Raw genomic sequence first — 57,671 nt, 5'->3', positions numbered from 1 at the left:
TGCACATCGTCGGCGTCTCCTCGCTGGCCGCCGGCCACCTCACCCTGGTGCCCGCACTGCGCACCGCGCTGGCCGAGGCCGGCCGCGACGACATCACCATCGTGGTCGGCGGGGTCATCCCGCCGCAGGACTTCGACGCCCTGTACGAGGCCGGCGCCGCCGCCGTCTTCCCGCCGGGCACGGTGATCCCGGACGCGGCGTACGACCTGCTGAAGTCGCTGGCCGCCGAGCTCGGCCACGAGCTGTAGGCCGCTGACGCCGATGGCCCGGACGATCGACCTCGACAGCTACGTCCAGGGGGTGCAGGACGGCTCGCGCGCGTACATCGCGCGGGCCATCACCCTGGTGGAGTCCACCCGGCCCGACCACCGGGTCCTCGCCCAGCGCCTGCTGGTCGAGCTGCTGCCGCACTCGGGCAAGGCCGTCCGGGTCGGCATCACCGGCGTCCCCGGCGTCGGCAAGTCCACCTTCATCGAGGCCCTGGGCACCATGCTCACCGGCCTCGGCCACCGGGTCGCGGTGCTCGCCGTCGACCCCTCCTCCAGCCGGACGGGCGGCTCCATCCTGGGCGACAAGACCCGGATGGAGAAGCTCGCCGTCGACCCGGCGGCGTTCGTCCGCCCCTCGCCGACCTCGGGCACCCTCGGCGGGGTGGCCCGGGCGACCCGCGAGAGCATGGTCGTGATGGAGGCCGCCGGCTACGACGTCGTGCTGGTGGAGACCGTCGGCGTCGGCCAGTCCGAGACCACCGTCGCGGGGATGGTCGACACCTTCCTGCTGCTCACCCTGGCCCGCACCGGCGACCAGCTCCAGGGCATCAAGAAGGGCGTCCTGGAACTCGCCGACATCGTCGCCGTCAACAAGGCGGACGGCCCGCACGAGCTGGACGCCAAGGCGGCCGCCCGGGAGCTGGCCGGCGCGCTGCGGCTGCTCCAGGCCCCGGACGCGGCCTGGAACCCGCCGGTGCTCACCTGCAGCGGCCGCGACGGCTCCGGGCTGGACGAACTCTGGGAGCGGCTGCGGCAGCACCGGCAGATCCTCGACGCGACCGGCTCGCTGGAGGCCAAGCGGCGCGACCAGCAGATCGACTGGACCTGGGCGATGGTCCATGACCAGCTGCTCTCCCAGCTCCGCGAGCACCCCGAGGTCCGCCGCCTCACCCCCCTGCTGGAGCAGCAGGTCCGGGACGGCCGGCTGACCGCGACGCTGGCGGCCGAGCAGCTGCTGGCGGGCTTCCGCGCGCCGCGCGAGGACGGCTGACCGCGGGCCCCCGCGGTGCTTCCCCACCCCGGTGTGCCCGGTGGCCCGGACGGCAACCGGCCGGGCCACCGGGCACACCGGGGCCGGGTCACGGGGCCGTTCGGACGGCCACGGGGACCGGACGGCCGGCGGTGGCGGTGGCGGTGGCGGCGAGGTCGACGGGGGCGACGGGGTCGAAGCCCCTGGCGATCAGCCGCACCGCCAGCGTCACCTCCCAGGCGAACACCGGCAGGGCGGCCAGCGACCCGGCGGGCGAGACCTGCTCGTAGACGCCGAACAGCACGGCGGTCGCCGAGGCGCAGATCAGCGGCCCGCCGACCAGCCCGAGCACCGCGACGAACCGCGGCACCAGCCGGGAGCGGTACAGCAGCCAGGCGAGCACCAGGGTGTTGGCGCCCAGTACGAAGTTGGGCCCGACGAGGAAGGTCCGGTCGTGGAGCGCCACCAGGGCCCGGGCCACCGTGCGCACCGACGCGGCGTCGGAGCCCGCGGCGCCGGACGCGAAGTCCTGCCGGAGGGTCACCACGGACAGCACGCTCACGATGCCGACGACGATGACGGCGGCCTCCAGCAGGCGGGCGCAGACGTAGCCGAGCGCGGCCCCCTCCTGCTGCCGCCGCAGGACGGGGTACAGCGTGACCCCGGTGCCGACGACCGCCGCCGCGAGCAGCAGCTCGGACAGCGCCCCCAGGAACACCCGGCCGTCCGCGCCGGGGCCGGTCACGTAGTCGGCGCCCTTCAGGACGGGGCCGTACAGCGCCAGTCCGCCGATCGCGGTGATCTCGGTGACAAGGAACAGGACACCCGCGACCGTCGCGGTCCTTCGGGTCGGTCTCATCCGGATTCTCCCCTCGAAAGGTGTACGGCGTACACCTGCGACTCACGGTAGGCGTACGCCGTACACTCGTCAAGCCGGTGCAGCCGTCCGGCAGCCGGACCGAGGGAGTTCAGCAGATGGCCCAGCAGACCGACCCGGCCCGCCGGGCCCCCCTGAGCCGGGACCGGGTGCTGCGCGCGGCCGTCGCGCTCGCCGACGGGACGGGCATCGAGGCGCTCAGCATGCGGCGGCTCGCGCAGGAGCTGGGCGTGGTCCCGATGGCGCTCTACAAGCACGTCGCCAACAAGGAGGAACTGCTGGACGGCATGGTCGACGCCGTGGTCGGCGGGATCCGGCCGCCGGACCTCGGCCCGGACTGGCGCGGCGCCGTCCGCGGGCGGATCCTGGCGGCCCGGGAGGCGCTGCGCAGCCACCCGTGGGCCTCCCAGGTGATCCGGTCCCGGAGCGGCCCGACTCCGGCCCTGCTGGCCCACATGGACGCGGTGATCGGCGCCTTCCGGACGGGTGGCTTCTCGGTCGACCTCACCCACCACGCGATGCACGCCCTGGGCAGCCGCATCCTCGGCTTCACCCAGGAGGTCTTCGACGCCCCGCCCGGCGCCGCACCGGGCGCCGCGGCCGGCCCGCCGGCCGCCGAACAGGCGGCGGCGTTCCGGCAGCTGGCGGAGCGGTACCCCCACGTCACCGAGCTGGCCGGGGCGACGGCCCACGACGACGACTCCGTGGTGGGCCGGGGCTGCGACGACCAGTTCGAGTTCGAGTTCGCGCTGGACCTGCTGCTGGACGGTTTCGAACGGCTCCGGCAGCAGGGCTGGACCTCGTCCCCCAGCCCGGCCGGCGGCCGGGCCGGCTGACCGGCGCCCAACCGGCCCGGAACGGCGGCAGGCCCGCAGGCGCGCGGGACCGGCCGTCCGGTCCTCGGCGCCCGCGGGCCTGCGGGGCTGCGGGTTCTACCGGGTCAGCCCCAGAGGCTGCGCCCGGCCAGGTCGGCGGTCTGCACGAACACCAGGGCCGTCAGGAGTCCGAGGACGGCCAGCACCCCGGCCGTCTGGACCAGCACCCGGCCCTTGCGCGGGGCGAACACCAGGACCGAGCCGGCCGCGAAGCCCGCCAGCAGTCCGCCGAGATGGCCCTGCCAGAAGGTGAAGCCGGCCGAGGCGACCAGCCAGACGACCGCCCCCACCAGCTGCCGTCCGCCGCCGAGGGGGTCGTGGTGCATCTTCCTGGTCATCAGGAAGTACGTGGCGACCAGGCCGAAGATCGCGCCGGAGGCGCCGACCGCCGCCTCCTCGGGAGCGATCAGGTACCCCAGGACCGACCCGCCGAGCAGGCCCACCAGGTAGAGCGCCAGCATCCGGACCCGGCCCAGCTGCTGCTCGACCACCTGCCCGAAGAGCCACAGCGAGTACATGTTCATCAGGATGTGCAGGATGCCGAACTGCCCCTGGGTGGCGGGCAGGTGCAGGAACCCCGAGGTGATCAGCCGGTACCACTCGCCGTGCGCGATCCCGGCCTCGTGGAAGCCCGGCGGCAGCAGGTCCCCCTCGACGACGTACCGCAGGCCGTCCGGCCCGGTCACCCCGCGGCCGAGGCTGTCGAACCGGTCGACGATGCCCGGGCGGACCAGTTCGAGCACGTAGACCAGCACGTTCACGACGATCAGGAGGTAGGTCAGGAAGGGCGTGCCGATCAGCTTCCCGCCGAACACCGTGCGGGCCTGACGGATGCTCCGGTGACCCTCCTTCACGCACTCCGGGCACTGGTGGCCGATCGGCGCGTCCAGCATGCAGGCCGGGCAGATGAAACGCTCGCAGCGGGTGCACCTGATGTACGACTCCCGGCTCGGATGCCGGTAGCAGGTGGTGACGGGCTGCGCCTCGGGGGTCGGCGACCCGGGAGTGACGTGCGTGGCGTCCATGGAAGGGCTGGTCTCCGTACGGTTCCGGCTGGGCCCGGCGGCTCGTCCGCGGCCGGTGCAGCGAACAAGCTAGCGAATGCGCGGGCCACTGGGAACGGAGGGGCGGGATCCGCACCGGCGGCGGGGCCGACGGCCGGCCACGGCCGGTCCCGAAGCCGGCGGGCGGCGGGTCGCGGGGCGGGGCGCGGGAACGGTCCGTACCGTCGGCCCCGGCAGGGCCGGCCGGGTTGCCGCGGGAAACCTCGCCGACGGGTGTCGATCCCGGCGCGGGCTGTTCGTGTAGAGGGTGGAAGGCCGGCACGGGGCCGGCCGCCGCAACCGGAGGAGGAGCCGTGAAGCAGTACCTGCTCAGCATCTACCAGCCCGACGGCGAGCTGCCCGCGCCCGAACTGCTCGACCGGGTGATGCGGGACCTCGACGTCCTCAACCAGGAGATCAGGGCGGCCGGGGCCTGGGTCTTCACCGGCGGCCTGCACCCCGCCGACACCGCCACCGTGGTGCGGGTCCGGGACGGCGCGATGCTCACCACCGACGGCCCGTACGCCGAGGGCAAGGAGCACCTCGGGGGGTTCTGGGTGATCCGGGCGCCCGACCTCGACGCGGCGCTCGAATGGGGCCGCCGGGCCGCCCGGGTGACCACCCTGCCGATCGAGGTCCGGCCCTTCCAGGACGGGCCCGAGGGCTGACCGCCGCCGTGCCGCACCCCCGACCGGGCGCCGCCGGCCCCGGCGCTCCCGACCCCGAACCCGCCGGCGGCTCCGGCACCGCCGGCCCCGGCCCCGGTGCCGCAGCCGGTACGCCGGCCGCCGTCGCCCAGGTCGAGCGCGTCTTCCGCCAGGAGTACGGCCGTGCGGTGGCCGTGCTGGTCCGCCGCTTCGGTGACATCGACCTCGCCGAGGAGGCGGTCCAGCACGCCTTCACCAGGGCGGTGGAGCGCTGGCCGGCCGACGGCGTACCGCCTAGCCCGGCGGGGTGGATCATCACCACGGCCCGCAACCGGGCGGTCGACGACCTCCGCCGGGAGTCCGTCCGGGCGGACCGCCAGGCCCGTGCGGTGCGGCTCGGCACCGCCGGCGGGCCGGCGCCCGACGAGGGCGCGACGGCCGGCCGGGGGCCGGCGGACCCGGGGCCGGACGGCCGGGCCGGGGAGGGGCCGGTGTCGTGGGGCACGGGGGCGTGGGCGGACCCGGGGGACGACCGGGCGGAGGACGGCCCGGCGGACGACCGGCTGCGCCTGATCTTCACCTGCTGCCACCCCGCGCTCGCCCCCGCCGCCCAGGTCGCCCTGACCCTGCGGCTGCTGGGCGGGCTGAGCACGGCGGAGATCGCGCACGCCTTCCTGGTGCCGGAGCCGACCATGGCGCAGCGGCTGGTCCGGGCCAAACGCAAGATCCGTGACGCCGGGATCCCGTACCGCGTCCCCGGCCGGTCCGAGCTGGCGGAGCGGCTGCGGCCCGTCCTCGCGGTGGTCTACCTGGTGTTCAACGAGGGCTACACGGCGAGTTCGGGCGAGCGGCTGGTGCGGGCGGACCTCTGCGCCGAGGCGGTCCGGCTCGGCCGGCTGCTGGCCGCGCTGATGCCGGACGAGCCGGAGGTCACCGGGCTGCTGGCGCTGATGCTGCTCACCGACTCGCGGCGGCCCGCCCGCACCACCCCGTCCGGCGGTCTCGTCCGGCTGGCCGACCAGGACCGGTCGCGCTGGGACCGGGCAATGATCGCCGAGGGCCAGGCGCTGGTGCGGCGGTGCCTGCGGCTCGGCCGGCCGGGCCCCTACCAGATCCAGGCGGCGATCAACGCGGTGCACAGCGACGCGCCGGTCGCGGCCGCGACCGACTGGCGGCAGATCGTGCGGCTCTACGACCGGTTGCTGACACTGGCACCCGGCCCGGTGCCGGCCCTCCACCGGGCGGTCGCGGTGGCCGAGGTGGACGGGCCGCAGGCCGCGCTGACCCTGGTCGAGGAGCTGGACCTGGGCGGCTACCACCTCTTCCACGCCGTCCGGGCGGACCTGCTCCGCAGGCTGGGCCGGAACGCGGAGGCGGCCGCCGCGTACGAGGCGGCCGCCGCCCTCACCGGGAACGCGGCCGAGCGGGACTTCCTGCTCCGGGCCCGGCGGTCGCTGGGCGGCGGGACGTGACCGCCGCCGTGCCCGGCGGGGCGGCGGTCCGGCCGGGGGCGGGCTGGTGCCGCCCCGGGCCCGGGGCCGTTCCGGCCGTCCGGGCCGCTCGCCCGGCGCCGGGTCACCCGCCGGTCTTCTCCTTGATCAGCTTGAGGGCGTCGTTCCAGGCGGTCTTCGGATCGGTGCCGTTCTGCTCGACCGCCCGCAGCCCGCTCTCGGTGAGGACGGTCTTCACCGTGCCGTCGTCCTTGCCGATCGGCGCGGGCCGGACGTACTGGGCGGCGGTGGCGTAGATCCGGCCGACCGGCGTGTCGCCGAAGAAGTCGAGCTTCGCCTGCTGGACGGCGGGCAGCTGCAGCGCCGCCGTGGTGGACGGCAGGTTGCCGACCTTGGCGAAGACCTTGGCCTGCTGCTCGGGTGCGGTCAGCCAGGCGGCCAGGGCGGCGGCCTCCTTGGGGTGCGCCCCGCCGCTGGGGACGGTCAGGAAGGCACCGCCCCAGTTGCCCGCCACCGGCGCCTGCGCGATGTCCCACTGGCCGGCGGCGCCGTCGTCGGACTGGCTGCTGATCAGGCCGGTCATCCAGGACGGGCAGACCACGGTGGCGAACCGGGAGAGGAAGAACCCGGTGTTCCAGGTGCCCTGGAACTGGGTGAGCCCGGCGCTCATGCCGCCCTGCGCGGCCCGGACGGCGACGTCCCAGGCCTTCTTCACCCCGGGGCTGGACTGGTGGTCGAGATTGCCCGCCGCGTCCGAGTACTGCTGCGGCTCGCCGGCCAGGACGGCGTTGAACAGCCCGCCGACCGAGTCGGTGAAGAACGTCCCCTTGGGGGCGGCGGCCTGGTAGCGCCGGCCCACGTCGACGAACCGGTTCCAGTCGCCCTTCCACAGGGCGGCGACCGCCTCCCGGTCGGTGGGCAGCCCGGCCTTCTTGAAGAGGTCCTTGCGGTAGCAGACCGCCATCGGGCCGATGTCGGTGCCGAGGCCGATCATCCGGCCGTCGGCGGTGGTGCCCTGCTGGGCCTTCCAGGGCAGCCAGGCCCCGGGGTCCACGCCGGGGGTGCCGCGCAGGTCGGTGAACCGGTCGGCGTAGGTGCTGGTGGCCTGGGCGATGTAGCCGACCTCGACCGCCTGGACGTCCGCGAGGCCGGTGCCCGCGACCAGCTTGGGGGTCAGGGCGTCCCAGTAGGCCTGCCCGTCCTGGGTGATCTGGGCATGGATGTTGATCTCGGGGTGGGCCGCCATGTACTCCCGGTACAGGCCGGCCTCGTGGTAGCCGAAGGTGCCGAACTCGCCGACCGTCAGGGTGATCATGCCCTGGTCCGCGCCGGCCGAGGTCTCGCCGGCCCCCGCCGCCGGGCCCGCCGGGGAGCCCTCGAAGGCGCAGCCGGTGAGCAGCAGCACCCCGGCGGTGAGCGCCGCCGCCAGGCGCCGGGCGCCCGCCCGGTGCGGCCCCGCCGCGCTGCGGTACCGGGGTCTGGGGCGGGACGGGCGGCGCGGGGTTCTGGGCATGGTGCGGTGGCCTCTCACGGGCGGGGGAGGAGGAGCCGGGCGACGGCGGCGGGGAGGGCGAAGCGGGCGCGGAACGGCGTCGGTGGTGCGGAACGCGCGTGGTGGGGGCAGGTGGCGGGCAGTGCGGCCCGGCCGGGGAGTCGCCGCGAAGGATGGGAGCGCTCCCACTGAAGGGTGGGGGGACCGGCCCGGGGGCGTCAAGATCGGTGCGCCGGTGTTTCCGAACCGTGTCGTTGGCATGGACCGGCCGGGCGGGGCCTGCTGCCCCGGGCCTGCACGGCCACGACCCGGGCGTCTGCGCCCATGATCACGACCACGACCACGACCGCAGGCCACGCTCCGGACGACCGCGCGCCGGGCCACGTTCCGGACGACCGCGCGCCCGCCACGCTCCGGACGACCGCGCGCCGGGCCACGCTCCGGACGACCGCGCGCCCGCCACGCTCCGGACGACCGCGCGCCCGGCCACGCTCCGGACGACCACGCGTACGGCCCGCACGTGCCCGGCCACGTTCCGGCCGTCCGGTGCGGCTGTCCGCCGCCCCGGACGGCCGGAGCCCCCGGCCCGCCCGGTCAGCCCTTGTGGGCGAACGGATCGGTGTTGAACCGGAGCGCGGGGGAGGCCTGCTCGGCGAGGCTGTGCGCCTGCTCGGGCCACCAGGCGCCGGCCACCGGGTCGACGCCGCCGTACTCGGGGTCGGTCCCGCCGGTCGTGCCCCGGGTGCAGCTGCCGTCCGACTCGCCCGGCACCTTGATCCACAGGTAGGCGTCGAGCAGCGGGACCCCGGTGGCGGCGGTCGGGCGGGTGCCCAGGCCGCGGGCCGGCGGGTTGCACCAGGTCTGCGGGTCCGGGTACTGGGCGGTGGGCGTCCACGGCCCCTGGCCGTTGCGGCTGCTGTCGATGACGAAGTGCGGCAGCCGGGCGTCGGCCGGCACGTGGGCGGCGTACCAGGCGTCCGCGTCCGCCTGCGGCCAGTACTGGTTGGCGCAGTCGTCGGCGGCCGCGCCGGGGGTGTTCGCCAGGTACCAGGTGCACTTGGCCACCAGGGTGCCGTACCGGACGAGGTCGGCGTCCCGCTGGTAGTTGGAGACGTTCAGGAAGAAGCCCTGGGCCCGGGCCACCCCGCCCGCCCGGAGCAGCTCCGCCATCGTCCCGACGTTCTGCCAGGAGCTGTGGCCGCCGTCCAGGTAGACCAGCGCGCCGCTCTGCCGCTCCAGCCGGTCGACGGCGGCGTTCGTCTCGGCCAGCCGGTCGGCCTGCTGCTGCGCGGTGCCGCCGCAGAACGCGGGGCTGAGGGCGAGGCCGTCGGGCTCCAGCACGACCACCGTGGGCCGCTGTCCGATGCCCTTGGCCAGGGCGTCCACCCAGGCCGCGTACTGGCCGGAGTCGGCGGCGCCGCCGGCCGAGTACTGGGAGCAGTCGCGGCCGGGGATGTTGTAGGCCACCGCCACCGGCGTCTGCCGCAGGACGGCCGCCTTCGCCTGGAGCTCGGCCATCTCCCGGGTGGTCTGCGCCGGGTCGGCCGTCCCGGTGAACCACCGGGCGACCGGCCAGCTGGCCAGTTTGGCCATCGCGGCGGCGCCGGCGGTGTCGCCGGCCCGGAGGTCGGTGACGGCCTGCTGGGCGGCCTTGCTCGCCGGGTCGATGAAGAAGTGGGTGCCGGCCGGGAGCGAGCGGGCCGCCGCCGGGGCGGCGGGTCCGGCCGCGGCGGCCGGGCCGGCGCCGAGGCCGGAGAGTGCGGCGAGCGTCGCGGTCACGGCCAGTGCCGCTCGCGTGGTGCGGGCGATGCGCATGACGGTTACTCCCTGTGCGTGGGGTGCGGGCGGGCGGGTGCTCCCGGCGCCCGTGGATCCCGGTGCGGACGGTGCGGACGGTGCGGTGGGCGTGCCGGGCGCGGGCGCCGGCGGGCCGGGGCGGAGGGCGGTGCCGTGCGGACGGAGCGGGGGCGGGGCCGGGTGCCGACGCCGCGGTGTACGGGTGGGCGGCCCGGCGGCCCCGCCGGCACAGCTCGGCCGGCCTGGTCCGGCGGGCGGATCGGGCCTGGTCCGGGCGGTGCGGGGCGGGCGGACGGTGGCTGCGCCGTGCGTTGGACTGCCCCGGTAGCTGGGAGCGCTCCCAGGTACCGGGGCGGCCGGTCCCCGCATGAGTGGGTGGGGGCAGGGACCGCCACACATGAAGTCAGAGTCCCCGGGGAGGCGTCAAGACTTCTCACCGGCTTCAAGTTGTGAACCGGCAGCGGGCCCGGCGGCGGGCTGACAGGCCGACAAGGCGCTGCTGGCTCAAATCTCTGAAGGAGTGTTCGACAATTCGACGCTCCGGCGGGCCAACGGAGCCCGCCGGTGGCCGAATTGACCTTCCGGGGAGGTGCTGGGCGGCCGGTCGCGGCCGGCCGGACGGGGGAGTCCCCGCCGGGTCCGGCCCCGCGGCCGGGCGGCCGCGCCGCCCCGCGGCGGGTGCCGGCGGGTGGCGCCGAGGGCCCTCGTCACCTGCCGCTCGGCGGGGCCCCGGTGCGGCGGACGGGCCCGGCCCGCCGACGCCGCGGCGGGGTCGCCGGGTGCCCCGGTGGGCGGGGCGTGGTCGGTTCCATGGTCCTCCCACGGCTGGCGCCCACCGGTCCGTCCTCGCCCCGCGGGCGCCGGCGGGCGGGTGCGGGCCCCGCCCGGCGTCCGGCCGGCGATCGGGGCGCGGTCGCCCCGCGGCCGCCCCGGCGGGCCCTCCTCGGCCGGCCCGCCGGCCCGCCCTCCGCAGCTGTGACCTGCGCGGACGGCGGAGCGCCGGAAGATCCGCCCGGCCGGCGGGAGCGGCGTTCCCCGGCGGTCGGCCCGACATCGGCAGGACACGCTCCGGTAACGGCTTGGACTTCATGTCTTGACATGCCTGCCGGGCGGGAAGCAACCTTTCGGCAGACGCATGGGAGCGCTCCCACATCGAAAGGGCGAATCCCAGTCGTCAGCACCACCCCAAGGTCGCTTTTCCCCGGCCGGTTACCGGCTCTCCCTGACATCGCTTCCGCCCCATTCCCGAGCCGCACCGCCGCGTCTCGGACCAAGGAGATGGACATGCGCACGTCCCGTGCCACCCGCACCACCCGTTCCCGTCGAGCCGTCGTGCTCGTCACGACCGTGCTGAGTGCCACGGCGCTGCTGGCCACCGGTTGCTCCAGCAGCGGATCGGGCAGCTCCGAGGCCGCCGACCCGAACGAGAAGATCACTCTCACCGTGGGCGACTTCGGGACGTTCGGCTTCAAGGAGGCGGGCCTGTTCGACGCGTACACCGCGCTGCACCCGAACATCACCATCAAGGAGAACACCACCACCCAGGAGGCGGACTACTGGACCGCCGTCCAGACCCACCTCGCGGCGGGCAGCGGCCTGGACGACGTCCAGGCCCTGGAGGTCGGCCGGATCGCGCTCGCCACCTCCGACGCCCTGAGCGGCTCCTTCCAGGACCTCTCCAAGGCGCCGGGGATCAAGAAGGACGACTACCTGCCGTGGAAGTGGCAGCAGGGCACCACCGCGAGCGGCAAGACCATCGGCCTGGGCACCGACGTCGGCCCGATGGCGGTCTGCTACCGCCAGGACCTCTTCCAGGCGGCCGGCCTGCCCACCGACCCGGCGGCCGTCAGCGCCCTGTGGGCCGGTGACTGGGCCAAGTACGTCGAGGTCGGCCAGCAGTTCCAGGCGAAGGCCCCCAAGGGCACCTTCTTCATGGACTCGGCCACCGGCCTGTTCAACGCCACGGTGTCCAGCAGCACCGAGCAGTACTACAAGAACGGCAAGCTCAACTACAAGGACTCGGCGAGCGTCAAGACCGCCTGGGACCTCGCCATGAAGGCCGACGCCGCCGGCAGCTCGCAGGGCCTCAAGGAGTTCGACCCGACCTGGCAGACCGCGTTCACGCAGTCCACCTTCGCCACCACCATCTGCCCGTCCTGGCAGCAGGCGAACATCGAGAAGTACTCCGGCCCGGCCAACGCCGGCAAGTGGAACGTCGCCCAGGCGCCCGCCGCCGGCAACTGGGGCGGCTCCTTCCTGGCCGTCCCGAGCTCCGGCAAGCACGTGGCCGCCGCCCAGGACCTGGTGGCCTGGCTGAGCGCCCCCGAGCAGCAGGCCAAGGTCTTCCAGAAGGTCGGCAACATCCCGTCCAACCAGAACGCCTACTCCCTGCCCGGGGTCACCGACTTCAAGAACCCCTACATCGGCCCGAACGCGCCGACCGGCCAGATCTTCTCCACCGCGGCCAAGGCCATCAAGCCCGCCGAGACCGGCCCCAAGGCCGGTGACCTGCAGAACGCCTTCAGCAACGGCATCCTGCTGGTCGAGCAGAACGGCAAGAGCGCCGGCGACGCCTGGAACGAGACCGTCAAGCAGATCGACAGCACCATCCAGTAGCAGGCCGGCAGGGGCCGCCCGGTCAGCGCACCGGGCGGCCCCCGCCCGCCCCACCCGACGTCCATCGGCGTCCCGTCCGGCAGCCGTCGCCGCCGGGCCCGGGCCCGCCGTCCAAGGCCCCGAAGACCCGGCGGCATCCCACTGGCCCTCGCCAGTGGGCCGAAGGCAGCAATCCACGGAAGGAAGCCACACGTGGCCACCTCCATCACCGCCCGCGGGAGCGACCCAGGCTCCGCGACGCCAGACCGACCCCACCCCGTACCGCCGAAGGACGAACGGCGCCAGGCCTGGCGCAGCCGCCTGTACCGCTGGGACACCAAGGGCTCGCCCTACGCCTTCGTGTCGCCGTTCTTCCTGGTCTTCGCGGCGTTCGGGCTCTTCCCCCTGATCTACACCGGCTGGCTGTCGCTGCACCAGGTGAGCCTCTACAACGTCGACCAGGCGAAGTGGGTCGGGCTGAAGAACTACACCGACCTCTTCACCGGGCCGCCCAGCCACTTCTTCTGGAACGCCCTGGGCAACACCTTCACGCTCGGCATCCTGTCCACGGTGCCGCAGTTGATGATCGCCATCGGCCTGGCCCACCTGCTCAACTACAAGCTCCGCGGCAGCTCCTTCTTCCGGACGGCCCTGCTCGCCCCGTACGCGACCTCGGTCGCCGCCGCCACCCTGGTGTTCGCGCTGATCTTCAGCCCGGAGAGCGGGATGGCGAACTGGTTCCTCGGTCTGTTCGGGGTCGACCCGGTGGCCTGGGAGGCCGGTGAGTGGACCTCCCAGCTGGCCATCTCGCTGATCGTCACCTGGCGCTGGACCGGCTACAACGCCCTGATCTTCCTCGCCGCGATGCAGGCCGTGCCGGGCGACCTGTACGAGGCCGCGGCCCTGGACGGCGCCTCCCGCTGGAAGCAGTTCCTGCACGTGACCGTCCCCGCGCTGCGGCCGACGATCCTCTTCACGGTGGTCGTCTCGACCATCGGGGCCACCCAGCTCTTCGGCGAGCCCTTCCTGTTCGGCGGCCAGAGCGGCCACCAGGGCGGTACCGCCCACCAGTACGAGACCCTCGGGGTCTTCATGTACGACCAGGGATTCCGCAACAGCATGCTCGGCCGCGCCTCCGCCGTCGCCTGGACGATGTTCGCGCTGCTGCTGCTGATCGGTCTCGTCAACGCCCTGATCGCCCGCCGCCTGCGCAAGTCGCAGTGAGAGGAGGAACCATGACCGCCGTACACCCGGCCGCTCCGGTCCGCGCCGCGGACCAGGACGCCCAGGCCCAGGCGCCACGGCGTCGCCTCCGCTCCGTGCGGAAGGGCGCGGGCCGCCAGCACCACGCCGGCCCGCTGACCTACGCCGTCCTGGTCCTGGTCGCGCTCGCCTCGCTGTTCCCGCTCTACTGGACCCTGGTCGCGGCCTCCACCGACGCCCACGCCGTGGTCTCCACCCCGCCGCCGATGATCCCGGGCGGCAACCTGTTCAAGAACCTGTCCTACGTCTGGCACAACGCCGGCGGCCGGGGCATGGGCGTGGCGCTGCTCAACTCCACGCTGGTCGCCGGGTCCGTCACGATCGGCACCGTCAGCTTCTCGCTGCTGGCCGGATTCGCCTTCGCCAAGCTCCAGTTCCCCGGCCGGGGCGCGATGATGGGCCTGGTGATCGCGACCCTCGCGGTGCCGGCCCAGCTGAGCGTGGTGCCGCTGTTCATCCTGATGAAGAACCTCGGCCAGGGGAACCACCTGAGCGCGCTGATCCTGCCCTCGCTGGTGACCGCCTTCGGTGTCTTCTTCATGCGCCAGTTCCTGGTCCAGGCGCTGCCCTCGGAGCTGTTGGAGGCCGCCCGGATGGACGGCGCCAACTCGCTGCGGGTGGTGTGGCACGTCGTCGTGCCGATCGCCCGCCCGGCGATGGCGGTGCTCGGTATGCTGACCTTCGTCCAGTCCTGGAACGACTTCCTGTGGCCGATCATCGCGATGAACGGCTCCTCCAACCCGACCGTGCAGGTCGCCCTCGCCGGGCTCGGCACCGGATGGTCCACCGACTGGTCGATCATCATGGCCGGCGCGCTGATCGGCACCCTTCCCCTCCTGCTCGTGTTCGTCCTGTTCGGCAAGCACATCGTCGGCGGGATCACCCAGGGCGCCGTCAAGGGCTGAGCCCCGGCACCCCCGGCCGGGCGGGGGCCGGCGGCTCCTCCGCCGCCGCCCCGCCCGGCCACCCTCCCCGCTGCCTCTCTTCCTCGCACATCTGGAGCGTCCCCCGATGACACCCGTGTCCTCATCCGCCCCGCACCGTCCGGCCGAAGCAAGCGCCCAGGAAGGGCAGTTGACCTTCCCCAGCACCTTCCTCTGGGGCTCCGCCACCGCGGCCTACCAGATCGAGGGCGCGGCCGCGGAGGACGGCCGCACCCCGTCGATCTGGGACACCTTCAGCCACACCCCCGGCAAGACGTACCAGGGCGACACCGGCGACGTGGCCACCGACCACTACCACCGGTTCCGCGAAGACGTCGCACTGATGGCCGAGTTGGGCCTCAAGGCCTACCGCTTCTCGATCTCCTGGCCCCGGGTGCAGCCCACCGGCCGCGGCCCGGCCGTGGAGCGCGGCCTGGACTTCTACCGCGCCCTGGTGGACGAGCTGCTCGCGGCCGGCATCGAGCCGGTCGCCACCCTCTACCACTGGGACCTCCCGCAGGACCTGGAGGACCTCGGCGGCTGGACGGTCCGCGAGACCGCCGAGCGCTTCGGCGAGTACGCGGCCATCGCGGCCCGCGCGCTCGGCGACAAGGTCAAGTTCTGGACCACCCTGAACGAGCCGTGGTGCAGCGCCTTCCTCGGCTACGGATCCGGCGTGCACGCCCCCGGCCGCACCGACCCCGCCGACGCCCTGCGCGCGGCCCACCACCTCAACCTGGCCCACGGCCGCGCGGTGGCCGCCCTGCGCGCCGAACTGCCGGCCGACGCCAAGGTCTCCGTCACCCTCAACCTGCACCAGGTCCGCGCCCTGACCGCCTCCCCGGCGGACCTCGACGCGGCCCGGCGGATCGACGCGGTCGGCAACCGGGTCTTCACCGGCCCGATCCTGGAGGGCGGTTACCCGGCCGACCTGCGTGCCGACACCGCCCACCTGGTCGACTGGGACGCCCTGGTGCAGCCCGGCGACGAGGCCGTGATCGGCGCGCCGATCGACGTGCTCGGCATCAACTACTACAGCCCGACCCTGGTGTCGGCGCCGGCCGAGGGCGAGGAGCTCGCCCCGGGCGAGGCCGCCAGGAACGACGCCCACGGTGCCAGCGACCACTCGCCCTGGCCCGGCTCCGAGCAGGTCGTCTTCCACCTGCCGCCCGGCGAACTCACCGCGATGAACTGGGCGATCGACCCGAGCGGGCTGTACGACCTGATCACCGACGTCTCCCGGCGCCACCCGGGCCTGCCGCTGATGATCACCGAGAACGGCGCCGCCTTCGAGGACACCGTCAACGCCGAGGGCGAGGTGCTCGACCCGCGCCGGATCGACTACGTCCACCGCCACCTGGCGGCCGTGCACCGGGCGATCGCGGACGGCGCCGACGTCCGGGGCTACTTCCTGTGGTCCCTGCTCGACAACTTCGAATGGTCGTACGGCTACAGCCGCCGGTTCGGGGCCGTGTACGTCGACTACGCCACCCAGCTCCGGATCCCCAAGGCCAGCGCCCGCTGGTACGCGCGGACCGTGCGGAGCAACTCGATCCCCCAGGTGGACAGCCCGTCCTGACACGGGCCGCTGCCGGGAAGGCGGCGGGGGCGAAGGGGACACCGCCCCCGTCGCGGGGCCGGGCACGGCAGCCGAGGGTCTGCCGTGCCCGGCCCTTCGCCGCCCGGGCACGGCGGGCCCGGCCCGGTCGTTCGGCTGTTCGACCGTCCGGGCCGGGCAGTCGTGCGGCCGTCCACCGGTCCCGTCGTGCGGCCGTCCCGGGCGGCGGGCACCGCCGAAGCCGCAGGCATCGAGGAGAGGACACCCGATGGAGCGCCCACAACCGACGATCCGCCCGTACCGCCCCGCCGACCGCGAGGCGGTCTACGACATCTGCGTCCGCACCGCCGAGGCCGGCGGCGACGCCACCGGCCTGTACAAGAACGAGCGGGTGCTGCCGGACAACTTCGCCGGGCCCTACCTGGAGCTCGAACCCGGCCTCGCCTTCGTCCTGGACGACGGCCGGGGCACCGCCGTCGGGTACGTGCTCGGCACCTCCGACACCGCCCGTTTCGTGGCCGAGCTCCGTGAGCGCTGGCTGCCCCGGGTCGGCCACCTGTACCCGCCGCCGGCGGGGGAGCCGGCCGACGGCGACGAGCTGATGGCCATGCTGCTGCACAACCCCGAGCGGATGATCCTGCCCGAGCTGGCCGACTACCCCGCCCATCTGCACATCGACCTGCTGCCGGAGTTCCAGGGGCGCGGCTTCGGCCGCCTGCTGATCGAGCGCCTGCTCGCCGCCCTGCACCGGGCCGGCGCGGAGCGGGTGCACCTCGGGATGGTGAGCGCCAACACCGGAGCCCGGGCCTTCTACGACCGCACCGGGTTCCACGTCCTTCCGGTGCCCGACCCGGGGGTGCTGACCTACCTGGGCCGCTCGACCGCGCCCTGACCCGGCGGCCCGGCCGGTGCGCGAGGCCGGTGTGCCAGGCCCCGACCGGCCCCGGCCGGGCGGCGCCCGCGCTCCCGGCGCCCCGCCCCCGGCAGCCACCCCCGACCCCCTGACCGGCCCGGCCCCCGGTCCCGCCCGCCGACCCGGGCCGGACCGGGGGTTGGGCCATTGGGGGCGCGGGGTTTGCGCCGTGTGCGGACGGTGCGCCACGATCACCTCCCGTGAAGATCACCGCGGATCGCGACGATGCCCGCCGGCCTGTCGGGGACGAGCCGTGGGCCGGCCAGGTGCCCGCCGTACCCCGCACCGCCCCGACGGACGGGCGCGGACCCCGTGTCCCGGCACCCGGCCGCGGCCCGCGGCGGCCCGCCGGCCCGCTGCGGCGCCGCCGCCGGCGGCTGCAGCTGCTCGGCGCCCGGCTCTTCACCTCCGTCCTGATGACCAACCCCCCGTCGACCTGGGCCGCGCCGGTCGCCGACGGCCGGTACGGCCCGGCCGAGGGCGCCCCGCTGTCCCTGCTGATGCTCGGTGACTCGCTGGCCCGCAGCGTCGGCGCCGGCCGCAAGGAGGAGACCCTGGGAGCCCGGCTGGCCCAGGGGCTGGCGGACGGCAGCGGGCGCCCGGTGAACCTCCGCGTCCTCGCCCGGGCCGGCGCCACCACCCGCACCCTGCACCGGCAGGTCGCGCGGGCGGGCACCCTGCGGCCGGGTGTCGCCGTGATCATCGTCGGCAGCAACGACACCATGCTGCCGGGGTCCGTCGGCGGGGCGGCCCGTCGTTTCGCCCGGGTGCTCGACGGGCTGGGCCGGGCCGGCTGGGAGGTGGTCGTCGTCCCCTGCGCCGACCCGGGTGGCGCACCGGGCTTCCGCGCGCCGGTCCGGCTCGTCGCCTCCCGCCGGGCCCGGCGGCTGGCGCGGTTGCAGACCAGGGCGGCCGTGCGGGCCGGCGCGCTGATCGCGCCCTCCTCGGTGGACGAGTTCCGGGCCCGGCCCGCCGAACTGCTCGGCCCGGACGGCGTGCACCCGTCGGCCCGGGGCTATGCCGCGTACGCGCTCCGGATGCTGCCCGTCCTGCTGTCGATCCCGGTCCGCGCAGCGGCCGGCCGGTAGGCTCGGCCGGGTGGCGACGGCACCGGAACCGGACCGGGGCCCGGACGTGGAGCGTCACGAGACGCCCGACGAGCGGGCCGACCGCAACCTGGTCGAACTGCTCCAGGAGCTGCGGGTCGTCCAGACCGGGGTGCAGATCGTCTTCGCCTTCCTGCTGGGCCTGGCGTTCACCAGCCGGTTCCCGCAGCTGAACGACTTCCAGACCGGCGTCTACGTCACCACCCTGCTGCTCACCGTGGTGGCCTCGGCGGTGCTGGCGACCCCGGTCGCGCTGCACCGCGGGCTCTTCCACCGGGGGGCCAAGCGCCGGATCGTCGCGCTCTCCTCCCGGCTGGCCGAGGCGGGCCTGTTCTTCCTGGCCCTGGCGCTCAGCGGCGCGGTGCTGCTGATCACCGACGTGGTGCTCGGGCCGGTGCCGGCCGCGGTGATCACCGCGCTGACCGTGCTGATGTTCGCGGGCCTCTGGTTCGTCCTGCCGTGGACCCAGCGGCAGCGGTGAACGGCTCGGGCCGGCCCGCCCGGCGCGCGGGGGCGGGAGGTCCTGGTACCGCCCCGGCCGGTCGGGCAGGGTGGGGAGGCGGGGCCGGGCGGCGGCGTCCTGCCCGGCGGCACGCCGGGCCGGCGTCCTGCCCGGCGGCACGCCGGTACGACGGGAAGGGGTAGACCGACCATGACCACCCGGATCAGCAAGGACACCCGGCTCTGCATGTCGCTGGCCGCGCGGCCGGGCAACTTCGGCACCAGGTTCCACAACTTCCTCTTCCGGGAACTCGGCCTGGACTACCTGTACAAGGCCTTCACCACCACCGACCTGCCGGCGGCCATCGGCGGGGTCCGGGCGCTGGGCATCCGGGGCTGTGCGATCTCCATGCCGTTCAAGGAGGACGTGATCGCGCTGGTCGACGAGCTGGACCCGTCGGCGGCGGCCGTCCGCTCGGTCAACACGATCGTCAACGACGACGGTGTCCTGCGCGCCTGCAACACCGACTACCTCGCCGTCGCCCAGCTGCTGGAGGCCCACGGGGTGCCGCTGGACGCCACCGTCGCGCTCCGCGGCAGCGGCGGCATGGCCAAGGCGGTGGCCGGCGCGCTCGGTGACGCCGGGTACCGCTCGGGCACGGTGGTCGCCCGCAACGAGGCGGCCGGGCGCGCGCTGGCCGAGGCCCAGGGCTGGTCCTGGCGCTCCGGCGTGGGCGGCCTGCGGGCCGACCTGATCGTCAACGTGACGCCGATCGGCATGCGCGGCGGCCCGGAGGCGGAGGACCTCTCCTTCGAGCCGGCCACGGTGGAGGCCGCGACGACCGTCTTCGACGTGGTCGCCCTGCCGGTGGAGACGCCGCTGGTCAAGCGGGCCCGCGCGCTCGGCCGGCAGGTGATCAGCGGGCACGAGGTGCTGGTGCGGCAGGGGCTGGAGCAGTTCGTCCGCTACACCGGGGTGCGCCCCGAGCGGGAGCTGGTGGAGCGCGCGGCGGCCCAGGCCCGGGACTGAGGGGACGGCACCGGCCCGGGCCGCCACCGGCCCGGGCACGGCGAGGGGCGGGTACGGCGAGGGGTGGGGACGACGAGGCCCGGGCACGACGAGGGGCGGGCGGAGACCCGGCGGGCCCCCATGCCCGCCCCGGTCCCGCCCGCCCTTGTTCGGCCCCGTGCCCACCCGGACCAGGGCCCGCCCGCCCGGCGCCACCGCCGGGCGGGAGCTACGGCCTGGACGCGGCCCGGCCGCCGTCCGGCCCGGTCAGCCGCACCGCGGCCGTCAGCGGCAGCTCGCCGCTGGACGGACCGGCCAGCACGGTGAACCCGCCCGGCTCGCCGAGCCAGCGCCCGTCCTGCACCGACCAGTGCTGCAGGGCCCGCGCCTCCACCGGCACGTCCACCTCGACCCGCTGCCCCGGCTCGGCCCGGACGGCGGCGAAGCCGGCCAGCCAGCGCACCGGTCGCTCCACCCCGCTGCCGGGCCGCGCCAGGTAGACCTGCACCACCTCGCGCGAGCTGCGGGTCCCGGTGTTGCGCAGCGCGACCCGGACGGTGAAGCCGGCCCCCTGCGCCACCGATCCGGGCGCCGTCAGGCCCAGGTACTCCCAGGCGCCGTAGCCGAGCCCGTGCCCGAACCAGTACGCAGGGCGCTGCCCGGCCCGCAGCCAGCCCCGGTAGCCGATGTGCAGCCCCTCCGTGTAGGCGAGCACGCCGCCCTGCGGGGTGGTGTCGAGCACCGGGGCGTCCCGCTCCTCGGCCGGCCAGCTGGTGGGCAGCCGGCCGCCGGGCTCGGCCCGGCCGAACAGGACGTCGGCCAGGCCGTCGCCGCCCTCCTGGCCGGGGAACCAGCCGAGCAGCACCGCCGCCACCTCCTCGCGCCAGGGCAGCAGCACCGGGCCGCCCGTGTTGACCACCACCACGGTGGCCGGGTTGGCCGCCGCCACCGCCGAGACCAGGGCGTCCTGGCCGCCAGGCAGCCGGAGCGTGCCGCGGTCGAACCCCTCGCTCTCGTGCTCGTCGGTGGTGCCCACCACGACGACCACGGCGTCGGCCCCCCGGGCGAGTTCGACCGCGGCCGCCAGCTCGGCGGCCTCGGCGGCCACCGGCGGGTCGGCGGCCAGCACGAGCACCCGGCCGTGCTCGGGCTCGGCCGTCCGCCGGGCCAGCAGGGTCACCTCCTGGCCGGCCGCCAGCTCCAGTTCGACCTGCCGGAAGGACGGCGACACGTGCAGGTAGGTCGGGTCGTCGGACTCGGCCGGCACGTACTCGTCCAGCAGCAGGGCGCCGTCGGCCTCCAGCACGATCCGGCCGAGGCCGACCACGCCGATCCGCCAGCGGCCGGCGGCGGGCGCCCGGAACACCGTGCTGACCTCGACCGCCCCGAAGGAGTCGAGCCCGGCGCCCTCCGCGGGCTCCAGCACCCGGCCGCTCGGCCGGTGCTCGCGGTGCAGCTCCCGGCCGTCGGCGTCCAGGTAGCGGGCCAGCAGGCCGGGTTCGGCGGTCTCCGGGTGCCGGCAGTCGGCCCGCTCCAGCGGGGTCGGCCGCAGCGCCGTCCGCACCCCGGCGGCGTGCTCGACCAGGACTCCGTCCGGCAGCGCGGCCCGGATGCCCTCCAGCGGGGAGACCACCGAGGCGGGGAAGACCGAGGCGCTGCCGCCGCCCTGCACCCGGGCGGTGGCGGCGTTCGGGCCGATCACGGCCACCCGGCGCAGCGCCTTGGCGTCCAGCGGCAGGACGGCGTCGCGGTTGTGCAGCAGCACGGCGGCGGCGGCCGCCGCCCGGCGGAGCAGCCCGCGGGTCCCGTCGTCGTCGGGCGTCGGGGCCGTGGCCGGCTCCGTGGCCGGGCCGTCCAGCGCGCCGACCCGGCCGGCCAGCCGGAGCAGCCGGCGGACCTTGTCGTCCAGGGCGGCCTCGCTGACCAGGCCGGACCGGACGGCCTCGGCCAGCGCGGCGGCCCAGTGCTCGTTCGGGCCGGGCATGGCGAGGTCGACGGCGGCGGAGCCGGAGGGGACGGTGTTGCGGACCGCGCCCCAGTCGGAGACCACCAGGCCGTCGAAGCCCCACTCGCCCTTCAGCGGCTCGGTGAGCAGCGGACTCTCGCTCATCGCCTCGCCGTTGACCCGGTTGTAGGCGGACATCACGGCCCACACCCCGGCCCGGACGGCGGCCTCGAAGGGCGCGAGGTAGACCTCGCGCAGGGTCCGCTCGTCGACCCGGGCGTCCAGGGTGAGCCGTTCGGTCTCCGAGTCGTTGGCGACGTAGTGCTTGGCGGTGGCCGCCACCCCGCCGCTCTGCACGCCCTCGATGTAGGCGGCGCCGATCCGGCCGGTGAGCAGCGGGTCCTCGGAGAAGCACTCGAAGTGCCGCCCGGCGAGCGGGGACCGGTGCAGGTTGAGGGTGGGGGCGAGCAGCATGTCGACGCCCTTGCGGCGGGCCTCGGCGGCCAGCAGGGCGCCCAGTTCGCGGACGAGGTCCTCGTCCCAGCCGGCGGCCATGGCGGTGACGGACGGCAGTGCGAGCGCGGTGTCCGACTCGTCCCAGCGCTCGCCGCGGACGCCGACCGGGCCGTCGGAGGTGATGATCGGCCGCAGGCCCAGGGCGGGCTCCGCGCTGGTGCGGAAGACGCCGCCGCCGGAGACCAGCGCGGCCTTGCGGTCCAGGTCCAGGTCCAGTGCCGCCAGTTCCGGTGCCCCGGCGGCCGGCGCGGTGGGGCCCGGCTTCGGGGTGGAGTCGGCGGTGTCGGCGGTGTCGGCGTTGGTGCGGATGTCGGTCATCCCTTTGTCGCTCCCTGCATGATTCCGTCGATGATCTGGCGCCCCATCAGCAGGAAGACCGCGATGACGGGCAGGCTGGCGACGAGTGCGCCGGTGAGGACGAGGGAGTAGTCCTTGATGTAGCCGCTGGCCAGTTCGGAGAGGGTGAGCTGGATGGTGGGGTTCTGCTGGGTCATCACGACCTTGGGCCAGTAGAAGTCGTTCCAGGTGGCCATGAAGGTGAGCATGCCGAGCACGCTCATCGCCGGGCGGGCGGTCGGCAGCACGATGTGCCGGACCAGGCCGCGGGTTGTGCAGCCGTCGATCCGTCCGGCGTCCAGGAGTTCGTCCGGCAGCGAGGTGACCAGGTACTGGCGCATGAAGAACAGGCCGAAGGCGTTGGCGGCGGCCGGCACGATCAGGGCCTGGAGGTGGTCCGCCCAGTGGAACCAGTTGGCCATCATGATGTAGAGCGGGATGATGCCCAGCTGGGTCGGCACCATCATGGTCGCCACCACGGTGGCCAGCAGCGGCCTGCTGCCGCGGAACGGCAGTTTGGCGAAGGCGAAGCCGCCGAAGGTCGAGGTGAGCACCACGCTCGCGGTGACCAGCGAGGAGACGATCAGCGAGTTCAGCAGGGCCAGCCCCATGTCGGTCTGGCTGAACGCCTGGCCGATGTTGTGCAGCAGGTTGGCGCCCGGCAGCAGGATCGGCGGCACGCTGTGGATGTCGGTGTTGTTGCGCGATGCGGCGACCAGCGTCCAGTAGAGCGGGAACACCGAGACCAGCACGGCGGCGCCGAGGAAGGCGTACACGCCCCGGCCGGCGGAGAGTTGGCGGTTGCGGCTCATCAGGCGTCCAGCCCCTTCATCCGGCGGGCGGCGATCAGGTTGGCCCCGACGATCACGACGATCAGCAGGAACATCGCCCAGGAGACGGCCGCGCCGTAGCCGTACTTGAAGCGGCCCCAGAACTGGTTGTAGGAGTACAGCGCGAGGGTCTGGAACTGGTGCTGGGAGCCGCCGGTGGTCGGGTCCTGCTGCTGGCCGAAGAGCATCGGCTCGCCGAACAGCTGGAGGGCGCCGATGGTGGAGACGATCACCGAGAACAGGATGGTCGGGCGCAGCATCGGGACGGTGATCGAGCGGAACTGCCGCCAGCGGCTCGCCCCGTCGATGGCGGCGGCCTCGTACAGCTCGAACGGCACGGCCTGCATCGCGGCCAGGAAGATCAGGGCGTTGTAGCCCGTCCAGCGCCAGGTGACGATGGCGGAGATGGCCGTCCAGGAGGAGAGCGTGCCGGCCTGCCAGTCGATGTGCTCGACGCCGAACAGGCCGAGCGTCCAGTTGATCAGCCCGTAGTCACGGCCGAAGAGCTGGACGAAGATCAGGGTGACGGCCGCGACCGAGGTGACGTTGGGCAGCAGCACCCCGAGCCGGAAGAGCGTCCGTCCGCGCATCCGGTAGTTCAGCAGGTGCGCGAGGACGAGCGCGAGCAGCAGCTGCGGGACGGTGGAGAGCACACCGATGCCGACGGTGTTCTTCAGCGCGTTGAGGAAGAACGGGTCGTCCAGCAGCTTGCGGTAGTTCTCCAGGCCGACCCACTGCCCCTGGCTGCCGGGGACGTCGACCCGCCAGTTGGTCATCGACACGTACCCGGTGTAGAGCATCGGGAAGAGCCCGAAGCCGGCGAACACCAGGAAGAACGGCGCGATGTAGAGGTACGGCGAGAGGGTGCGGTCGAGCCGGTGCCGACGGTGGGCCGCCACGGGTGCGCGCGCGGCCCGGGCGGGCCGGCCGGCGGAGACGGACGCAGCCATCTGGGTGTGCTCCTTGGAGGGTGGCGCGGTACCGGCGTGGTGTCAGATCCACGCCGGTACCGCGGGTCTCGGGGTGTGGGGCGGCGGCGGGTGGTCAGCCGACGATGTTGGCGACGTCCGCGAGGGCCTTCTTCCAGGCCCCGTCGGCGTCCGTCTTGCCCTGCTCGATCGAGGTGAGGGCGTTGCCGAGGGCGGTGCCGATCTCGGCGCCGTGCGCGCCGAGCGGCTGCGGCTTCAGGTCCTTCGCGGACTGGGAGAAGATCTTGCCGGTGGGCGCGTTGTTGAACAGCGGGTCGGTGTGGTTCGCGATGTCGGGCTGGCTCCAGAGCGCCTGGTCGGAGGGGAAGTAGCCCTTCTCGGTGAAGAGCTTGGCCTCCTGCTCGGGCGCGGTGAGCCACTTGGCCAGCTCGGTGGCGGCCTTGGTGTGCTTGCCGGACTTGGGCACCGAGAGGTACGAGCCGCCCCAGTTGCCGCCGCCGCCGGGGATCCGGGCCATGTCCCAGGTGCCGCCGTCGGTGGGCGGGTTGGCCTTGAACTCGTAGCTCATCCAGGCGGGGCAGGCGACGGTGGCGAACTGGCTCTTCTGGAACCCGGTGTCCCAGGCGGGGGTGAAGGCCTGGATGCCGGCCGACTCGCCGTCCTTGATCGCGCCGGCCACCAGGTCGAACGCCTGCCGGACGGCCGGGTTCTCGGTCACCACCGGCTTGCCGGCGGCGTCGTAGAAGCCGGTCGGGGCCTGCGCGATGACGGCGCTGAACAGGTTGCCGCCGCTGTCGAACCAGCGGACGTCCTTGTTGGGGCTGTCGGCGAGGAACTTCTTCCCGGTGGCGGCGTAGGCCTTCCAGTCGGAGAGCAGTGCGGAGACCTGGTCCCGGTCGGTGGGCAGGCCGGCGGCCTTGAACAGGTCGCTGCGGTAGCAGAGCGCCATGCCGCCCATGTCGGTGCCGAGGCCGAAGAGCACCTTGCCGTCGGCGCTGGAGGCGGGCGCGGTCTTGGAGGGCACCCACTGGCCGGCGTCGACGCCGTTCTCCAGGAAGTTGACGAACTTGGGCGCCTGCGCCTGGAACCCGGCGACCTGGCCGATCTCGATCGCCTCGACGTCGGCGGTGCCGGAGCCGGCCAGCAGGTGGGCCTGCAGGTTCTGGTGGTGCGCGCCCATGTCGGCGCGGTTCTCCTTGATGGTGATGTTGGGGTGCTGCTGCTCGTACTGCTTGTAGAGGTCCGCGTACCCGAAGTCGGAGAAGAGGTTCACGGTCAGGGTGATCTTCTCGTTGGGGTCGTCCTGCGCCTGGCTCCCGCCGCCGCTGGAACAGCCGGTCACGGCCAGCAGGGCGGTGAGCGCGGCTGCCGCGCCGAGGAGCCGGGTTCTCGGGCCGGTACGGAAGGTGGGCATGGTGACTCCTTGCGGGGACGGCGCTGGGCCTGACGGGTGAGGGGGAGGGCTGAGCGGCTGGCAGGGAGAGCGCGCCGCTCCGGGAGCGATGCCGGTCGGAGCACCTGTGGAGCAGAGCGGAGAGCGCTCTCCCATGGGGCTGGAGCCTGGACCCTGGAGCAGGCAAAGTCAAGAGGTGGCGCTCAATACCGCGCCAGCGCTGCGCCTTTGTCGAACCGGCAGGGTGCGGCGGCGATACGTGCAGAGGGCTTGACACGACGGAAACACGAGCGCAACTATCTCAACCACTGCGAGAGCGCTCTCCCAGCGATGGGAGCCCGACCCGGCCCAGTCGTCCGACCACCCCTCCCGGACCGGCTGCGGCCGAAGGCCGGTGTTTCCGGTCCTCCCCCCACCGTCTCGTCAGGAGAGTCCCCCATGCTCGCACCACCCGTCCGGACAGCAGCCGGCCCCGAACGCTCGTCACCCGGGTGGCGAGCGGTGGCCGCGACCGTCGCGGCAGCCCTGGTCGCGGCCCTGATGCTGTTCGTCCCCACGAGCCGCGCCCAGGCCGCGCCCGTTCTGCTGTCCCAGGGCAAGCCGGTCACGGCCTCCTCGGAGGAGAACTACGGCACCACCGCCGGCAACGCCGTCGACGGCAACACCGGCACCCGCTGGTCGAGCGCCAACACCGACCCGCAGTGGATCCAGGTCGACCTCGGCAGCCCGGCCGCGATCGGCCAGGTCGTGCTGAACTGGGAGTCCGCGTACGGCAAGGCGTACCAGATCCAGCTCTCCACCGACGGGACGAACTGGACCACCGCGTACTCCACCACCACCGGCGCCGGCGGCACCGAGACCCTCGCGGTCTCCGGCACCGCCCGCTACGTGCGGATGAACGGCACCGTCCGCGCCACCGGCTACGGCTACTCGCTCTGGGAGTTCCAGGTCTTCGGCAGCGCGGCCGGCACCGGCTGCGGCACCACGAACGCCGCCCAGGGCCGGCCCGCCACCGCGTCCAGCGAGGAGAACTACGGCACCACGGCCGCCAACGCGGTGGACGGCAACACCGGCACCCGCTGGTCGAGCGCCAACACCGACCCGCAGTGGATCCAGGTCGACCTCGGCTCGGCCCAGCCGGTCTGCCAGGTCGTGCTGAACTGGGAGTCCGCGTACGGCAAGGCGTACCAGATCCAGCTCTCCACCGACGGGACGAACTGGACCACCGCGTACTCCACCACCACCGGCGCCGGCGGCACCGAGACCCTCGCGGTCTCCGGCACCGCCCGCTACGTGCGGATGAACGGCACCGTCCGCGCCACCGGCTACGGCTACTCGCTCTGGGAGCTGCAGGTCCGCACCGGCGGTGACCCGACCACGCCCCCCACCACCCCGCCGACCACGCCGCCCACCACCCCGCCGGTGACCCCGCCGCCGGGCAACTGGACCACCGTGTTCAACGAGGACTTCACGGGCAACGCCGGCGCCGCGCCGTCCGCCGCGAACTGGATCACCCAGACCGGCACCTCCTACCCGGGCGGTCCGGCCAACTGGGGCACCAGCGAGGTGCAGACGAACACCAACGCGCCCGCCAACGTCTCGCTCAACGGCAACGGCGCGCTCAACCTCACCGCGCTGAAGAACGGCGACGCCTGGACGTCGGGCCGGGTCGAGAGCCAGCGCTCCGACTTCGCCGCCCCGGCCGGCGGCCAGCTCCAGATCTCCGCGACCGTCAAGCAGCCGAACGTCGCCGACGGCACCGGCTACTGGCCCTCGTTCCGCGCGATGGGCGCCGGCAACCGCGGCAACTTCACCGTCTGGCCGGGCGCCGGCGAGTCGGACATCCTGGAGAACGTCAACGGCCGCAGCCAGCTCTCCACCACCCTGCACTGCGGCACCGCCCCCGGCGGCAACTGCAACGAGTACAACGGCATGACCAGCGGGCTGGCCAGCTGCACCGGCTGCCAGAGCGACTACCACACGTACTCGCAGATCCTGGACCGCACCACCTCGGACGAGCAGATCCGCTGGTACCTCGACGGCCGTCAGGTCTGGCAGGTCAGCGAGTCCCAGGTCGGCGTCGCCACCTGGGACGCGGCCGTGCACCACGGCTTCTACCTGGTGTTCAACCTCGGCATCGGCGGCGGGTTCCCGAACGGGAACTGCAACTGCACCTCGCCGACCGCGAACACCACGTCCGGCGGCGTGCTGAGCATCGACAAGGTGACGGTCTCCACCACCACCGGCAACGCCCCGGCGGCGCTGACCGACCCGGCCGTCCCCACCGGCGGGTCCACCGTCAAGGTGACCGGCGGCCAGGGCAACTGGGCGCTCACCGTGAACGGCGCGCCGTACCAGGTCAAGGGCATCACCTGGGGCCCGGCCAACACCACCATCGACGCGCACGTCCGCGAGCTCAAGGCGATGGGCGTCAACACCCTGCGCACCTGGGGCACCGACGCCGGCAGCAAGCCGCTGCTGGACACCGCCGCCGCGCACGGGATCAAGGTCGTCAACGGGTTCTGGCTGAACCAGGGCGCGGACTACGTCAACGACACCGCGTACATGGACAGCACGCTCGACCAGATCAAGCAGTGGGTGACCACCTACAAGAACCACCCCGGCGTGCTGATGTGGGACGTCGGCAACGAGGTCATCCTCACCACCCAGGACCACACCTACAACGGCACCACGGTCGAGCAGCAGCGGGTCGCGTACGCCAAGTACGTGGAGCGGGTCACCCAGGCGATCCACGCCATCGACACCAACCACCCGGTGACCTCCACCGACGCGTACACCGCGGCCTGGAAGTACTACAAGGACTACACGCCCAGCCTGGACCTGCTGGCCGTCAACTCCTACGGCTCGGTCTGCAACGTCAAGGCCGACTGGATCGCCGGCGGCTACACCAAGCCGTACATCATCACCGAGTCCGGCGAGGACGGCGAGTGGGAGGTCCCGAACGACGCCAACGGCGTGCCCACCGAGCCCTCGGACATCAAGAAGCGTGACGCCTACCTGTCCAACTGGGCCTGCATCACCGGCCACCAGGGCGTCGCACTCGGCGCCACGGTCTTCCACTACGGCACCGAGAACGACTTCGGCGGCGTCTGGTACAACACCGTGCCCGCCGGCTGGAAGCGCCTCAGCTTCTACTCGGTGGCCAAGGACTACAACGGCAACGTGGGCACCAACACGCCCCCGGTGATCTCCGACATGACGCTGAGCAACACCGCGACCGTCCCGGCCGGCGGCACGTTCAACATCAGCACCACCACCACCGACCCCGACGGCGACCTGATCCGCTACCAGCTGCTCTACTGCGCCAAGTACGCGGGCGGCGGCACCGGGTTCGACCAGGTCAAGTTCGTCCAGACCGCCGACGGCCGGTTCACCGCGACCGCCCCGAAGAACCTGGGCGTGTACAAGGTCTACGTCTACGCCTACGACGGCCACGGCAACGTGGGCATCGAGACCAAGTCCTTCCGCGTGGTGGCCCCGACGGTCAACGGGACGAACGTGGCGCTGAACAAGCCGACCACCGCCTCCAGCTTCCAGGCGGTCGGCAACGGCGCGCCGTACCCGGCGTCCAACGCCACCGACGGCAACTGGGGCACGCGCTGGGCCAGCGAGTGGGCCGACCCGCAGTGGGTCCGGGTCGACCTCGGCGCTGTGACCACCTTCAAGCACGTCCAGCTGGGCTGGGAGGGCGCCTACGGGAAGGCCTACCAGATCCAGACCTCCAACGACGGCACCAACTGGGCGACCGTCTGGTCCACCACCACCGGAACCGGCGGCATCGACGACTTCGACGTCACCGGCAGCGGACGGTACGTCCGGATCAACATCACGCAGCGGGGCACCGCCTACGGCGACTCGCTCTACGAGTTCGGCGTCTACGCCTAGGCCCCACAGCCTGGCGCACGCCTGATCCAGACCCCCTCGGGACCGGGGCGAACCCCACTCCTCCCGGTCCCGAGGGCCCCACCCCCATCCGTTCGACCTGGAGGTCCGATGCGACCCCGCTTCCTGTCCCGCGGCCGACCGCGCCGCACGTCCCTGGCGGTGGCCTTCGCCGCCGTCCTCGCCCTGACCGGTCTCTCCGGCACGGCCCAGCAGGCCGCCGCGGCCGGCGACCCGCTGATCTCGACGGCGCGCCCGGTGACGGCCTCGTCCATCGAGAGCCTGAACTTCCCGGCCGGTGCGGTGGTCGACAACGACCTCAACACCCGCTGGGCGAGCACCTGGACCGATCCGTCCTGGATCCAGATCGACCTCGGCGGCACCGCCGCCGTCAGCAAGGTCGAGCTGGACTGGGAGGCGGCCTACGCCAAGGCCTTCCAGCTCCAGGTGTCCCCGGACGCCAGCAACTGGACGACGGTCTACTCCACCGCCAACGCCACCGGCGGGGTGCAGAACCTCGCCGTCACCGGCAGCGGCCGCTACATCCGGCTCTACGCCACCGCCCGCGGCACCCAGTACGGGTACTCGCTGCTGGAGTTCAAGGTGTACGGCCAGGTGACCGTCCCGACCAACGGCTACGTGCCGGCCAACCCGCAGGTCACCGGGGTCACCCCGTCGACCGCCAACCCGCCGCACGCGTACTTCCACGAGTTCCAGGCGAACTGCACGGCGTCCCACAACCTGCCGGACGACCCGATCGTCTTCCCCGGCCAGGCCGGTGCCTCCCACATGCACACGTTCATGGGGGCCACCAACACCAACGCCGCCTCCTCGCTGGCCTCGCTCAACACCAGCGCCAGCAGCTGCCTGGCCCCGGCCGACCGCTCCGGGTACTGGATGCCCTCCATGTACGACGGGTCGACCCTGGTCAACCCGGTCGGCCTGCAGACCATCTACTACAAGAGCTCGGTGAACGACTACACCAGCGTCCGGCCGTTCCCGCCGGGCCTGCGGTTCGTGGTCGGCAGCCCGTCGGCCACCGCCACCCAGTTCGCGACCGACCCCGGTTACGTCGCGGGCTGGGAGTGCGGCACCAGCTACCACACCAGCGACCTGCCGGTCGACTGCCCCGGCGGCGGCCAGGTCGGCATCCGTTACCAGGCGCCCAGCTGCTGGAACGGGCTCTACCTGGACACCCCCGACCACAAGAGCCACATGGCCTACCCGGTCGGCGGGGTCTGCCCGGCCACCCACCCGGTGGCGCTGCCGATGATCGAGTTCAAGGTGGCCTTCCCGGTCAACACCGCGAACATGTCGCAGCTCCACCTGTCGAGCGGACGGGGTTTCTCCTTCCACTACGACTTCTTCAACGCCTGGGAGGCTCCCACGCTCGCCGCGATGGTGAACCACTGCATCGTCGGCGGTCTCCAGTGCGACCCGCGCGGCTACGACGAGAACCAGCCCGCCAAGGGCGCGGTGCTCAACGCGCAGTACCTGCTGCCCTGACGGTCCGGACCACCTGATCCGGACCACCTGATCCGGACCACCTGATCCCGTGCCCGTGGCCGTCCCCGCCCATGCGGGGCCGGTCGCGGGCACGGCCGTACCCCGGGCCGGCCCGTCCCCCGCCGGCCCGTCCCCCCGTCGGCCCGGGGCCCCACCCCTGGCCCGTCGCCCCGCCCCGGAGGACCGTATGACCACCCGCCCGAGCCGGCCGCTGTCGCGGACCGCCGCCGCCCTCCTGCTGGCCCTGGCGGCCGCCGCCTGCGCCGCCCCGCCCGCGCCGGGCCCGGCCGCCGCCCCGCCGGGGGCACGGACCTCCGCGGCGGTGGACCTCGGCCCCTCGCCGGCCTCCCTGATGGTCTGCGCCGGCAGCGTGCCGATGCAGCTGGCCGGGGCCTTCGGCACCGAGCCGGCCACCGCGCCCGCCGGGACCTGGGCCCAGCACCTGTACACCTGCACCTACGCGTACACCGAGGGCACGCTGCTGATCACGGTGAAGGAGCTGGCCGACCGGGCCACCGCGGCAGCGCACTTCGCGGGCCTGCGCGGCAGCGCCGGGCCGGTGACCACGGTCGAGGGCCTCGGCGACGCGGCCTACACCCAGGCCGACGGCTCGACGGTGGTGCTCCGGGACGGCTCGGTGCTGACGGTCGACGTGCACCGGCTGCCGGAGCGTTTCGGCAAGCCGCCGCGGACGCGGTCGAACGTCTCGGTGACGGCCGCGACCACGGTGATGATCTGCTGGAAGGAGCACGCACCGTGACGGGAAACGTTTCCCGGAGGGGCTCCGGCGGTGCTCCGGGCGCCGCTCCGGGGCTCCGAAGGCCCTCCGGGAGCCCCGGGCCGGGCCCCGGTCGGCCGTCGGGGCTGCTGCGAGCTGTGGCTTTGATGGATAGAGCGCTCTCCCAGATGCTATAAAGACACCATGAGCGAAGTCCTCCGGTCCGCCGTCAACCGCTCCACGACTCTGGAGGACGTGGCCAGGGTCGCGGGCGTCTCCCGGGCCACCGTCTCCCGGGTCATCAACGGCATCCGCAACGTCGACCCCGCGATCCAGGAGAGTGTCCGGCTGGCCATCGCGAGCACCGGCTACGTCCCCAACGGCGCCGCCCGGTCCCTGGTCACCCGGCGTGCCGGGTCCCTCGCGCTGGTGGTCTCGGGATCGGGCGCCGAGGCCGACGGGCCGGCCGGCGGCGAGGTCTTCACCGACCCCTTCTTCGGCCGGGTGGTCAGCGGGGTCTTCCAGGCCCTGCGGCCGCAGGGCCTGCACCCGGTGCTGATGCTCGCGGACGCCCCCGAGGCCCGCGAGCAGGCCCTCGCCTATCTGCGGCAGGGCAACGCGGACGGCGCCATGGTCGTCTCCACCCACGCCGAGGACCCGATGCCCGCCCTGCTGCTGGAGGCCGGCGTCCCCGCGGTGCTGTTCGGCCGGCCCGACCGGCCGCTGCCGATCAGCTGCGTCGACCTGGCCAACCGCGACGGCGGGCGGCTGGCCGCCGACCACCTGCACGCCCGGGGCTGCCGCCGGGTGGTGACCATCGCCGGCCCCTCCGGCGTCCGGGCCGCCCGGGACCGGCTGGCCGGCTTCCACGACGCGATGGCCCGCCACGGCCTGCCCTACCTGCCGCACGCCGAGGCGGACTTCACCCAGGCCGGCGGTGAGCGGGCGATCACCAGGCTGCTGATCGAGCACCCGGACACGGACGGCGTGTTCGCCGCCAACGACCTGATGGCCCAGGGCGCGCTGGCGGTGCTGCGCGACCACGGGCGGCGGGTCCCGGAGGACGTCGCGGTGGTGGGCTTCGACGACAGCAGCGCGGCCACCGCCGGCCGCCCGCTGCTGACCACCGTCCGCCAGCCGGTGGAGGAGATGGCCGCCGAGATGACCCGCATCCTGCTCGACCACATCGCGCGTCCCGAGCGCGGCGCCACCTCGGTGATCTTCGAGCCCTCGCTGGTGGTCCGGCAGTCCGCCTGAGTGCGCAGCCGCCTTGCCCGCGGTTAAACCGCAGGTCAGCAAGGGTGCCGGGCCCGTCGGCGCGGGCCGCGGGCGGGCCCGGCACGGATGCCGGGATGCCGATTCCGGATCGTGTGCGGACCATGGACGTAGTCGGTCACCGAATGCGGAGGTCACACCATGTCCATGCTCGACAAGCTCAAGAACATGATGAAGGGGCACGAGGACACCGTGCAGAAGGGGGTGGACAAGGGCGGCGACATGCTCGACGAGAAGACCGGCGGCAAGTACAGCGGCCACGTCGACACCGCCCAGCAGAAGATCAACGACCAGCTCGGCAACCAGTCGATGCCCGGCGAGGACCAGCCGCCGCAGCCCTGACGGCCGGGGCACCGGTGCCCGCAGCGGCGCCGCACCCACCCGTTCCCCCCGTCGGTGCGGCCGGCGGGGGCCGAGTGGTGCCCGGACCGGCTCGCCCCGCCCGTCCACGCCGGGGCGGGCCCGCCGGCTCCGGCCCGCCCCCCGGGAGCGCGTCGGCGTCCGGGGGAGCGGGCCGGGGGAGGGGTTCCGGGCGGGTCAGGGCCGGGCGCCGCCCCGCGTCGAGACGGCGACGTACTGCACCCGCATCGGGTGCCCCGGCTCGGTGGCCGCCCCCGGGACCCCGCCGAGCGCGGCGGGCAGGTTGCCGCCGACCGCCACGTTCAGGATCAGGAACTGCCCCTGGTTCACCGCGCGGTCCCAGGTGGCGGCGTCCATCCGGTCGGCCCGCACCCGGTGGAACTCCCGGCCGTCCAGGTACCAGCGCACCTGTCCGGCGCCGGCCGTGCGGTCCACCTCCACGGCGTAGGTGTGGAAGCCCGTCCGGCAACCGGGGCAGGCGGACTCGCCCGAGCCGAGCCCCTTCGGCTCCTGGCAGGGGCCGCCGTCCAGGGTGCCGCAGTGCATCGTCCCGAAGACCGAGTCACGGCCGTTCACCGACTCCATCACGTCCAGCTCACCCGTCCCCGGCCAGCCGGTGAAGCCCTCCCGCAGGCCGGCCCCGAGGGTCCAGAAGGCCGGCCAGTAGCCCGCCGCGGCCGGACCGGTGACGTCGGGCAGGGCGATCGAGGCCTCGATCCGCAGCACACCGCCGGGCGGGGCGGTGAAGTCGGCGCGCCGGGACTCGATCCGCCCCGAACCCCACCGGCCGCCCTCCAGGGTGGGCACGATCTCCAGGGCGCCCTTGCCGTCCAGCCGGACGTTGGCGGTGGAGTCGGTCATCGTCTCCACCTCGCCGGTGCCCCACTGGGCGGCCGGGCAGCCCGGGTAGCAGGTGCCCAGGTCGTACTGCCAGTCCGCGGCCGAGGGGCGGCTGCCCGCCGGGCCGTCGAAGTCGTCCCGCAGCAGGGTGGTCCAGCCGTCGGCGCCCGGCTCGCCCCGGGCCGGCACCAGGCCGGCCCCGGCCAGCAGCCGCTCCAGCCTGGGGGTGAGGACCACGGCGGCGACGTTCGTCAGGTGGGCGTCGTCGCGGTAGAGCAGGATCCGCTCCAGCACCGCCGGGCAGCTGCGCCCCGCGCCGGGGCAGAGCACCGAGTTCACCTCGACGGACCGCACCCCGGGCATCCGGCCGGCCGCGATCGCCTCCGCGAGCGGGTCCGGCCAATGTGCGCGGGCGCGGTCGAACTCGCAGGCGGCCGGGTCGGCGGTGTGCCCGGAGACGCAGGCCGGGACGTCCTCCCCGGGGACGGGCGTGTCCTCGATGTAGACGATCGGCACGCCGAGGGCGCGCGGCGGGGTCAGGGTCTTCTCCCAGCCCTCGGCGAGGAGTTGCCGGTCGTCGGTGTAGCGGTTGAGCGAGGCGATCACGATCAGCCGGGGCTTCGGCCCGTTCCGCAGCCTGGCCAGGCTGTCCGCCCGCCAGGTGTCGCACTCCCGGTACTCGCGTCCCAACTGCGGGTTGACCACCGGTATCTCCGCCAGCGGGCAGCCCTGCTTGACCAGCTCCTCCAGCCCCCAGTGCCGTTCGGCCGCGATGGCGAGCATCGGGGAGAACCACTGGCCGGCGTGCGAGTCGCCGAGCAGGACGATCCGGTCCGGGCCGCCGGCCGGGCCGAACAGGCAGGCCGGTCCGGCCGTCACGGCCGGTGCCACCTCGCACTCGCCGTCCGGCGGGAAGTCCTTGCGGGCCTGGGCCGGGTCCGGGACGGCCGGGCCGGGCCTGAGCGGCGCGGCGGTCCGGGCCAGCAGCGAGGTGCCGTCGGGGGAGCCGGGCGGCAGGCCGAGCATGTCGACCGGGGTGGCCGGGCCGAGCAGCCGGAGCGTCCCGGTGCCGACGACCAGCGCCAGCACCACCGGGACGACCACCGCGGCGACCCCCAGCGACAGTCCCCGGCGGGGGAGTTCGGCGATCGTCCGGTTCCGGCGCAGCGGCTGCTCGATCCAGCGCAGCGCGGCCGCGGCCGGCAGGGCGGCGGCGAGCGTCAGCCCCGCCCTGGCCGGCCAGCCGAGGGTGCCGAGGCGGGCCTCGGCGAGCACCAGTACCGGCCAGTGCCACAGGTACAGGTTGTAGGAGAGCCGGCCGACGGCGCGCGGCGCCCGGCCGGACAGCAGCCGGCCGACGCCGAGGCCGCCGCGCACCGGGTCGGCGCCGCCGGAGTCCGGAGTGCCCGCCAGGATGACCGCGGCCGCCCCGAGGGTGGGCACCAGCGCCGCGTACCCCGGGTAGGGGGTGCCGGCGTGGTACCGCAGGACGCACCAGCCGATCGCCGCCGCCCCGGCCCAACCGGACAGCAGCCGCAGCGGGCGCGGCCCGCGCAGCCGGTGCCAGGGCAGCAGCGCCAGCAGCGCGCCCACCCCGAACTGCCAGGCCCGGGAGGGCGTGCCGAGGTACGCCAGCGAGACCGAGCCGTGCGTCCAGTGCAGGGACAGCGCGAAGGAGCCGAGGGTGAGCAGGGCGGTGACGGCCGTCACCGCCGCGCGGACCGCCCGGCCGCGCCGGACCGCGCGGGCCACCAGGAGCGCGGTCACGGCCAGCAGCGGGGCCCAGAGCAGGTAGAACTGCTCCTCCACCGCCAGCGACCAGAAGTGCAGCAGCGGGCTCTGCTCCCGGCCCGCCGCGAGGTAGTCGGTCTGCTGCGCCACGAAGCGCCAGTTGGCCGCCGACAGCGCCGCGGCGAGGACGTCGTACTCCAGGTCGGTGCGCCGCAGCGGGACGGTCAGCCAGGCGCCGGCCAGCGCGACCGCGGCGAGCACCACGGCGGCGGAGGGCAGCAGCCGCCGGGCCCGGCGGGAGAAGAACTCCCCGAGCCGGATCCGGCCGGTGCCGATCGCCTCGCGCACCAGCAGACCGGTGATCAGGTAGCCGGAGATGACGAAGAAGACGTCGACGCCGACGAACCCGCCGGCCAGGCCGGGGACGGAGGCGTGGAAGGCCAGCACCGCGAGGACGGCCACCGCGCGCAGGCCCTCGATGTCGGGGCGGAAGCCGGTGCGGCGGGGGGAGGGGCCGGCGGCGGCGCCGGCGCCCGGGGAGGCGGCGCCGCCGGGTGGCGGGCCGGGGATCGTGAGGGTCTGCGGAGCGAGCTCCGGAACCACGGTCGAGGACATCGGTGTGACGACCTTTCAACCCAGCCAGGGCAGCATCGGGCTGACCCAGCCGGAGGCGAGCAGGGCGGTCAGGACGAGGGTGGCGGTGGCGGCCGAGGCCTCCGGCCAGCGCCGGGGCAGCATCCCGCGGCCGGTCCGGCGCCCGGCCCGGGCGGCCGTCGGCGCGGAGCCGCGGGCCGGGCCGGCGGGGCGCAGTTCGGCGGCCAGGTCGCGGATCAGCGGGACGGCGATCTGGCACTGCACCACCAGGTACAGCCCGAGGCCCCAGTTGGGCTCCCAGCCGTTGCGGGCGACGGCCAGCGCGAGCCCGGCCGCGGCCGCGCCGACCGAGGCGCAGAGCCAGCCGAGCGAGACCAGGACCACCTGGCGGGCCAGCCCGCCGGGCCTGGCGCGGCCCGCGCCGGTGGGCACCCAGGCCGCGCTGCGGCCGCGCAGGGTGTGCCAGAAGGCGGCGCCGGCGGCCACGCTCATCAGGACGTTGGAGCGGATCACCTCGACCCGCCAGCGGGTCCGGCTGATCCGGGGCAGCAGCACGTGCCAGAGCCAGAGCGGGGCCAGCAGCGGCAGGACGTGCCAGGGCCGGATCTCGTCCGGGTACCAGAACATCATCACCAGCGGCGGCAGCGGGGCCGCGAAGATGTTGACCGCGGTGGTCAGGTACCCGACCACGCCCTCGTAGAAGCAGAGCCGCATCCGCCAGGGCGCCCGGATCCGCTTCAGCTCGGGGGTGCCGAGCAGGTGCAGGTTGCCCATGGCCCAGCGGTACTGCTGGTTGACGAAGGAGGCGAGGTTGTCCGGCGAGGTGCCCTTGGCGACCAGCACCGGGACGTACAGGGTGCGGAACCCCCGCTCGTACAGGGCGAGTCCGGTGAACAGGTCCTCGCTGTGGTCGAGCCGGGCGAAGCCGCCGGCCGCGTCGATCGCGGCGCGCCGGTAGACGGCGTTGCTGCCGCAGCAGATGGCGGCGTCGCTGGCGTCCCGGGACGGCTGGATCCAGCGGAAGAACCACTCCTGGGCGGCGCCGGCGGCGCGCTGGATCCAGCTCATGGTCTCGTCGGTGTCGAAGCACTGCGGGCTCTGCACGATGCCGGTGCCGGGGTCGGCGAAGTAGGGCACCAGGTGCCGCAGGAAGTCCGGCCGGGGCGCGAAGTCGGCGTCCAGGATGGCGATGAACTCCGCCGAGCTCAGGGTCAGCGCGTGGTTGAGGTTGCCCGCCTTCTTGAGGTGCCCGCGGTCGGGCCGGACGACGTACCGGTAGCCGTACCGGGTGGCCAGTCCGGCCACCTCGGCGCGGTCACCGTCGTCCAGCACCCAGACGGTCAGCGCGTCCGGCCAGTCGACGGCCGAGACGGCGCGGTAGGCGTTCTCCAGGACGTCGAGCGGCTCGCCGCAGGTCGGCAGGTAGAGGTCGACGGTGGGCAGCCGGGCCGGCCGCCAGGCGTGCACCAGCACCTCGTGCGACTGCCGGGTGAGCCGGCGCTGGCGCAGGCTGTTGACCGAGGACAGCGCCAGCGCGGCGAGGTTGAGCACGAGGACCGCGAGGAAGGCCCAGAGGGCCGGGGTCCGCAGCGAGAAGGTGAGCATGGTCGCCGCGGTGAAGACGAAGGCCAGCGAGGTGCAGATCAGCACCCAGCGGCGCTGCGGTCCGAAATACCAGTAGAGCTCCTGATCGGAGGGAGGTTGAGGAAGGTGATGGACAGTCATAGGGCCCCCACAGCCGCTGGTCCGACAGCATCCTGGGGGAACCGTACCTCAATTGGTATAGACCATTGGACCACCGGTCGCGGAGTGGAACGGCATCCGGCCACCGCCGTGCGCGGACAGTGATCATTTCAGCGCCGGGCCGGTGCGCCGGGGGGATCGGCAGGCCGCGGCCGGGTGAACAGTCGTCCAACTTCCGCGCCCCGGCCCGGCCCGGGACCGGCCGTCCGGCGCCCTCGCGCGGCCCCCCGGGCCGCGCCCGGCGGGCCGGTGTCCGGTTCGCCCCGGTTGTCGGGGTGAGGGTGTTTCCGCCAGGTCAAACCCCTGTTGCGTGACGGGGCGTGACCGAACGTCGATTGACGGGGCCGATTCGGCATTCGTACACTCGGACCGGCGAAGAATGTCAGCTTTGGGCCCCGGCCGGCTGACTGGCAACCCTCCACTGTGGCGGGGTGCCGCCGGGGATAAGCCGGGTGACATGGGTGTCATGTCGCAAGCACAGGGACCCCGGCTACACAGGGGGATGGAGACGGTCATGCAGCGCGTGCACGGCAGCCGTGCCGTTCGGCTCAGACTGGTGGCCAGGTTGGCTGTCGACCTCGTCCGCAGTGCCAGTTCGCTCTGTCGTTGAGGCCGCACGACCGGACCCCTTCCGGGGGTCGCGGTCCGGTTCGCATGTCCTGGCCCCTGGCTCCGGCCGGCCAGTGACGCACCTCGTTTCCGGCCTCTCGTACGACGGGTAGCGCAGCGTTGCGCGGCCCGGTCGTGCGCCCTGCTCCAGGAGAGCGGATGCTCACGTCCCCCGCGCGCGCCGCGCGTCTTGTCCACCGATCCGAACCTTCAGGCCGTGACGTCGAGTTCCGGCTGCTGCGCCACGCGCTGGACCGTTCCCTGCGCGGCCGGGGCGGCGTCGTCGCCCTCTGCGGCGCGGTGGGGACGGGCCGCACCGAACTGCTGCACGTCTTCTCCGAGGCCGCCGCCGACCACGGCGTCCGGGTGCTGTCGGCGGCCGGCTCGCCGCTGGAGAAGGACTTCCCGTTCGGGATCGTCCACCAGCTGTTCCAGAGCGCGGGCCTCGACGCCGCCGCCGACGCCGAGGTGGCGCACCTGCTGGACGACGGCGCCGGGGCCCCGGCCGGCGAGGGCGGCCCCAGGCTCACCCCGCGCGCCCTGCACGGGCTCTGCTCGCTGGTGCTGCGGCTCGCCGAACGCGCGCCGCTGCTGCTCGCCGTCGACGACCGCCAGGACGCCGACGTGCAGTCGCTGGAGTTCCTGCTCTACCTCGTCCGGCGGACCAGGGCCGCCCGGGTGCTGACCGTGCTCAGCTCCCGCGAGACCATGACGCCGCCGAACCCCTTCTTCGAGGTCGAACTGGCCCGCCAGCCGCACCACGAGCGGGTCAGACTCGGGCTGCTCCCGGCCGGCCTGGTCTCCGAGCTGCTCCACGAGCGGTTCGGCGCGGACGCCGCCCTGCGGCTGACCGCCGAGACGCACGCGCTGACCGGCGGCAACCCGCTGCTGGTCCAGGCCCTGCTGGAGGACCAGGAGCCCGGCGGGGCCCGGCAGGAACTGGTGGTGGGGGAGAGCTACCGCCGGGGGCTGATGAACTGCCTGCACCGGATGGACCCGCTGGCGCTGCGCCTCGCCCGGGGCGTCGCCGTGCTCGGCCGCCCGGGCGAGCCGGAGCTGCTGGCCGAGCTGCTGCTGCTGGCCCCCCAGTCGCTGTCCCGGGCGTCCTACCTGCTGCACTCCGCCGGGCTCTTCCACGAGGGCGGGTTCCGGCACCCGACGGGCGGCGGCGACCTGCTGGCCGCGATGAAGCCGGAGGAGCTGGCGGCGCTCCACCACCGGGCCGCCCAGCTGCTGCGGGTCTCCGGCGCGTCCGCCGCGCGGGTCGCCGAGCAGCTGCGCTCGGCCGAGGGCCACGTCCGCGCGCCCTGGGCGGCGGCGGCCGGTGCGACCGCCGGGCTCGGGGGGACGCTGGAGGAGATGCTCAGCGACTGCGACCCGGGCGGTCCGGGCGGGACCGACCGGACCGGCGGCCCGCAGGGGGCGGCCGCCCCGGCCGGTCCGGACGGCTGGACGCAGGGCTGGATGGCGGCCGTCCCCTCGCAGCGGCCCCCGCGGCCGGCCGGTCCCGGCCCGGTCCTCCCCGCGGTGGCCGGGCGGTCCGTCCCCCGGGCGGTACCGTCCTCCGGCTTCGACCCGGTGCCCGGCCCGGCGGCCGGCGCCGGGCCGGCCGGTGCGCCCCCCGAGCCGGCCGCGGTCGTGCTGCCGTGGGCGGCGGGCCCGGCCTGGACGCCCGCCCCGCCGGCCGAGGAGCCGGTCCGGATCGAGTGCGTGCCCTGGCTGCCCGGCACCGAGGCGGAGTCCGCCGAGGCCGCGGCGCGACGCGAACTGAAGGCCGTCCGGTACCTGTTCTGGCACGGCCGGGTCGCGGAGGGGACGGCCGCCCTGGAGCGCTTCCAGGCCGGTCAGCCGGCCGGGGCCGAGCCGACCGGCCTGCGCGAGCTGCGCTCCTGGCTCGGGTACTGGTTCCGCTCGCTGTTCCCGCAGCCGGGGCCGGCCGCGGGCACCGGGACCACGGACGGGCTGGCCGTCCTCGGCGGCCTGCTGGCCGGGCTGCCGGCCGAGGAGTCGGTGCTCAAGGCCGAGCGGATCCTGCGGGACGGCCGGCTCGGCGGCGGCTCGGTGGAGTCGCTCACCTCCGCGCTGACCGTGCTGGTCTACGCGGACCGGGCGGACCGGGCGGCCCGCTGGTGCGAGCCGATCGCGGCCCGCACCGCCGCCGCCAACTGCAGTTCGACCTGGCACGCGCTGTTCTCGGCGCTGCGGGCCGAGGTCGCCCTGCGCCAGGGCGACCTGCGGACCGCCGAGGAGGCGGCCCGGGCGGCCTTCGCCCGGATCCGCCCCGAGGGCTGGGGGGTGGCGGTCGGCTACCCGCTGTCCACCATGATCTCGGTGCGCACCGCGCTCGGCCGGCACGAGGACGCCGCGCGCTACCTGGCGCTCGCCGTCCCGGCCGAGACCTTCCAGACCCCGGCCGGCCTGCACTACCTGTACGCCCGGGGCGGCCACCTGCTCGCGGTCGGCCGGCCCGAGGAGGCCCTGGCCGACTTCCGGGCCTGCGGCGAGCTGATGGCCCGCTGGGATGTCGACCACCTGCCGGGCCTGGTGCCCTGGCGGGTCGGCGCGGCCCGGGCCGAGCTGGCCCTCGGGCGCAAGGGGCAGGCGGTCGCGCTGGCCGACCGGCAGCTGGCCGCGATCGGGGCGGCCGGGCATTCGAGGGTCCGCGGGATGGCCCTGCGGGCCAGGGCGGCGGCCGGGGAGCCGGCCGAGCGGACCGGGCTGCTGGAACGGGCCGTCTCCGCGCTGGAGGACGCCGGGGACAGTGCCCAGCTCGCCGCCGCGCTGGGCGAGCTGAGCGCCACCCACCGGGTCCAGGGTGAGCTGGGCCTGGCCCGCTCGGCGGAGCGCCGGGCCAGGCCCGGCGGGTTGCCGAGTGCCCGTCCGGGCGGGCCGCGGCCGCTGCCGGCCGAACCGCCGGCCGACCGGCCCGCCGACCGGGCCGTCGACCTGGCCGGCGACCGGGGGCCGGGCCGTCCGGCCGGCCCGCCCGAGGAGGGGGCCGACCGGCTCAGCGACGCCGAACGCCGGGTCGCCGGGCTGGCCGCGCACGGGCTGACCAACCGTGAGATCGCCCGCAAGCTGTACATCACCGTGAGCACGGTGGAGCAGCACCTCACCCGGGTCTACCGCAAGCTCGGGGTCCGCCGGCGCGTCGATCTCCGCTACTCTCCCTACCTCGGCGGGGAGTTGGCCGGGTAGCCGGCCGGCCGCAAGGACGCCCCCGGAGCGGGGCGCGAGCGGGCCCCTGCGGGACCCCTAGCCATGCCTAGGGGTCCCGCAGGGGCCCGCTAGGGGTTAGCGGCGAGGGCAGCGATCACCAGACTGAGGAGCGCCGGAAGAACCCTTTCTCAGAGGTGGAAGCTCACGATGGCGCGCCAGGAACAGTTGCACCCGTCCTTGCCGGAAACCGTGCTCGCGACAGCGACCGCCGTCATCGGTTCGGCGTGCCGCCTGCCCGGAGCGCCCGACACCCAGGCCTTCTGGCGGCTGCTGGAGGAGGGCGCCGGCGCGGTCGGGGCCTTCCCGTCCGGTCGGTTCGCCGAGGGCGAGCCGGCCCGGGCCGGCGGCTTCCTCGACGAGGTCGGCACCTTCGACCCGGAGTTCTTCGGCATCTCGCCGGCCGAGGCCGCCGCTGCCGACCCGCAGCAGCGGCTGGTCCTCGAACTGGCCTGGGAGGCGCTGGAGGACGCGGGCGTGCTGCCCCGCAGCCTGGCCGGCCGGCCCGCCGGGGTGTTCGTCGGCTCGATCGCGAGCGACTACGCCACCCTGGTGGCGCAGGCCCCCGAGGCGGTCACCCGGCACACCCTGACCGGCCTGAACCGGGGCATCATCGCCAACCGGGTCTCCTACGCGCTGGACCTGCGCGGGCCGAGCCTGACCGTCGACTCGGCCCAGTCCTCCTCGCTGGTGGCCGTGCACCTCGCGCTGGAGAGCCTGCGCAGCGGTGAGTCCGAACTCGCGCTGGTCGCCGGGGTGAACCTCAACCTGGCGCCCGACAGCACGCTGACCGTCGACCGCTTCGGCGCGCTCTCGCCCGACGACCGCTGCTTCACCTTCGACGCCCGCGCCAACGGCTACGCCCGTGGTGAGGGCGGGGTGCTGCTGGTGCTGAAGCCGCTGGCCCGCGCCCTGGCCGACGGCGACGACGTCCAGGCCGTGCTGCTGGGCAGCGCGGTCAACAGCGACGGCGCCACCGACGGGCTCACCGTGCCCGGCGCGCCCACCCAGGAGGCGGTCGTCCGGGCCGCCGTCGAGCGGGCCGGGGTGGCCGGCCACCAGGTCCAGTACGTCGAGCTGCACGGCACCGGCACCCAGGTCGGCGACCCGGTGGAGGCCGCCGCGCTGGGCGCGGCGCTGGGCGCGGGCCGCGAGCCCGGCCGGCCGCTGCTGGTCGGCTCGGCGAAGACCAACGTCGGCCACCTGGAGGGCGCGTCCGGCATCGTCGGCCTGCTCAAGACGGTGCTGAGCGTGCGTCACCGCAGGCTGCCGGCCAGCCTCAACTTCGCCACGCCGAACCCGGCGATCCCGTTCGACGAGCTGGCCCTGCGGGTGCGGACCGAGTCGGGCCCGTGGCCGGACGAGGACGCCCCGCTGATCGCCGGGGTCAGCTCCTTCGGGGTCGGCGGCACCAACGCCCATGTCGTGGTCGCCGAAGGGCCGGCCGCCCGGGAGACCGCTGCCGCGGCCGCCGACGGCCCGCTGCTGTGGCCGCTCTCCGGGCGGAGCCCGCAGGCGCTGCGGGCGCAGGCCGGGCGGCTGCTCGGCCTGGTGGCGGAGCACCCCGGCCCGGACCCGGTCGACCTCGGGCACTCGCTGGCCACCACCCGGACGGCCTTCGAGCACCGGGCCGCCGTCACCGGCGCCGACCGGGCGGAACTGGTCGACGGCCTGCGGGCGCTGGCCGAGGGCGGCCAGGCGCTGAACCTGGTCCAGGGCGTCGCCCGGCAGGCCGGGCGGACGGTCTTCGTCTTCCCCGGCCAGGGCTCCCAGTGGGACGGCATGGCCCGCGAACTGTTCGCCACCGCACCGGCCTTCGCCGAGAAGCTGGCGGCCTGCGAGGCCGCCCTGGCCCCGCACACCGACTGGTCGCTGACCGACGTCCTGCTCGGCCGGCCCGGCGCGCCCTCGCTGGAGCGGGTGGACGTGGTGCAGCCGGCGCTGTTCGCGGTGATGGTGTCGCTCGCCGCGCTCTGGGAGTCCGCCGGGATCCGCCCGGACGCGGTGATCGGCCACTCGCAGGGCGAGATCGCCGCCGCGCACGTGGCGGGCGCGCTCACGCTGGAGGACGCCGCCGCGGTCGTCGCGCTGCGGGCGCGGGCCATCGCCGGGCTGGCCCGGCCGGGTTCGGGCGGGATGGCCTCGGTGCCGCTGCCGGAGGCCGAGGTCCGGTCCGCGCTGGCGGCCTGGGAGGGCCGGATCGGCATCGCGGCCGTCAACGGTCCGTCGGCGACCGTGGTCTCTGGCGAGCGCGAGGCGCTCGACGAACTACTGGCCGGCTACCGCGACCAGGGTGTCCGGGTCCGGCTGGTCCCGGTCGACTACGCCTCGCACTCGCCGCAGGTCGAGCCGCTGGAGCGGACCCTGCCCGGACTGCTCGCCGGGATCCGCCCGCGGGCCGGCCGGACGGCCTTCTACTCGACCGTCACCGGCGGGCTGCTGGACACCACCGGACTCACCGCCGACTACTGGTACCGCAACCTGCGGCAGACCGTCGAGCTCAGCAGCGCCGTCCGGGCCGCCCGGGCCGACGGCCACCTGGCCTTCGTCGAGGCCAGTGCCCACCCGGTGCTGACCGTCGGCCTCGGCCAGATCCTGGAGGGCGCGGCCGCGGTCACCGGCACCCTGCGCCGCGACCACGGCGGCCTGCCGCAGTTCCACCGGGCCGTCGCCGACCTGTTCGCGCAGGGCGGCACGGTGGACTGGACGGACTTCTACGGCCCCGCCGCCCGGCGGGTGGCGCTGCCGACCTACGCCTTCCAGCGCCGCCGGCTCTGGATCGCGGCCGGCCCCGGCAGTACGCCGCTGACCGCCGCCCCCGCCGTGCAGCTGCCCGCCGCCGGCACCGCCGGCACCGCCGGGACCGACCCCGCCGGCCCCGGACAGCAGGCCGCGCCGGCCGGCCCGAGCGAGAGCGCCCTGCTGGACGCCGTCCGCACCAGCGCCGCGCTCGTCCTCGGCCAGGCCTCCGCCGCGGCCGTCGACCCCGACCGCACCTTCAAGGACCTCGGCTTCGACTCGGTCTCCGCCGTCGAGTTCCGGGGCCGGCTGGCCGCCGCGACCGGCCTCGACCTGCCCAGCACCCTCACCTACGACCGGCCCACCCCCCGCGCGGTCGGCGCCCACCTGTACAGCCTGTCCGCCGGCCCGGACGCCGGCCCCGCGGCCGCCGCCGGCCCGGGCACCCCGGGCCCGGCGGCCACCCCGGCCGACGACCCGATCGCGATCGTCGCGCTCAGCGGCCGCTGGCCGGGCGGCGCCGACAACCCCGAGGCGCTCTGGGAGCTGCTGCGCGAGGGCCGGGACGCGATCGGCGGCTTCCCCGAGAACCGCGGCTGGGACCTCGACGCCCTCTACGACCCGCAGGGCCTGCGGCCCGGCACCTCGTACACCCGCCAGGGCGGGTTCCTGTACGACGCCGACCGCTTCGACGGCGCGTTCTTCGGGCTGAGCCCGCGCGAGTCCGCCGCCATGGACCCGCAGCAGCGGCTGCTGCTGGAGTCCGCCTGGGAGCTCACCGAGCGGGCCGGGATCGCGCCCGCCGAACTGCGCGGCAGCCGGACGGGCGTCTTCGTCGGCGTGATGCCGCAGGACTACGGCCCCCGGCTGCACGAGACCCCGGAGGGCCACGAGGGCCATGCCCTCACCGGCAGCCTGACCAGCGTGGCCTCCGGCCGGCTCGCCTACGTGCTCGGCCTGGAGGGGCCCGCGATCACCGTGGACACCGCCTGCTCCTCCTCGCTGGTGGCCATGCACCTGGCCGCGCAGTCGCTGCGCCAGGGGGAGTGCGACCTCGCGCTCGCGGGCGGTGCCACCGTGATGTCCGGCCCCGGCATGTTCACCGAGTTCAGCCGGCAGCGCGGCCTGGCCGCCGACGGCCGCTGCAAGCCCTTCGCGGCCGCCGCCGACGGCACCGCCTGGGCCGAGGGCGCCGGGCTGGTCCTGCTGGAGCGGCTCTCCGACGCCCGGCGGCACGGGCACCAGGTGCTCGCGCTGGTGCTCGGCTCCGCCGTCAACCAGGACGGCGCGTCCAACGGGCTGACCGCCCCCAACGGCCCCTCCCAGGAGCGGGTGATCCGGGAGGCGCTGGCCGCCGCCGGGCTCACCCCGGCCGAGGTGGACGCCGTGGAGGCGCACGGCACCGGCACCGCGCTGGGCGACCCGATCGAGGCCCAGGCGCTGATCGCCACCTACGGCCGCGGCCGGACGGCCGAGCAGCCCCTGTGGCTGGGCTCGTCGAAGTCCAACATCGGCCACACCCAGGCCGCCGCCGGCGTCACCGGCGTGATCAAGCTGGTCCAGGCGCTGGCCCACGGCGAACTCCCCGGCACCCTGCACCTGGACCGGCCCTCGCCGCACGTCGACTGGTCGGCGGGCACGGTCGCGCTGCTCACCGGGACCACCGCCTGGCCGGAGACCGGCCGCCCGCGCCGGGCCGCCGTCTCCTCCTTCGGGATCAGCGGCACCAACGCGCACCTGATCCTCCAGGCCCCGCCGGCCGAGCCGGCCGCCGCGGGCGCTGCGGCTGTCGAGCCCGGGCCGTCCGCCGAGGCCGCCGCTCCGGCCGCCGAGGCCGCGGGCCTGCCGCAGCCCTGGGTGCTGTCCGCCCGCGACGAGCAGGCCCTGCGGGACTCCGCCGGGCAGCTGCTCGCCCGCCTCACCGACCCGTCCGCCACCTCGGCCGGCACGTCCGCCGACATCGGCTGGTCGCTGGCCACCGGCCGGGCCCGCTTCGAGCACCGGGCGGTACTGGCCGGCGCCGACCTCGCCGGGCAGGCCGGGCTGCTCGCCGCCCTCGCCGCCGGCGAGCCGGCCCCCGGCCTGCTGACCGGGGTGGCCGCCCCCGGCCGGACCCTCGCCGTCCTGTTCTCCGGGCAGGGCAGCCAGCGGCCCGGGGCCGGGCGTGAACTGCACGCCCGCTACCCGGTGTTCGCCCGGGCCCTGGACGCCGTCGCCGACCTGTTCGACGCCGACGGCAGCCTGGAGGTACCGCTGCGCGAGGTGCTGTTCGCCGAGCCCGGCAGCCCGCAGGCCGCGCTGCTCGACCGCACCGCCTACACCCAGCCGGCCCTGTTCACCCTCCAGGTCGCGCTGTTCCGGCTCGCCGAGTCCTTCGGCGTCCGGCCGGACCACCTGATCGGCCACTCGATCGGCGAACTCACCGCCGCCCACCTCGCGGGCGTCCTCACCCTGCCGGACGCCGTCACCCTGGTCGCCGCCCGCGGCCGGCTGATGCAGGCGCTGCCCGAGGGCGGCGCGATGGCCGCGCTGCAGGGCGCCGAGGCCGAGGTGCTGCCGCTGCTGGCCGGCCTGGAGGGCCGGGTGGCGGTCGCGGCCGTCAACGGCCCGTCCTCGGTGGTGATCTCCGGCGACGCCGGCGAGATCCGCCGGATCGCCGCCGACTGGCGCGAGCGCGGGCGCCGCAGCAAGGTGCTGCCGGTCAGCCACGCCTTCCACTCCCCGCACATGGACGCCGCGCTGGAGGACTTCCGGCGGGTCGCCGAGGCCCTGGACTTCGCCGAGCCGCGGATCCCGGTCGTCTCCGACCTGACCGGCGCGATCGCCACCGCCGAGCAGCTGCGCAGCCCCGGGTACTGGGTGCGGCACATCCGCGAGGCGGTCCGGTTCCACGACGGGATCCGGACCCTGGACGCCCTCGGCACCGGCGCCTACCTGGAGCTCGGCCCGGGCGCGACCCTCACCGCCCTCGCCGAGGAGAGCCTGGACGAGCGCCGGGACGACGACACCGGCCGGCCCGAGGCCGCCCCGCCCGTCGCCGTCGCCGCCCTCCGGGCCGACCGCCCCGAGGCCGACACCTTCACCGAGGCCCTCGCCCGGCTGCACGTGCACGGCACGCCCGTGGACTGGACCGCCGCCTACGCCGGCCAGGAGACCCGCCGGGTCGCCCTGCCGACCTACCCCTTCCAGCGGCTGCGGCACTGGCTCGACCAGCCCGCCACCGCCGCGCCGGCCGCCGCCGGACTGCTCGCCGCCGGCCACCCGCTGCTCGGCGCCGCCGTCGAACTCCCTGGGGAGGCAGGCTGGTTGCTGACCGGCCGGATATCCCTGCGGACCCACCCCTGGCTCGCCGACCACACCGTCGGCGCGGTCGCGCTGCTCCCCGGCACCGCCTTCGTCGAGCTCGCCCTGCACGCGGCCGGGCGCACCGGCCCGGCCGCGCTGGAGGACCTCACCGTCGAGGCCCCGCTGCCGCTGACCACCCGGGGCGTCCAGCTGCAGGTGTCCGTCGGCGCCGCCGACCAGGCCGGCCGCCGGCCCGTCCAGGTGCACTCCCGCCCCGAGGGCGGCGACGGACCGTGGACCAGGCACGCCGCCGGCTCCACCGCCGCGCCCGCCGAGCGGCCCGGGGAGCCCGACTGGGCGCAGGCCTGGCCGCCGGCCGGCGCCGTCGCCGTCGACACCTCCGACCTGTACGAGCGGCTGGCCGACCGGGGCTACGCGTACGGCCCGGCCTTCCGCGGGCTGACCGCCGCCTGGCGGCTCGGCGAGGAGGTGTACGCCGAGGTCGGCCCGGTCGCCGAGGCCGCCGGCCATGGGCTGCACCCCGCCCTGCTCGACTCCGCCCTGCACGCCGTGATCGGCATCCTCCGGGACTCCGAGGCGCTCGAACTGCCCTTCTCCTGGAGTGAGGTGGCGCTGCACCGGGCCGGGGCCCGGACCCTGCGGGTCCGGCTGCGGGCCGCCGGTGCGGACGGCGTCGCGCTGGAGGCCGCGGACGACAACGGTGAGTTCGTCGCCGCCGTCGGGGGCCTCACCCTGCGGGCCGCCGCCGGCGCCGGGTCCGACGCGCTGCACCGGCTCGACTGGGTGCCGCTGGCGCTCCCCGCGGCGGCCGACGGCGAAGCCGGCCAGGCGGACGCCCCGGGCCCCTGGGCCCTGCTCGGCGAGGACGAGCCGTTGCGGACCGCGCTCGCCGCCGCCACCGGCGGGGACGTCCCCGCGCGCACCACCGCCGGGGAACTGCCCGCCGGGGTCCGGACCGTGCTGGCCCCCGTCCGGGACCCGGAGTCCGCGCTGGCGCTGCTCCAGGCCTGGACGGCGGACGAGCGGCTCGCCCGGGCCCGGCTGGTCCTGCTCACCCGCCACGCGGTCGCCACCTACGGCGGCGAGGACGTCCCCGACCCGGCCGCCGCCGGGGTCTGGGGCCTGGTCCGCACCGCGCAGGCCGAACACCCCGACCGCTTCGCGCTGGCCGACCTGGACGGCCCGGCCGCGGCGGCCGCGCTGCCCGCCGTCCTCGCCGTCGCGCTGGCCGCCGGCGAGACCCAACTCGCCCTGCGCGGGTCGGAGCCGGCCGTGCCCCGGCTGGTGCCGGTGCGGGCCGGCGACGCCCTGCAGCCGCCCGCTGGTGCCACCTGGCGGCTGGACACCGAGACCCCGGGCGCCCTGGACAGCCTGCAATTGCTGCCCGCCCCCGAGGCCGCCGCCCCGCTCGCGGCCGGACAGGTCCGGCTCGCCCTGCGCGCCGCCGGGCTCAACTTCCGGGACGTGCTGATCACCCTCGGGATGTACCCGGGCGGCGCCCGGATCGGCGCCGAGGGCGCCGGCATCGTGCTGGAGACCGGCCCGGGCGTCACCGGACTCGCCCCCGGCGACCGGGTGATGGGCCTGGTCCAGGGCACCCTGGGGCCGGTCGCGGTCACCGACCACCGCCTGCTGGCCCGGATCCCGGCCGGCTGGAGCTTCGCCGAGGCCGCCACCGTGCCGGTCGCCTTCCTGACCGCCTACCACGGCCTCTACGACCTGGCCGGACTGCGCCCGGGGGAGAGCCTGCTGGTGCACGCAGCGACCGGCGGCGTCGGCCAGGCCGCCGTCCAACTCGCCCGGCACGGCGGATCCCTGGTGTTCGGCACCGCGAGCCCCGGCAAGTGGGACACGCTGCGCTCGCAGGGCCTCGACGACACCCGGATCGCCTCCACCCGGACCCTCGACTTCGAACCGGAGTTCCGGGCGGCCACCGACGGCCGCGGCGTGGACGTCGTACTGAACTCGCTGGCACGGGAGTTCACCGACGCCTCGCTGCGCCTGCTGGCCCCCGGCGGCCGGTTCGTCGAGATGGGCAAGACCGACCCGCGCGACCCGGCCACCGTCGCCGCCGACCACGACGGCGCCGCCTACCTCGCCTTCGACCTGTTCGACGTCGACCCGGCCCGGATCGGCGAGATCCTCGCCGAACTGGCCGCGCTCTTCGACAGCGGCGCCCTGCGGCCGCTGCCCGTGCACGCCCAGGACGTCCGGCAGGCCCCGCAGGCGCTGCGCCACCTCAGCCAGGCCCGGCACACCGGCAAGCTCGCCCTCACCCTGCCGGTCGCCCCGGCCGCCGGCGGCACCGCCCTGGTCACCGGCGGCACCGGCACCCTCGGCCGGCTGATCGCCCGCCGGCTGGTCACCCGGCACGGGGTGCGGCACCTGCTGCTCACCGGCCGGCAGGGCCCGGCCGCCGCCGGCGCCGCCGAGCTGACCGCCGAACTCACCGCCCTCGGCGCCGAGGTGACCGTCGCCGCCTGCGACGTGGGCGACCCCGACGCGGTGGCCGCGCTGGTCGCCGGCATCCCGGCGGAGCACCCGCTGACCGTCGTGGTGCACGCGGCGGGCGTCCTCGACGACACCCTGCTCGACTCGCTGACCGCCGAGCGGCTGCGGACCGTCCGGCGCCCCAAGGCGGACGGCGCCCGGGCCCTGCACCGGGCGACCGAGCACCTCGACCTCGCCGCCTTCGTGCTCTTCTCCTCCGCGGTCGGCCTGCTCGGCAACGCCGGACAGGCCAACTACAGCGCCGCCAACGCCGAGTTGGACGCGCTCGCCCAGCACCGCCGGGTACGCGGCCTGCCCGCCGTCTCGCTCGCCTGGGGCCACTGGGCCGAGGCGGGCGGCATGGCGGCGAAGCTCAGCGCGGCCGAGGCCGAGCGGCTCGCCCGGACCGGCCTGGCGCCGATGGGCACCGAGCAGGCGCTCGCCCTGTTCGACGCGGCGCTCGACTCGCCGTACCCGGCGCTCGCCCCCGCCAGGCTCGATCCGTCGGCCGCCGACCCGGAGGCGCTCGCCCCGGTGCTGCGGGCGCTGGTCCGGGCCCGGCCGCGCCGCGCCGCCGCAGCGGGCGCGGACGGTCCGGCGGCGCTGCTGCGCCGGCTCACCGGCAAGGCGCCCGCCGAGCAGCAGCGGATCCTGCTGGCGCTGGTCCGGCAGACCGCCGCCGCGGTGCTGGGACACCCGGACGCCGACGCGATCCGGCCCCAGACCGGCTTCATGGACTCGGAGTTCGACTCCCTGGGCGCGATCGAGCTGCGGAACCGGATCAACACGGCCACCGGCCTGCGGCTGCCCACCACCGTCGTCTTCGACCAGCCGACCCCGGTCGCGCTGGCCGCCCACCTGCGCGAGCGGCTCACCCCCGAGCCCGCCGCCCCGGCCGCCCCCGAGCGCACCGTCGCGCCCGACCTGCTGGCCGAACTCGACCGGCTGGAGGCCTCGTTCGCGCTGGCCCCGGCCGAGGACGAGACCCGGGCCCGGGCCGTGGACCGGCTCGCCGCGCTGCTGAGCGCCCTGGGCGGCCGCCCGGCCGGCGCCGACGACGGCATCGCGGAGCAGATCTCCGCCGTCAGCAACGACGACATCTTCGACTTCATCGACAACGAGCTCGGAATTTCCTGAGAGAGGCGGCACCACATGACCACCAACGAGGAGAAGCTCCGCGACTACCTCAACCGGGTCGCCGCCGAGCTGCAGCAGACCCGTCGCCGGCTGGCCGAGGCCGAGGCGAAGTCGCAGCCCCAGGAGACCGGTCACGAACCCATCGCGATCGTCGGGATGGCCTGCCGGCTGCCCGGCGAGGTCCGCAGCCCGGACGACGTCTGGCAGCTGCTGACCGAGGAGCGCGACGCGATCGGCCCGTTCCCCGCCGACCGCGGCTGGGACCTGGACAACCTGTACGACCCGGACCCGGACCGCCCCGGCCGCAGCTACGCCCGCGAAGGCGGATTCCTTTACGACGCGGGCGAGTTCGACGCCGGCTTCTTCGGCATATCGCCGCGCGAGGCGCTCGCCGCGGACCCCCAGCAGCGGCTGTTGCTGGAGACCGCGTGGGAGGCGCTGGAGCACGCCTCGATCGACCCGGCCGAGCTGCGCGGCAGCCGGACCGGCGTGTTCGCCGGCGTCATCTCCCAGGAGTACGGCCCGAGCCTGCACCACCTGCCCGCCGAGAAGACCGACGGCTACGTGCTGACCGGCACCACCACCAGCGTCGCCTCCGGCCGGATCGCGTACACCCTCGGCCTGGAGGGCCCGGCCGTCACCGTCGACACCGCCTGCTCCTCCTCGCTGGTGGCCCTGCACCTCGCTGCCCAGGCGCTGCGCGGCGGCGAGTGCTCGCTGGCGCTGGCCGGCGGCGCCACCGTGCTCGCCGCGCCCGGCATGTTCATCGAGTTCAGCCGCCAGCGGGGCCTGGCCCCCGACGGCCGCTGCAAGCCCTTCGCGGGCGCGGCCGACGGCACCGGCTGGGGCGAGGGCGCCGGCGTCCTGGTGCTGGAGAAGCTCTCCGACGCCCAGCGCCTCGGCCACCGGGTGCTCGCCGTGCTGCGCGGCTCCGCCGTCAACCAGGACGGCCGCAGCAGCCAGCTCACCGCGCCCAGCGGCCCCTCGCAGCAGCGGGTGATCCGCGAGGCGCTGGCCTCGGCCGGCCTGGGCACCGCCGACGTGGACGCGGTGGAGGCGCACGGCACCGGCACCCGGCTCGGCGACCCGATCGAGGCGCAGGCCCTGATCGCCACCTACGGGCAGGGCCGGACGGCCGACCGGCCGCTCTGGCTCGGCTCGTTGAAGTCCAACATCGGCCACACCCAGGCCGCCGCCGGGGTGGCCGGCGTGATCAAGGTGGTCCAGTCGCTGCGCCACGGCGTGCTGCCGAAGAGCCTGCACGTGGACGAGCCGTCCCCGCACGTGGACTGGTCGGACGGCACCGTCCGGCTGCTCACCGAGGCCCGGGACTGGCCCGAGCTGGACCGCCCGCGCCGTGCGGCGGTCTCCGCCTTCGGCGTCAGCGGCACCAACGCGCACGTCATCATCGAGCAGGCCCCCGAGGCCCCCGCCGAGGAGGCGGAGCGGGTGCTCCCCGCCGTGCTGCCCTGGGTGCTCTCCGCCCGTACGCCCGAGGCGCTGCGGGCCCAGGCCGCCAAGCTGGCCGGTCACCTGGCCGCGGGCGGCACCGCGCCGGGCAGCGCCCAGGCGCTCGACGCCGCGTTCTCGCTGGCCACCACCCGCGCCGCGCTGGAGGAGCGCGCCGTGCTGATCGGCGACCAGGCCGGCCTGCGGGCCCTCGCCGACGGCGCGGAGGCCCCCGGCACCGTGCGCGGCCGGGCCGACGCGGACGGCAAGGTGGTCTTCGTCTTCCCCGGCCAGGGCTCCCAGTGGGCCGGCATGGCCGCCGGCCTGCTCGCCGCCGAGCCGGTCTTCGCCGCGCACATCGAGGCCTGCGCCACCGCCCTGGCCCCCTGGACCGACTGGTCGCTGCTGGACGTCCTGCACGGCGTCGGGGGCGGCCCCGACCCGGACCGGGTGGACGTCCTGCAGCCCGCCCTGTGGGCCGTCATGGTCTCGCTCGCCGAACTCTGGAAGTCCTACGGGGTGCGCCCCGACGCGGTGGTCGGCCACAGCCAGGGCGAGGTCGCCGCCGCCTACGTGGCCGGCGCCCTGACCCTGGAGGACGCCGCCCGGATCGTCGCGCTGCGGGCCCAGGCCCTGGCGACCATCTCCGGCAAGGGCGGCATGGTCGCCGTCCCGCTGCCGCTCGCCGCGGTCGAGCCCCGGCTCGCCGCCTGGGCCGGCCGGCTCTCCATCGGCGTGCTGAACGGCCCGTCCTCGGTGGTGGTCTCGGGCGACCTGGACGCGCTGGCCGAGCTGACCGAGCAGTACACCGCCGAGGGGGTCCGGGTCCGCCCGGTCGCCATCGACTACGCCTCGCACTCCGCGCAGACCGACCCGCTGCGCGGCGAACTCGCCGGGCTGCTGGCCCCGGTCCGCCCGCGGGCCGGGCAGATCCCGCTGGTCTCCACCGTCACCGGGGACTGGCAGGACACCGCCGGCCTGGACGCCGCCTACTGGTTCGAGAACCTCCGCCGCACCGTCCGCTTCGAGCAGGCCACCCGGGCCCTGGCCGCCGACGGGCACACCGTCTTCGTCGAGGTCAGCCCGCACCCGGTGCTGACCGGCGCGATCGAGGACACCCTGGACGCGGCCGGCGCCCGCGGCGCGGCCGTGGTCGGCTCGCTCCGCCGCGACCAGGGCGGCCGCACGCGCTGGCTGACCTCGGTCGCCGAGCTGTACGTCCGCGGCGTCCAGGTCGACTGGTCGGCCGCCTTCGCGGGCGCCCGGCCGCGCCGCGTCGACCTGCCCACCTACGCCTTCCAGCGGCAGCGCTACTGGCTGGACGCCACCAAGTCCCCCGAGCAGCTGACCGCCGCCGGCGGCGGCGCGGCGGACGACCCGTTCTGGGAGCTGGTCACCGGGCAGGACGCCGGCCGGCTCGCCGAGGCCATCGGCGTCCAGGACGCCCAGATCGGCCCGGTGCTGCCCGCCCTGGCCTCCTGGTGGGAGCGCCGCCGGACGGCCTCCACGGCCGACGCCTGGCGGCACCGGGTGCTCTGGCGCCCCGTCACCGGCACCGCCTCCGGCCGGCTCGCCGGCCACTGGCTGCTGGCCGTCCCGGAGGAGCACACCGGCCACGCCTGGGCCGGCGCCCTGACCCGGGAGCTGACCGCGGCCGGCGCCCAGGTCGCCGCCGTCACGGTCGGCACCGACCGGGCCGCCGCGGCGGAGGCGCTCCGCGCGGCCGCCGCCGGTCCGGTCGCCGGCGTGGTCTCGCTGCTGGCCCTCGCCGACGGCAGCCACCCGGAGTTCGCGGCGGTGCCCCGCTCGTACGCGGCCAACGTCACCCTGACGCAGGCCCTGGACGACGCCGGGCTCACCGTCCCGCTCTGGTTCCTCAGCCGGGGCGCCGTCTCCACCGGCCCCTCGGACGCCGTGACCGACCCCGCGCAGGCCCTGCTCTGGGGCTTCGGCGCGATCCTCGCCGTGGAGAGCCCGGCCCAGTGGGGCGGACTCGTCGACCTGCCGGCGGCCCCGGACGAGCGGGACTGGCAGCGCCTCACCGGCCTGCTGTCCGCCGCCGGCCCCGACCGCGAGGCCGAGCTGGCGCTCCGCCCGGCCGGCGCCTTCGCCCGCCGCCTGGTGCCGGCCCCGCTCGGTGGCGAGGCCGCCCGCGAGCCCTGGAGCCCGCGCGGCACCACCCTGATCACCGGCGGCACCGGCGCCCTCGGCGGGCACGTCGCCCGCTGGCTGGCCGGCCGCGGCGCCGAGCACCTGCTGCTGGTCAGCCGGCGCGGCGCGGAGGCCCCCGGCGCCGCCGAACTCGCCGCCGAGCTGGCCGCCCTGGGCACCCGGGTCAGTTTCGCGGCCGCCGACGTGGCCGACCGCGCCGAGCTGGCCGCGGTGCTCGCCGCCGTACCGGCCGAGCACCCGCTCGGCGCCGTGGTGCACACGGCCGCCGCCCTGCACGACGGCCTGATCCCCACCCTCACCCCCGCGCAGCTCGACCTCGCGCTGCGCGCCAAGGTCGGCGCGGCCCGGCACCTGCACGAGCTGACCGCCGGGCTGGACCTCTCCGCGTTCGTGCTGTTCTCCTCGGTGGCGGGCCTGTCCGGCATCCCCGGCCAGGCCAACTACGCACCCGGCAACGCCTACCTGGACGCGCTCGCCGCCCAGCGGACGGCCGCCGGACTGCCCGCCACCTCGGTCGCCTGGGGCCACTGGGCCGGCGCCGGCATCGCCGACGCGGGCGCCGACGCGCAACTGCTGCGGCACGGGCTGGTCTCGCTGCCGCCCGAGCCCGCCGTCGCCGTGCTCGGCCAGATCCTCGACCACGGCGAGTCCCACCTGGTGGTGGCCGACGTCGACTGGCCGGTCTTCTACCGGGGCCGCACCCACCCGCTGGCCGCCGAACTCCCGGGCGTCCGGGAGGCCGTGGCGTCGGGCCCGGCCGCCGCCACCGGCGAGGACGCGGCCGCCCGGCTGGCCGCCGTGCCCGCGTCGGAGCGCCGCCGCGCGCTGCTGGCCGTGGTCCGCGCGCAGGCCGCCGCCGTCCAGGGCCACCGCTCGGCGGAGGCGATCGACCCGGCCAAGGCCTTCCGCAACCAGGGCTTCGACTCGCTGACCGCCGTCGAGTTCCGCAACCGCCTGGGCGCCGCCACCGGCCGCCGGCTGCCGGCCACCGTGGTCTTCGACCACCCGACGCCCGCCGCGCTCACCGACTGGCTGGCGGGCGAGCTGTGGGGCGCCGAGGCCGCCGCGCCGAGCCTGCCCGTCCCCGCCCGGGCGGTGGACGACGACCCGATCGCGATCGTCGGCATGGCCTGCCGCTACCCCGGCGGGGTCGCCTCGCCCGAGGACCTCTGGCGGCTGGTCAGCGACGGCGTGGACGCCCTCACCGAGTTCCCCGCCGACCGCGGCTGGGACCTCGACCGGCTGTACAGCGCCGACCCGGACCGCCCCGGCACCTCGTACGCCAAGCACGGCGGCTTCCTGGACGGCATGGCCGACTTCGACGCCGGCTTCTTCGGCATCCCGCCGCGTGAGGCCCCGGCCATCGACCCGCAGCAGCGCCTGCTGCTGGAGACCACCTGGGAGGCCTTCGAGCGGGCCGGCATCGACCCGGTGGCGCTGCGCGGCAGCCGCACCGGCGTCTTCGCCGGCATCTCCGGCCGCGACTACGCCACCACCGCCCAGCGGGTCCCGGACGAGCTGGAGGCCTACCTCGGCATCGGCAACGCGGGCAGCGTGGCCTCGGGCCGGATCTCGTACTCCTTCGGCTTCGAGGGCCCGGCGGTGACCGTGGACACGGCCTGCTCCTCCTCGCTGGTGGCCCTGCACCTGGCCGCGCAGTCGCTCCGCTCCGGCGAGAGCGACCTGGCGGTGGCGGGCGGCGTGCTGCTGATGTCCACCCCGACCACCTTCATCGAGTTCTCCCGCCAGCGCGCCATGTCCCCGGACGGCCGCTGCAAGGCCTTCGCGGCCGCCGCCGACGGCACCGGCTGGGCGGAGGGCGTCGGCCTGCTGCTGGTCGAGCGGCTGTCGGACGCCCGGCGCAACGGCCACGAGGTGCTGGCGGTGCTGCGCGGCTCGGCGGTCAACCAGGACGGTGCGTCCAACGGCCTGACCGCGCCCAGCGGCCCCTCGCAGCAGCGGGTGATCCGTGAGGCGCTGGCGGTGGCCGGGCTCGGCTCCGCCGACGTGGACGCGGTGGAGGCGCACGGCACCGGCACCACCCTCGGCGACCCGATCGAGGCGCAGGCCCTGATCGCCACCTACGGGCAGGACCGGCCGGCCGGCCGGCCGCTGCTGCTCGGCTCGGTGAAGTCCAACATCGGCCACACCCAGGCCGCGGCCGGCGTGGCCGGCGTGATCAAGATGGTGCAGGCGCTGAAGCACGCCACGCTGCCCAGGACACTGCACGTGGACGAGCCGTCCCCGCACGTGGACTGGTCCGAGGGCACCGTCCGGCTGCTCACCGAGCAGCAGGACTGGCCGGAGACCGGCCGCCCGCGCCGCGCCGCCGTCTCCGCCTTCGGCGTCAGCGGCACCAACGCGCACGTCATCATCGAGCAGGCCCCCGAACTTCCGGCCGAGCAGGGGGCGGAGGAGCCCGAGGTCACCGCCCCGGCGGTGCTGCCGCTGGTGCTGTCCGCCCGTACCCCGGAGGCGCTGCGGGCCCAGGCCGCGCAGCTCGCCGACCACCTGGACGGCGGCGCCGGGGCGGTGGACACCGCGTACGCCCTGGTCACCGGCCGGGCCGCGCTGGAGGAGCGGGCCGTCGTGATCGGCGACCCGGCCGGCCTGCGGGCCCTGGCCCTGGGTGACTCCGCCCCCGGCACCGTCACCGGTTCGGCGGTGGGGGCGGGTTCGCTGGCGTTCCTGTTCACCGGGCAGGG

At 75.4% G+C, this 57,671-nt stretch carries 31 protein-coding genes and 1 riboswitch (1 of these 32 running past the window's edge); of the genes, 21 read left to right on the top strand and 10 right to left on the bottom strand.

What is annotated here, in order from left to right:
- Nucleotides 1-248: the 3' end of a methylmalonyl-CoA mutase gene (gene scpA, locus IE329_RS17580; protein WP_190211901.1), read on the top strand. 1,957 nt of this gene lie to the left of the window's left edge; only the last 248 of its 2,205 coding nucleotides appear in the window; its start codon lies beyond the left edge, outside the window; it ends in the stop codon at nucleotides 246-248.
- A gap of 13 nt (nucleotides 249-261) precedes the next feature.
- A complete protein-coding gene (gene meaB, locus IE329_RS17575; protein ID WP_190211841.1) occupies nucleotides 262-1,260 on the top strand; it encodes a methylmalonyl Co-A mutase-associated GTPase MeaB in 999 nt (332 codons plus the stop codon).
- Nucleotides 1,261-1,348: 88 nt separating this feature from the next.
- Here the strand turns inward: meaB and IE329_RS17570 are convergent, their stop codons facing one another.
- A complete protein-coding gene (locus IE329_RS17570) occupies nucleotides 1,349-2,098 on the bottom strand; it encodes a DUF4386 domain-containing protein (RefSeq protein ID WP_190211840.1) in 750 nt (249 codons plus the stop codon).
- A gap of 116 nt (nucleotides 2,099-2,214) precedes the next feature.
- Between IE329_RS17570 and IE329_RS17565 the strand changes: the two genes are divergently transcribed.
- Nucleotides 2,215-2,952 (top strand): TetR/AcrR family transcriptional regulator, encoded by a 738-nt coding sequence (locus tag IE329_RS17565; protein WP_190211839.1) that lies wholly within the window; start codon nucleotides 2,215-2,217, stop codon nucleotides 2,950-2,952.
- Between the two features lie 104 nt (nucleotides 2,953-3,056).
- Here IE329_RS17565 and IE329_RS17560 read toward each other — a convergent pair whose 3' ends face one another.
- The gene (locus IE329_RS17560) at nucleotides 3,057-4,016 is read right to left on the bottom strand and encodes a rhomboid family intramembrane serine protease (protein WP_190211838.1); all 960 of its coding nucleotides are present in this window, start codon (nucleotides 4,014-4,016) and stop codon (nucleotides 3,057-3,059) included.
- Nucleotides 4,017-4,348: 332 nt separating this feature from the next.
- Here IE329_RS17560 and IE329_RS17555 point away from each other — a divergent pair, with 332 nt between their 5' ends.
- Together IE329_RS17555 and IE329_RS17550 are read left to right on the top strand one after the other, a co-directional pair.
- Nucleotides 4,349-4,702, top strand: a complete 354-nt coding sequence (locus IE329_RS17555; RefSeq protein WP_190211837.1) for a YciI family protein — start codon at nucleotides 4,349-4,351, stop codon at nucleotides 4,700-4,702.
- Nucleotides 4,703-4,710: 8 nt separating this feature from the next.
- Nucleotides 4,711-6,153 (top strand): RNA polymerase sigma factor, encoded by a 1,443-nt coding sequence (locus IE329_RS17550; RefSeq protein WP_268257289.1) that lies wholly within the window; start codon nucleotides 4,711-4,713, stop codon nucleotides 6,151-6,153.
- A gap of 103 nt (nucleotides 6,154-6,256) precedes the next feature.
- On the opposite strand, the gene IE329_RS17545 is transcribed toward IE329_RS17550, so the two are convergent.
- Complete coding sequence (locus IE329_RS17545; protein ID WP_190211835.1) at nucleotides 6,257-7,645, bottom strand: ABC transporter substrate-binding protein; 1,389 nt, start codon at nucleotides 7,643-7,645, stop codon at nucleotides 6,257-6,259.
- A 573-nt stretch (nucleotides 7,646-8,218) separates the two neighbouring features.
- Nucleotides 8,219-9,439: a glycoside hydrolase family 6 protein gene (locus tag IE329_RS17540; RefSeq protein WP_190211834.1), complete on the bottom strand. Its 1,221-nt coding sequence runs from the start codon at nucleotides 9,437-9,439 to the stop codon at nucleotides 8,219-8,221.
- Nucleotides 9,440-10,705: 1,266 nt separating this feature from the next.
- On the opposite strand from IE329_RS17540, the gene IE329_RS17535 reads away from it, so the two are divergent.
- From IE329_RS17535 to IE329_RS17500, 8 genes are all read left to right on the top strand, one after another.
- Nucleotides 10,706-12,037: an ABC transporter substrate-binding protein gene (locus IE329_RS17535; protein WP_190211833.1), complete on the top strand. Its 1,332-nt coding sequence runs from the start codon at nucleotides 10,706-10,708 to the stop codon at nucleotides 12,035-12,037.
- A gap of 192 nt (nucleotides 12,038-12,229) precedes the next feature.
- Nucleotides 12,230-13,240, top strand: coding sequence for a carbohydrate ABC transporter permease (locus tag IE329_RS17530; RefSeq protein ID WP_190211832.1), 1,011 nt, complete (start codon nucleotides 12,230-12,232; stop codon nucleotides 13,238-13,240).
- 11 nt (nucleotides 13,241-13,251) lie between these two features.
- The gene (locus IE329_RS17525; protein WP_190211831.1) at nucleotides 13,252-14,184 is read left to right on the top strand and encodes a carbohydrate ABC transporter permease; all 933 of its coding nucleotides are present in this window, start codon (nucleotides 13,252-13,254) and stop codon (nucleotides 14,182-14,184) included.
- Nucleotides 14,185-14,290: 106 nt separating this feature from the next.
- Nucleotides 14,291-15,781, top strand: coding sequence for a GH1 family beta-glucosidase (locus tag IE329_RS17520; protein ID WP_190211830.1), 1,491 nt, complete (start codon nucleotides 14,291-14,293; stop codon nucleotides 15,779-15,781).
- A 247-nt stretch (nucleotides 15,782-16,028) separates the two neighbouring features.
- Entirely contained in the window at nucleotides 16,029-16,652 is a 624-nt protein-coding gene (locus IE329_RS17515) for a GNAT family N-acetyltransferase (RefSeq protein ID WP_190211829.1), read from the top strand.
- 437 nt (nucleotides 16,653-17,089) lie between these two features.
- Entirely contained in the window at nucleotides 17,090-17,761 is a 672-nt protein-coding gene (locus IE329_RS17510; RefSeq protein WP_190211828.1) for an SGNH/GDSL hydrolase family protein, read from the top strand.
- Between the two features lie 10 nt (nucleotides 17,762-17,771).
- Nucleotides 17,772-18,260: a DUF6328 family protein gene (locus IE329_RS17505; RefSeq protein WP_229927525.1), complete on the top strand. Its 489-nt coding sequence runs from the start codon at nucleotides 17,772-17,774 to the stop codon at nucleotides 18,258-18,260.
- 171 nt (nucleotides 18,261-18,431) lie between these two features.
- On the top strand, nucleotides 18,432-19,250 hold the full coding sequence (locus IE329_RS17500) for a shikimate 5-dehydrogenase (RefSeq protein WP_190211827.1): 819 nt from the start codon (nucleotides 18,432-18,434) through the stop codon (nucleotides 19,248-19,250).
- A gap of 208 nt (nucleotides 19,251-19,458) precedes the next feature.
- On the opposite strand, the gene IE329_RS17495 is transcribed toward IE329_RS17500, so the two are convergent.
- The 4 genes from IE329_RS17495 to IE329_RS17480 form a co-directional block, all read right to left on the bottom strand.
- Entirely contained in the window at nucleotides 19,459-22,008 is a 2,550-nt protein-coding gene (locus IE329_RS17495) for a glycoside hydrolase family 3 C-terminal domain-containing protein (RefSeq protein WP_190211826.1), read from the bottom strand.
- The gene (locus IE329_RS17490; RefSeq protein WP_190211825.1) at nucleotides 22,005-22,838 is read right to left on the bottom strand and encodes a carbohydrate ABC transporter permease; all 834 of its coding nucleotides are present in this window, start codon (nucleotides 22,836-22,838) and stop codon (nucleotides 22,005-22,007) included. Before IE329_RS17490 ends, IE329_RS17495 begins: the two co-directional genes overlap by 4 nt.
- Entirely contained in the window at nucleotides 22,838-23,806 is a 969-nt protein-coding gene (locus IE329_RS17485) for a carbohydrate ABC transporter permease (protein WP_190211824.1), read from the bottom strand. Before IE329_RS17485 ends, IE329_RS17490 begins: the two co-directional genes overlap by 1 nt.
- A gap of 94 nt (nucleotides 23,807-23,900) precedes the next feature.
- Nucleotides 23,901-25,199, bottom strand: coding sequence for an ABC transporter substrate-binding protein (locus IE329_RS17480; protein ID WP_190211823.1), 1,299 nt, complete (start codon nucleotides 25,197-25,199; stop codon nucleotides 23,901-23,903).
- A 417-nt stretch (nucleotides 25,200-25,616) separates the two neighbouring features.
- On the opposite strand from IE329_RS17480, the gene IE329_RS41860 reads away from it, so the two are divergent.
- The 5 genes from IE329_RS41860 to IE329_RS17455 all read left to right on the top strand — a co-directional run bounded on the left by IE329_RS41860 (nucleotide 25,617) and on the right by IE329_RS17455 (nucleotide 32,922).
- Nucleotides 25,617-29,084 carry a galactose-binding domain-containing protein gene (locus IE329_RS41860; protein ID WP_308438382.1) on the top strand — a complete coding sequence of 1,156 codons (3,468 nt, stop codon included), beginning with the start codon at nucleotides 25,617-25,619 and terminating at the stop codon, nucleotides 29,082-29,084.
- 108 nt (nucleotides 29,085-29,192) lie between these two features.
- On the top strand, nucleotides 29,193-30,587 hold the full coding sequence (locus IE329_RS17470; RefSeq protein ID WP_190211822.1) for a DUF1996 domain-containing protein: 1,395 nt from the start codon (nucleotides 29,193-29,195) through the stop codon (nucleotides 30,585-30,587).
- A 187-nt stretch (nucleotides 30,588-30,774) separates the two neighbouring features.
- Nucleotides 30,775-31,347 (top strand): hypothetical protein, encoded by a 573-nt coding sequence (locus IE329_RS17465; RefSeq protein ID WP_190211821.1) that lies wholly within the window; start codon nucleotides 30,775-30,777, stop codon nucleotides 31,345-31,347.
- A gap of 162 nt (nucleotides 31,348-31,509) precedes the next feature.
- A complete protein-coding gene (locus IE329_RS17460; protein WP_190211820.1) occupies nucleotides 31,510-32,562 on the top strand; it encodes a LacI family DNA-binding transcriptional regulator in 1,053 nt (350 codons plus the stop codon).
- Nucleotides 32,563-32,721: 159 nt separating this feature from the next.
- Nucleotides 32,722-32,922 carry an antitoxin gene (locus IE329_RS17455; RefSeq protein WP_190211819.1) on the top strand — a complete coding sequence of 67 codons (201 nt, stop codon included), beginning with the start codon at nucleotides 32,722-32,724 and terminating at the stop codon, nucleotides 32,920-32,922.
- 195 nt (nucleotides 32,923-33,117) lie between these two features.
- On the opposite strand, the gene IE329_RS17450 is transcribed toward IE329_RS17455, so the two are convergent.
- Together IE329_RS17450 and IE329_RS17445 are read right to left on the bottom strand one after the other, a co-directional pair.
- Nucleotides 33,118-36,126 (bottom strand): acyltransferase family protein, encoded by a 3,009-nt coding sequence (locus IE329_RS17450; RefSeq protein WP_190211818.1) that lies wholly within the window; start codon nucleotides 36,124-36,126, stop codon nucleotides 33,118-33,120.
- A gap of 15 nt (nucleotides 36,127-36,141) precedes the next feature.
- On the bottom strand, nucleotides 36,142-37,830 hold the full coding sequence (locus IE329_RS17445) for a glycosyltransferase family 2 protein (RefSeq protein ID WP_190211817.1): 1,689 nt from the start codon (nucleotides 37,828-37,830) through the stop codon (nucleotides 36,142-36,144).
- 389 nt (nucleotides 37,831-38,219) lie between these two features.
- A riboswitch (SAM riboswitch) is annotated at nucleotides 38,220-38,332 on the top strand.
- A gap of 284 nt (nucleotides 38,333-38,616) precedes the next feature.
- Between IE329_RS17445 and IE329_RS17440 the strand changes: the two genes are divergently transcribed.
- From IE329_RS17440 to IE329_RS17430, 3 genes are all read left to right on the top strand, one after another.
- Nucleotides 38,617-41,655: a helix-turn-helix transcriptional regulator gene (locus tag IE329_RS17440; RefSeq protein ID WP_190211816.1), complete on the top strand. Its 3,039-nt coding sequence runs from the start codon at nucleotides 38,617-38,619 to the stop codon at nucleotides 41,653-41,655.
- A 168-nt stretch (nucleotides 41,656-41,823) separates the two neighbouring features.
- The gene (locus IE329_RS41540; protein ID WP_190211815.1) at nucleotides 41,824-51,345 is read left to right on the top strand and encodes a type I polyketide synthase; all 9,522 of its coding nucleotides are present in this window, start codon (nucleotides 41,824-41,826) and stop codon (nucleotides 51,343-51,345) included.
- A 15-nt stretch (nucleotides 51,346-51,360) separates the two neighbouring features.
- Nucleotides 51,361-57,671: type I polyketide synthase (locus IE329_RS17430; RefSeq protein ID WP_190211814.1), on the top strand; the 6,311-nt coding region annotated here is incomplete at its 3' end.

The organism is Kitasatospora indigofera (genome assembly GCF_014655955.1).
Classification (GTDB): Bacteria; Actinomycetota; Actinomycetes; order Streptomycetales; family Streptomycetaceae; genus Kitasatospora; species Kitasatospora indigofera.
The sequence above is the reverse complement of the archived record's forward strand: the minus strand, read 5'-3'. Positions and strand labels throughout refer to the sequence as shown.

Bases quoted from the DNA above. Each gene is read 5' to 3' on its own strand.
- meaB (WP_190211841.1), top strand. From the start codon at position 262: ATGGCCCGGACGATCGACCTCGACAGCTACGTCCAGGGGGTGCAGGAC.
- IE329_RS17570 (WP_190211840.1), bottom strand. From the start codon at position 2,098: ATGAGACCGACCCGAAGGACCGCGACGGTCGCGGGTGTCCTGTTCCTT.
- IE329_RS17565 (WP_190211839.1), top strand. From the start codon at position 2,215: ATGGCCCAGCAGACCGACCCGGCCCGCCGGGCCCCCCTGAGCCGGGAC.
- IE329_RS17560 (WP_190211838.1), bottom strand. From the start codon at position 4,016: ATGGACGCCACGCACGTCACTCCCGGGTCGCCGACCCCCGAGGCGCAG.
- IE329_RS17545 (WP_190211835.1), bottom strand. From the start codon at position 7,645: ATGCCCAGAACCCCGCGCCGCCCGTCCCGCCCCAGACCCCGGTACCGC.
- IE329_RS17540 (WP_190211834.1), bottom strand. From the start codon at position 9,439: ATGCGCATCGCCCGCACCACGCGAGCGGCACTGGCCGTGACCGCGACG.
- IE329_RS17535 (WP_190211833.1), top strand. From the start codon at position 10,706: ATGCGCACGTCCCGTGCCACCCGCACCACCCGTTCCCGTCGAGCCGTC.
- IE329_RS17525 (WP_190211831.1), top strand. From the start codon at position 13,252: ATGACCGCCGTACACCCGGCCGCTCCGGTCCGCGCCGCGGACCAGGAC.
- IE329_RS17520 (WP_190211830.1), top strand. From the start codon at position 14,291: ATGACACCCGTGTCCTCATCCGCCCCGCACCGTCCGGCCGAAGCAAGC.
- IE329_RS17515 (WP_190211829.1), top strand. From the start codon at position 16,029: ATGGAGCGCCCACAACCGACGATCCGCCCGTACCGCCCCGCCGACCGC.
- IE329_RS17510 (WP_190211828.1), top strand. From the start codon at position 17,090: ATGACCAACCCCCCGTCGACCTGGGCCGCGCCGGTCGCCGACGGCCGG.
- IE329_RS17500 (WP_190211827.1), top strand. From the start codon at position 18,432: ATGACCACCCGGATCAGCAAGGACACCCGGCTCTGCATGTCGCTGGCC.
- IE329_RS17495 (WP_190211826.1), bottom strand. From the start codon at position 22,008: ATGACCGACATCCGCACCAACGCCGACACCGCCGACACCGCCGACTCC.
- IE329_RS17490 (WP_190211825.1), bottom strand. From the start codon at position 22,838: ATGAGCCGCAACCGCCAACTCTCCGCCGGCCGGGGCGTGTACGCCTTC.
- IE329_RS17485 (WP_190211824.1), bottom strand. From the start codon at position 23,806: ATGGCTGCGTCCGTCTCCGCCGGCCGGCCCGCCCGGGCCGCGCGCGCA.
- IE329_RS17480 (WP_190211823.1), bottom strand. From the start codon at position 25,199: ATGCCCACCTTCCGTACCGGCCCGAGAACCCGGCTCCTCGGCGCGGCA.
- IE329_RS41860 (WP_308438382.1), top strand. From the start codon at position 25,617: ATGCTCGCACCACCCGTCCGGACAGCAGCCGGCCCCGAACGCTCGTCA.
- IE329_RS17470 (WP_190211822.1), top strand. From the start codon at position 29,193: ATGCGACCCCGCTTCCTGTCCCGCGGCCGACCGCGCCGCACGTCCCTG.
- IE329_RS17465 (WP_190211821.1), top strand. From the start codon at position 30,775: ATGACCACCCGCCCGAGCCGGCCGCTGTCGCGGACCGCCGCCGCCCTC.
- IE329_RS17460 (WP_190211820.1), top strand. From the start codon at position 31,510: ATGAGCGAAGTCCTCCGGTCCGCCGTCAACCGCTCCACGACTCTGGAG.
- IE329_RS17455 (WP_190211819.1), top strand. From the start codon at position 32,722: ATGTCCATGCTCGACAAGCTCAAGAACATGATGAAGGGGCACGAGGAC.
- IE329_RS17450 (WP_190211818.1), bottom strand. From the start codon at position 36,126: ATGTCCTCGACCGTGGTTCCGGAGCTCGCTCCGCAGACCCTCACGATC.
- IE329_RS17445 (WP_190211817.1), bottom strand. From the start codon at position 37,830: ATGACTGTCCATCACCTTCCTCAACCTCCCTCCGATCAGGAGCTCTAC.
- IE329_RS17440 (WP_190211816.1), top strand. From the start codon at position 38,617: ATGCTCACGTCCCCCGCGCGCGCCGCGCGTCTTGTCCACCGATCCGAA.
- IE329_RS41540 (WP_190211815.1), top strand. From the start codon at position 41,824: ATGGCGCGCCAGGAACAGTTGCACCCGTCCTTGCCGGAAACCGTGCTC.